The sequence below is a fragment of the Mycobacterium parascrofulaceum ATCC BAA-614 genome, from assembly GCF_000164135.1.
Taxonomy (GTDB): Bacteria; Actinomycetota; Actinomycetes; order Mycobacteriales; family Mycobacteriaceae; genus Mycobacterium; species Mycobacterium parascrofulaceum.
This window is the reverse complement of sequence record NZ_GG770560.1, coordinates 31125-86137: the sequence shown is the minus strand read 5'-3', so window position 1 is coordinate 86137 and position 55013 is coordinate 31125. Positions and strand designations below refer to the sequence as shown.

Annotated in this window: 55 protein-coding genes and 1 pseudogene (1 of these 56 only partly in view); 30 read left to right on the top strand and 26 right to left on the bottom strand. The window is 69.4% G+C overall.

Annotated elements, in window-relative coordinates; translation table 11 throughout:
- Nucleotides 1-2317, top strand: the 3' portion of a protein-coding gene (gene ppc / locus HMPREF0591_RS26650) for a phosphoenolpyruvate carboxylase (protein ID WP_007171879.1). It extends 491 nt beyond the left edge of the window; only the last 2317 of its 2808 coding nucleotides appear in the window; its start codon lies beyond the left edge, outside the window; it ends in the stop codon at nucleotides 2315-2317.
- Nucleotides 2318-2333: 16 nt separating this feature from the next.
- Nucleotides 2334-3146, top strand: a complete 813-nt coding sequence (locus HMPREF0591_RS26645) for a DUF1206 domain-containing protein (protein WP_007171878.1) — start codon at nucleotides 2334-2336, stop codon at nucleotides 3144-3146.
- Between the two features lie 12 nt (nucleotides 3147-3158).
- Here HMPREF0591_RS26645 and HMPREF0591_RS26640 read toward each other — a convergent pair whose 3' ends face one another.
- Genes HMPREF0591_RS26640 through tkt form a run of 6 tightly spaced genes read right to left on the bottom strand, consistent with a single transcriptional unit; the run spans nucleotide 3159 to nucleotide 9992 of the window.
- Nucleotides 3159-3548, bottom strand: a complete 390-nt coding sequence (locus HMPREF0591_RS26640; protein ID WP_007171877.1) for a hypothetical protein — start codon at nucleotides 3546-3548, stop codon at nucleotides 3159-3161.
- A 27-nt stretch (nucleotides 3549-3575) separates the two neighbouring features.
- The gene (pgl, locus tag HMPREF0591_RS26635; RefSeq protein WP_007171876.1) at nucleotides 3576-4322 is read right to left on the bottom strand and encodes a 6-phosphogluconolactonase; all 747 of its coding nucleotides are present in this window, start codon (nucleotides 4320-4322) and stop codon (nucleotides 3576-3578) included.
- A complete protein-coding gene (gene opcA, locus HMPREF0591_RS26630) occupies nucleotides 4319-5230 on the bottom strand; it encodes a glucose-6-phosphate dehydrogenase assembly protein OpcA (RefSeq protein WP_040624200.1) in 912 nt (303 codons plus the stop codon). Before opcA ends, pgl begins: the two co-directional genes overlap by 4 nt.
- Nucleotides 5227-6771: a glucose-6-phosphate dehydrogenase gene (gene zwf, locus HMPREF0591_RS26625; protein WP_007171874.1), complete on the bottom strand. Its 1545-nt coding sequence runs from the start codon at nucleotides 6769-6771 to the stop codon at nucleotides 5227-5229. The genes opcA and zwf overlap by 4 nt, the downstream gene beginning before the upstream one ends.
- Nucleotides 6768-7886, bottom strand: coding sequence for a transaldolase (tal, locus tag HMPREF0591_RS26620; protein WP_007171873.1), 1119 nt, complete (start codon nucleotides 7884-7886; stop codon nucleotides 6768-6770). The genes zwf and tal overlap by 4 nt, the downstream gene beginning before the upstream one ends.
- 15 nt (nucleotides 7887-7901) lie before the next feature.
- Nucleotides 7902-9992, bottom strand: a complete 2091-nt coding sequence (gene tkt / locus HMPREF0591_RS26615) for a transketolase (protein WP_007171872.1) — start codon at nucleotides 9990-9992, stop codon at nucleotides 7902-7904.
- 258 nt (nucleotides 9993-10250) lie between these two features.
- Between tkt and HMPREF0591_RS26610 the strand changes: the two genes are divergently transcribed.
- Nucleotides 10251-11177 carry a heme o synthase gene (locus tag HMPREF0591_RS26610; protein ID WP_040624139.1) on the top strand — a complete coding sequence of 309 codons (927 nt, stop codon included), beginning with the start codon at nucleotides 10251-10253 and terminating at the stop codon, nucleotides 11175-11177.
- Between the two features lie 35 nt (nucleotides 11178-11212).
- Here the strand turns inward: HMPREF0591_RS26610 and HMPREF0591_RS26605 are convergent, their stop codons facing one another.
- Nucleotides 11213-12187, bottom strand: coding sequence for a quinone oxidoreductase family protein (locus HMPREF0591_RS26605; RefSeq protein ID WP_040624138.1), 975 nt, complete (start codon nucleotides 12185-12187; stop codon nucleotides 11213-11215).
- Nucleotides 12188-12206: 19 nt separating this feature from the next.
- On the opposite strand from HMPREF0591_RS26605, the gene HMPREF0591_RS26600 reads away from it, so the two are divergent.
- Nucleotides 12207-12863 carry a hypothetical protein gene (locus tag HMPREF0591_RS26600; protein ID WP_007171869.1) on the top strand — a complete coding sequence of 219 codons (657 nt, stop codon included), beginning with the start codon at nucleotides 12207-12209 and terminating at the stop codon, nucleotides 12861-12863.
- On the opposite strand, the gene HMPREF0591_RS26595 is transcribed toward HMPREF0591_RS26600, so the two are convergent.
- From HMPREF0591_RS26595 to mptB, 5 genes and pseudogenes are all read right to left on the bottom strand, one after another.
- Complete coding sequence (locus HMPREF0591_RS26595; RefSeq protein ID WP_007171868.1) at nucleotides 12813-13766, bottom strand: COX15/CtaA family protein; 954 nt, start codon at nucleotides 13764-13766, stop codon at nucleotides 12813-12815. The two genes, HMPREF0591_RS26600 and HMPREF0591_RS26595, sit on opposite strands and share 51 nt — an antisense overlap.
- Nucleotides 13767-13885: 119 nt before the next feature.
- A complete protein-coding gene (locus tag HMPREF0591_RS26590; protein ID WP_007171867.1) occupies nucleotides 13886-14665 on the bottom strand; it encodes an ABC transporter permease in 780 nt (259 codons plus the stop codon).
- On the bottom strand, nucleotides 14662-15597 hold the full coding sequence (locus tag HMPREF0591_RS26585; RefSeq protein ID WP_007171866.1) for an ABC transporter ATP-binding protein: 936 nt from the start codon (nucleotides 15595-15597) through the stop codon (nucleotides 14662-14664). Before HMPREF0591_RS26585 ends, HMPREF0591_RS26590 begins: the two co-directional genes overlap by 4 nt.
- 1 nt (nucleotide 15598) lies before the next feature.
- Nucleotides 15599-15698: pseudogene (locus HMPREF0591_RS34745) on the bottom strand (hypothetical protein); the annotation flags it as partial.
- On the bottom strand, nucleotides 15695-17407 hold the full coding sequence (gene mptB, locus HMPREF0591_RS26580; RefSeq protein ID WP_040624198.1) for a polyprenol phosphomannose-dependent alpha 1,6 mannosyltransferase MptB: 1713 nt from the start codon (nucleotides 17405-17407) through the stop codon (nucleotides 15695-15697). The pseudogene HMPREF0591_RS34745 and the gene mptB, both read right to left, overlap by 4 nt.
- A gap of 112 nt (nucleotides 17408-17519) precedes the next feature.
- Between mptB and HMPREF0591_RS26575 the strand changes: the two genes are divergently transcribed.
- From HMPREF0591_RS26575 to HMPREF0591_RS26545, 7 genes are read left to right on the top strand one after another with little or no spacing between them, the layout of a single operon-like run.
- The gene (locus HMPREF0591_RS26575) at nucleotides 17520-18332 is read left to right on the top strand and encodes a helix-turn-helix transcriptional regulator (protein ID WP_170826135.1); all 813 of its coding nucleotides are present in this window, start codon (nucleotides 17520-17522) and stop codon (nucleotides 18330-18332) included.
- On the top strand, nucleotides 18329-19777 hold the full coding sequence (gene sufB, locus HMPREF0591_RS26570; RefSeq protein WP_007171863.1) for a Fe-S cluster assembly protein SufB: 1449 nt from the start codon (nucleotides 18329-18331) through the stop codon (nucleotides 19775-19777). Before HMPREF0591_RS26575 ends, sufB begins: the two co-directional genes overlap by 4 nt.
- On the top strand, nucleotides 19777-20964 hold the full coding sequence (sufD, locus tag HMPREF0591_RS26565; protein WP_007171862.1) for a Fe-S cluster assembly protein SufD: 1188 nt from the start codon (nucleotides 19777-19779) through the stop codon (nucleotides 20962-20964). Before sufB ends, sufD begins: the two co-directional genes overlap by 1 nt.
- Complete coding sequence (sufC, locus tag HMPREF0591_RS26560) at nucleotides 20961-21743, top strand: Fe-S cluster assembly ATPase SufC (RefSeq protein ID WP_007171861.1); 783 nt, start codon at nucleotides 20961-20963, stop codon at nucleotides 21741-21743. The genes sufD and sufC overlap by 4 nt, the downstream gene beginning before the upstream one ends.
- 2 nt (nucleotides 21744-21745) lie before the next feature.
- Nucleotides 21746-22987, top strand: coding sequence for a cysteine desulfurase (locus tag HMPREF0591_RS26555; RefSeq protein WP_007171860.1), 1242 nt, complete (start codon nucleotides 21746-21748; stop codon nucleotides 22985-22987).
- Nucleotides 22984-23484: a Fe-S cluster assembly sulfur transfer protein SufU gene (gene sufU / locus HMPREF0591_RS26550; RefSeq protein WP_085981742.1), complete on the top strand. Its 501-nt coding sequence runs from the start codon at nucleotides 22984-22986 to the stop codon at nucleotides 23482-23484. Before HMPREF0591_RS26555 ends, sufU begins: the two co-directional genes overlap by 4 nt.
- Complete coding sequence (locus HMPREF0591_RS26545) at nucleotides 23459-23806, top strand: metal-sulfur cluster assembly factor (RefSeq protein WP_007171858.1); 348 nt, start codon at nucleotides 23459-23461, stop codon at nucleotides 23804-23806. Before sufU ends, HMPREF0591_RS26545 begins: the two co-directional genes overlap by 26 nt.
- 12 nt (nucleotides 23807-23818) lie before the next feature.
- Here HMPREF0591_RS26545 and HMPREF0591_RS26540 read toward each other — a convergent pair whose 3' ends face one another.
- From HMPREF0591_RS26540 to HMPREF0591_RS26525, 3 genes are all read right to left on the bottom strand, one after another.
- On the bottom strand, nucleotides 23819-24550 hold the full coding sequence (locus HMPREF0591_RS26540) for a DUF5666 domain-containing protein (protein ID WP_007171857.1): 732 nt from the start codon (nucleotides 24548-24550) through the stop codon (nucleotides 23819-23821).
- Nucleotides 24551-24658: 108 nt separating this feature from the next.
- A complete protein-coding gene (locus tag HMPREF0591_RS26535) occupies nucleotides 24659-25447 on the bottom strand; it encodes a DUF5666 domain-containing protein (RefSeq protein ID WP_007171856.1) in 789 nt (262 codons plus the stop codon).
- A gap of 86 nt (nucleotides 25448-25533) precedes the next feature.
- Entirely contained in the window at nucleotides 25534-27360 is a 1827-nt protein-coding gene (locus HMPREF0591_RS26525) for an acyl-CoA dehydrogenase (RefSeq protein ID WP_007171855.1), read from the bottom strand.
- A 279-nt stretch (nucleotides 27361-27639) separates the two neighbouring features.
- Here HMPREF0591_RS26525 and trxA point away from each other — a divergent pair, with 279 nt between their 5' ends.
- Complete coding sequence (gene trxA / locus HMPREF0591_RS26520; protein WP_007171854.1) at nucleotides 27640-27993, top strand: thioredoxin; 354 nt, start codon at nucleotides 27640-27642, stop codon at nucleotides 27991-27993.
- A gap of 76 nt (nucleotides 27994-28069) precedes the next feature.
- Here trxA and HMPREF0591_RS26515 read toward each other — a convergent pair whose 3' ends face one another.
- Entirely contained in the window at nucleotides 28070-28243 is a 174-nt protein-coding gene (locus HMPREF0591_RS26515) for a hypothetical protein (RefSeq protein ID WP_157137583.1), read from the bottom strand.
- 141 nt (nucleotides 28244-28384) lie between these two features.
- Between HMPREF0591_RS26515 and HMPREF0591_RS26510 the strand changes: the two genes are divergently transcribed.
- The 3 genes from HMPREF0591_RS26510 (at nucleotide 28385) to HMPREF0591_RS26500 (ending at nucleotide 31132) form a co-directional block, all read left to right on the top strand.
- Nucleotides 28385-29194: an enoyl-CoA hydratase gene (locus HMPREF0591_RS26510; RefSeq protein ID WP_007171852.1), complete on the top strand. Its 810-nt coding sequence runs from the start codon at nucleotides 28385-28387 to the stop codon at nucleotides 29192-29194.
- Between the two features lie 20 nt (nucleotides 29195-29214).
- Entirely contained in the window at nucleotides 29215-30843 is a 1629-nt protein-coding gene (locus tag HMPREF0591_RS26505) for an ABC-F family ATP-binding cassette domain-containing protein (RefSeq protein ID WP_007171851.1), read from the top strand.
- Nucleotides 30844-30934: 91 nt separating this feature from the next.
- A complete protein-coding gene (locus HMPREF0591_RS26500) occupies nucleotides 30935-31132 on the top strand; it encodes a helix-turn-helix domain-containing protein (protein ID WP_040624192.1) in 198 nt (65 codons plus the stop codon).
- A gap of 13 nt (nucleotides 31133-31145) precedes the next feature.
- On the opposite strand, the gene HMPREF0591_RS26495 is transcribed toward HMPREF0591_RS26500, so the two are convergent.
- Together HMPREF0591_RS26495 and HMPREF0591_RS26490 are read right to left on the bottom strand one after the other, a co-directional pair.
- The gene (locus HMPREF0591_RS26495) at nucleotides 31146-31727 is read right to left on the bottom strand and encodes a TetR/AcrR family transcriptional regulator (RefSeq protein WP_007171849.1); all 582 of its coding nucleotides are present in this window, start codon (nucleotides 31725-31727) and stop codon (nucleotides 31146-31148) included.
- Nucleotides 31728-31739: 12 nt separating this feature from the next.
- Nucleotides 31740-34556 (bottom strand): aconitate hydratase, encoded by a 2817-nt coding sequence (locus HMPREF0591_RS26490; RefSeq protein WP_167310188.1) that lies wholly within the window; start codon nucleotides 34554-34556, stop codon nucleotides 31740-31742.
- A gap of 242 nt (nucleotides 34557-34798) precedes the next feature.
- On the opposite strand from HMPREF0591_RS26490, the gene HMPREF0591_RS26485 reads away from it, so the two are divergent.
- The 9 genes from HMPREF0591_RS26485 (at nucleotide 34799) to HMPREF0591_RS26445 (ending at nucleotide 43973) form a co-directional block, all read left to right on the top strand.
- The gene (locus HMPREF0591_RS26485) at nucleotides 34799-35341 is read left to right on the top strand and encodes an Rv1476 family membrane protein (RefSeq protein WP_007171847.1); all 543 of its coding nucleotides are present in this window, start codon (nucleotides 34799-34801) and stop codon (nucleotides 35339-35341) included.
- 240 nt (nucleotides 35342-35581) lie between these two features.
- A complete protein-coding gene (gene ripA, locus HMPREF0591_RS26480; protein WP_007171846.1) occupies nucleotides 35582-37018 on the top strand; it encodes an NlpC/P60 family peptidoglycan endopeptidase RipA in 1437 nt (478 codons plus the stop codon).
- Nucleotides 37019-37028: 10 nt separating this feature from the next.
- Entirely contained in the window at nucleotides 37029-37760 is a 732-nt protein-coding gene (gene ripB / locus HMPREF0591_RS26475) for an NlpC/P60 family peptidoglycan endopeptidase RipB (protein ID WP_007171845.1), read from the top strand.
- A gap of 152 nt (nucleotides 37761-37912) precedes the next feature.
- Nucleotides 37913-39046, top strand: coding sequence for a chaperone MoxR1 (gene moxR1 / locus HMPREF0591_RS26470; protein WP_007171844.1), 1134 nt, complete (start codon nucleotides 37913-37915; stop codon nucleotides 39044-39046).
- 38 nt (nucleotides 39047-39084) lie between these two features.
- Complete coding sequence (locus HMPREF0591_RS26465) at nucleotides 39085-39996, top strand: DUF58 domain-containing protein (RefSeq protein ID WP_007171843.1); 912 nt, start codon at nucleotides 39085-39087, stop codon at nucleotides 39994-39996.
- Complete coding sequence (locus HMPREF0591_RS26460) at nucleotides 39993-41000, top strand: VWA domain-containing protein (RefSeq protein WP_007171842.1); 1008 nt, start codon at nucleotides 39993-39995, stop codon at nucleotides 40998-41000. The genes HMPREF0591_RS26465 and HMPREF0591_RS26460 overlap by 4 nt, the downstream gene beginning before the upstream one ends.
- A gap of 332 nt (nucleotides 41001-41332) precedes the next feature.
- Complete coding sequence (gene fabG1 / locus HMPREF0591_RS26455; RefSeq protein WP_007171841.1) at nucleotides 41333-42100, top strand: 3-oxoacyl-ACP reductase FabG1; 768 nt, start codon at nucleotides 41333-41335, stop codon at nucleotides 42098-42100.
- Between the two features lie 46 nt (nucleotides 42101-42146).
- Nucleotides 42147-42956 carry an NADH-dependent enoyl-ACP reductase InhA gene (gene inhA, locus HMPREF0591_RS26450; RefSeq protein WP_007171840.1) on the top strand — a complete coding sequence of 270 codons (810 nt, stop codon included), beginning with the start codon at nucleotides 42147-42149 and terminating at the stop codon, nucleotides 42954-42956.
- Nucleotides 42957-42962: 6 nt separating this feature from the next.
- Nucleotides 42963-43973 (top strand): ferrochelatase, encoded by a 1011-nt coding sequence (locus HMPREF0591_RS26445; protein ID WP_007171839.1) that lies wholly within the window; start codon nucleotides 42963-42965, stop codon nucleotides 43971-43973.
- A 4-nt stretch (nucleotides 43974-43977) separates the two neighbouring features.
- On the opposite strand, the gene HMPREF0591_RS26440 is transcribed toward HMPREF0591_RS26445, so the two are convergent.
- Nucleotides 43978-44907 carry a hypothetical protein gene (locus tag HMPREF0591_RS26440; protein WP_007171838.1) on the bottom strand — a complete coding sequence of 310 codons (930 nt, stop codon included), beginning with the start codon at nucleotides 44905-44907 and terminating at the stop codon, nucleotides 43978-43980.
- A 57-nt stretch (nucleotides 44908-44964) separates the two neighbouring features.
- Here HMPREF0591_RS26440 and HMPREF0591_RS26435 point away from each other — a divergent pair, with 57 nt between their 5' ends.
- From HMPREF0591_RS26435 to HMPREF0591_RS26425, 3 genes are read left to right on the top strand one after another with little or no spacing between them, the layout of a single operon-like run.
- The gene (locus HMPREF0591_RS26435; RefSeq protein ID WP_007171837.1) at nucleotides 44965-45402 is read left to right on the top strand and encodes an NfeD family protein; all 438 of its coding nucleotides are present in this window, start codon (nucleotides 44965-44967) and stop codon (nucleotides 45400-45402) included.
- Between the two features lie 36 nt (nucleotides 45403-45438).
- Entirely contained in the window at nucleotides 45439-46584 is a 1146-nt protein-coding gene (locus tag HMPREF0591_RS26430) for an SPFH domain-containing protein (RefSeq protein WP_007171836.1), read from the top strand.
- 9 nt (nucleotides 46585-46593) lie between these two features.
- Nucleotides 46594-46950 carry a DoxX family protein gene (locus tag HMPREF0591_RS26425; RefSeq protein WP_007171835.1) on the top strand — a complete coding sequence of 119 codons (357 nt, stop codon included), beginning with the start codon at nucleotides 46594-46596 and terminating at the stop codon, nucleotides 46948-46950.
- Here the strand turns inward: HMPREF0591_RS26425 and HMPREF0591_RS26420 are convergent.
- Nucleotides 46947-47423, bottom strand: a complete 477-nt coding sequence (locus HMPREF0591_RS26420; RefSeq protein WP_007171834.1) for a nitroreductase family deazaflavin-dependent oxidoreductase — start codon at nucleotides 47421-47423, stop codon at nucleotides 46947-46949. The two genes, HMPREF0591_RS26425 and HMPREF0591_RS26420, sit on opposite strands and share 4 nt — an antisense overlap.
- A gap of 20 nt (nucleotides 47424-47443) precedes the next feature.
- Entirely contained in the window at nucleotides 47444-48061 is a 618-nt protein-coding gene (locus HMPREF0591_RS26415; protein ID WP_007171833.1) for a TetR/AcrR family transcriptional regulator, read from the bottom strand.
- A 65-nt stretch (nucleotides 48062-48126) separates the two neighbouring features.
- Between HMPREF0591_RS26415 and HMPREF0591_RS26410 the strand changes: the two genes are divergently transcribed.
- Complete coding sequence (locus HMPREF0591_RS26410) at nucleotides 48127-49539, top strand: MFS transporter (protein WP_007171832.1); 1413 nt, start codon at nucleotides 48127-48129, stop codon at nucleotides 49537-49539.
- A 15-nt stretch (nucleotides 49540-49554) separates the two neighbouring features.
- Here HMPREF0591_RS26410 and HMPREF0591_RS26405 read toward each other — a convergent pair whose 3' ends face one another.
- Both HMPREF0591_RS26405 and HMPREF0591_RS26400 read right to left on the bottom strand, forming a co-directional pair.
- Nucleotides 49555-49812 carry a hypothetical protein gene (locus HMPREF0591_RS26405; protein WP_007171831.1) on the bottom strand — a complete coding sequence of 86 codons (258 nt, stop codon included), beginning with the start codon at nucleotides 49810-49812 and terminating at the stop codon, nucleotides 49555-49557.
- Between the two features lie 40 nt (nucleotides 49813-49852).
- Nucleotides 49853-50272: a hypothetical protein gene (locus tag HMPREF0591_RS26400; protein ID WP_007171830.1), complete on the bottom strand. Its 420-nt coding sequence runs from the start codon at nucleotides 50270-50272 to the stop codon at nucleotides 49853-49855.
- Between the two features lie 116 nt (nucleotides 50273-50388).
- Between HMPREF0591_RS26400 and HMPREF0591_RS26395 the strand changes: the two genes are divergently transcribed.
- Together HMPREF0591_RS26395 and HMPREF0591_RS26390 are read left to right on the top strand one after the other, a co-directional pair.
- Entirely contained in the window at nucleotides 50389-51099 is a 711-nt protein-coding gene (locus tag HMPREF0591_RS26395) for a response regulator transcription factor (protein WP_007171829.1), read from the top strand.
- Nucleotides 51099-52577 carry a sensor histidine kinase gene (locus tag HMPREF0591_RS26390; RefSeq protein ID WP_007171828.1) on the top strand — a complete coding sequence of 493 codons (1479 nt, stop codon included), beginning with the start codon at nucleotides 51099-51101 and terminating at the stop codon, nucleotides 52575-52577. Before HMPREF0591_RS26395 ends, HMPREF0591_RS26390 begins: the two co-directional genes overlap by 1 nt.
- On the opposite strand, the gene HMPREF0591_RS26385 is transcribed toward HMPREF0591_RS26390, so the two are convergent.
- Genes HMPREF0591_RS26385 through HMPREF0591_RS31530 form a run of 3 tightly spaced genes read right to left on the bottom strand, consistent with a single transcriptional unit; the run spans nucleotide 52574 to nucleotide 54770 of the window.
- On the bottom strand, nucleotides 52574-53593 hold the full coding sequence (locus tag HMPREF0591_RS26385) for an NHL repeat-containing protein (RefSeq protein ID WP_007171827.1): 1020 nt from the start codon (nucleotides 53591-53593) through the stop codon (nucleotides 52574-52576). The genes HMPREF0591_RS26390 and HMPREF0591_RS26385 overlap by 4 nt on opposite strands.
- Nucleotides 53590-54477 carry a hypothetical protein gene (locus tag HMPREF0591_RS31535; RefSeq protein ID WP_083212368.1) on the bottom strand — a complete coding sequence of 296 codons (888 nt, stop codon included), beginning with the start codon at nucleotides 54475-54477 and terminating at the stop codon, nucleotides 53590-53592. The genes HMPREF0591_RS26385 and HMPREF0591_RS31535 overlap by 4 nt, the downstream gene beginning before the upstream one ends.
- Before the next feature lie 2 nt (nucleotides 54478-54479).
- Entirely contained in the window at nucleotides 54480-54770 is a 291-nt protein-coding gene (locus HMPREF0591_RS31530; RefSeq protein WP_007171825.1) for a hypothetical protein, read from the bottom strand.
- Between the last annotated feature and the right edge of the window lie 243 nt (nucleotides 54771-55013).

Genomic DNA, 55013 nt, shown 5'->3' with positions numbered 1-55013 from the left:
AACCCGCCGACGCACCGTCTTCGTCACCCAGCACCGGATCACCCAGCTGATGCGGCTGCACGCGGAGGGGCACACCGAGACCGACGACGGCCGCGACATCGAACGTGAATTGCGACGCCAGGTCCTCACCCTGTGGCAGACGGCGCTGATCCGGCTGTCCAGGCTGCAGATCACCGACGAGATCGAGGTGGGGCTGCGCTACTACGCCGCCGCGTTCTTCCAGGTCATCCCGCAGGTCAACGCCGAGGTCCGCGACGCGTTGCGGGCGCGCTGGCCCGGCGCCGACCTGCTCGCCGCGCCGATCCTGCGGCCCGGTTCCTGGATCGGCGGCGACCGCGACGGCAACCCCAACGTGACCGGCGACGTGGTGCGCCAGGCCACCGGCAGCGCCGCGTTCACCGCGCTGTCGCATTACCTGGCCGAGCTCACCGCGCTCGAGCAGGACCTGTCGATGTCGGCGCGGCTGGTCGCCGTCACGCCCGCGCTGGCGGAGCTGGCCGAGGGCTGCGGGGAGAAGGCCCGCGCCGACGAGCCGTACCGGCGGGCGGTGCGGGTGATCCGCGCCCGGCTCACCGCGACGGGCGCCGAGATCCTGGACCGCCGCCCGCAGCACGAGCTGGACCTCGGCCTGACGCCGTATTGCGCCCCGGCCGAACTGCAGGCGGATCTGGACACGATCGACGAGTCGCTGCGCGCCCACGGCAGCGGGCTGCTGGCCGACGACCGCCTGGCGCTGCTGCGAGAAGGCGTGAGCGTCTTCGGGTTTCACCTGTGCGGCCTGGACATGCGGCAGAACTCCGACGTGCACGAAGAGGTGGTGGCCGAGCTGCTGGCGTGGGCCGGGGTGCACCCGGACTACGCCTCGCTGCCCGAGGACGAGCGCGCCGCGCTGCTGGCGAGCGAGCTGGCCACCCGCCGCCCCCTGGTCGGTGATCGCGCCCAACTGACCGACCTGGCCCGCAAGGAGCTCGAGGTCGTCGGCGCCGCGGCGGATGCCGTCGGGCGCTACGGCCCGGCCGCCGTCCCGCACTACGTCATCTCGATGTGCCGCTCGGTGTCCGACGTCCTGGAGGTGGCGATCCTGCTCAAAGAGGGCGGGCTGCTGGATGCCTCGGGGCCGCAACCGTATTGCCCGGTGGCCATCTCGCCGCTGTTCGAGACGATCGACGATCTACACAACGGCGCGGCCATCCTGGAGGCGATGCTGGCGCTGCCGTTGTACCGGGCGGTCGTCGACGCGCAGGGCGGCCGGCAGGAGGTGATGCTCGGCTACTCCGACTCGAACAAGGACGGCGGTTACCTGGCCTCCAGCTGGGCGGTCTACCGCGCGGAGCTCGCGCTGGTCGAGGTGGCCCGCAAGACCGGAATCCGGTTGCGGCTCTTCCACGGTCGCGGCGGCACCGTCGGCCGCGGGGGTGGGCCGAGCTATCAGGCCATCCTGGCGCAACCGCCGGGCGCGGTGAACGGCTCGCTGCGGCTCACCGAGCAGGGCGAGGTGATCGCCGCCAAGTACGCCGAGCCACAGGCGGCCCGGCGCAACCTGGAAAGCCTGGTGGCGGCCACGCTGGAGTCGACGCTGCTCGACGTCGAGGGCCTGGGCGACGCCGCCGAGCCGGCCTACGCCGTGCTCGACGAGGTGGCCACCCTGGCGCAGCGCGCGTATGCCGAATTGGTGCACGACACACCGGGTTTCGTCGAATACTTCATGGCCTCCACGCCGGTCAGCGAAATCGGTTCGCTGAACATCGGCAGCCGCCCGACGTCGCGCAAACCCACCTCGTCGATCTCGGACCTGCGGGCCATCCCCTGGGTGCTGGCCTGGAGCCAATCCCGCGTCATGCTGCCCGGCTGGTACGGCACCGGGACGGCGTTCGAGCAGTGGATCGCCGCCGGACCCCAGAGCGAGGACGAGCGGGTGGAAACCCTGCACGAGCTGTACGAGCGGTGGCCCTTCTTCCGCAGCGTGCTGTCCAACATGGCGCAGGTGCTGGCCAAGAGCGACCTCGGCCTGGCGGCCCGGTACGCGGAACTGGTGGAGGACCAGGAACTGCGGGAGCGGGTGTTCGACAAGATCGTCGACGAGCACCGGCGGACCATCGCGATGCACAAGGTCATCACCGGTCAGGACGATCTGCTCGCCGACAACCCCGCGTTGGCGCGGTCGGTGTTCAACCGCTTCCCCTACCTGGAGCCGCTGAACCACCTGCAGGTGGAGTTGCTGCGCCGTTACCGGTCCGGCGACGACGACGAGCTGGTGCAGCGCGGCATCCTGCTGACGATGAACGGTTTGGCCAGCGCGTTACGGAACAGTGGGTGATGGGCATCCCTAGGCCATGTCGGACATCGTGTCGCCGGGCGCCGCGGCTGAATTGGCCCAGAACGGCGTCTTCGAACGGCTGGCCCGCGTCGGGTACGTCGTCAACGGGGTATTGCACCTGATCGTCGGCTACCTGGCCATCCGCGTCGCCTGCGGCGACGGCGGCACGGCCGACCAAACCGGTGCCCTGGCGACGTTGGCGGCCAAACCGGGCGGCCCGCTCGCGCTGTGGATCGCCGCGGCCGCCCTGTTCGCGATGGGCCTGTGGCGCCTCGTCGAGACGGCCCTCGGCCGGTCATGCGACCGCGACTCGACGGGCTCGTCGTCGGACGCGTCGTCGCGGGCGAAGGCCCTGGGACTGGCGGGGGTCTACCTGGTGTTCGCGTACTCCGCATTCGGGTTCGCCCGGGGTGCGGGAAGGCCGGCCGACCAACAGAATTCGAGCATCAGCGCGCGCCTGATGGCGACGACCGGGGGCACCGTCGCGCTCATCGCCGCCGGCGGGGTCATCGTCGCGGTCGGTGGCTACCACGTCTACAAGGGCGCCAGCCGCAACTTCGTCGACGACCTCAAGGGCGAATCGGGCGACCTGGTGCGGCGGGTCGGCGTGGCCGGATACATCGGGAAGGGGGTCGTGATCGCCCTGACGGGCGCCCTGGTGATCGTCGCGGCCTGCCGCTCGGAACCGAAGAAGGCCACCGGGCTCGACGGGGCGCTCAAGACGCTCGGGGCCCAGCCCTACGGCGCGGCGCTGCTGATCGCCGCCGCCGTCGGGATCATCACCTACGGCCTGTACAGCTTCGTGATGGCCCGCTCCACCAAGATGTAGGGCGGTGACGGCTCAGCGGTTGCGCAGCCGATCCAGCGCACCGCGCACCGCGTGCTCGGTCATCGCGAGCGGCGTCATCATCGTCTCGCCCACCTTCACCATCTCGTCGATCCGGCTGACGATCGCCTCTACCGGCTCGACCAGGACGATCAGCCGGCGCGCCAGATCGTCCAGCCGCGACAGGGTGCCGTCCAGGTGGTCCAGTCCGCTCTCCATGCGTTCGACCGTGGCGTTCAGCCGCGAAAGGGAGGCGTTCAGGTCCTTCATGGTCGTGCTGAGGCCGTCGAGGACGTCTTCGACCTGCTCCACCGTCTTGTCGGCGTTCAACGCAGCCTGGGTGAGGGTTTTGATCCGGCTCCGCTCTTGGCCGCCGCGCACGGTTCTGTCTGCCATGACCGTCATTATGACCCGGACGCGACCGGGCGGGGGCTAGCCGGGGCGGGACGGCAGCTTGGCCGCGGCCTCCTCGTCGAGCAGCCAGAGCGTGGTTTCCCGGCCGATCGCCCCGGCGGCGGGCACCGAGACGGGCGCGGCGCCGCCGACGGCCGCGGCCACCGCGTCGGCCTTCGCGGACCCGGACACCATCAGCCAGACTTCGCGGGAACGCTGAACCGCGGGCAGCGTCAGCGTGATTCGTTGTGGCGGCGGCTTGGGGGAGTCCTCGACGGGGACCACCATGCGGCTGGTCTCCAGCACGGCCGGGGTGTCGGGGAACAGGGAGTTGACGTGGCCCTCCGGGCCCATGCCCAACAGGTGCACGTCGAAATTCGGCACCGGTTGGCCGGCCGCGGCGTTGGCCGCCAGGAGCTGCTCGTAGGCCAGCGCCGCGGCGGCGAGGTCGGTGCCGAACTCGCCGTCGCTGGCGGGCATCGTGTGCACATGGCTGGACGGGATGTCGATGCGGTCCAGCAATGCCTCCCGCGCCTGCTTGTCGTTGCGTTCGTCGTCGTTCTCGGGGACGTAGCGTTCGTCGCCCCAGAACAAATGCACCTTGGGCCAGGCGATGTCGTGCCCGGCCAGGGACTTGAGCAACCCGATGCCGTTGCTGCCGCCGGTCAGCACGACCAGCGCCCGGTCCCGGGCCGCCACGGCGGTGCGGATGCTGTCGGCCAGTCGGCTCGCGGCCGCGTCGACCAGGGCCTGAGCCTCCGGGAAAACCTCGATGATGGTGCTCACACGTACTGCACTTTCTCAATGCCTTCCAACGCTGTCTGGTAAATCTCGTCGGGGTCCAGCCGTCGCAGGTCTTCGGCGAGGCACTCGCCGGTTTCCCTGCGTGCCAAGGGAAGCAGCGCGTCCGGCTTGGCGGTGCGACTCAGTGTCGCCGTCCTGCCCTCTTGGGGCCGGCTCAAGACGATGGTCTCGCTCTTGCGCACGAGTTCCACCTTCAGCTCGCCGACCGCCCGGCGCACCGGGCCCTCGATCCGGCTGGCCAGCCAGCCCGCGAGGATGTCGAGCGCCGGTTCGGTTTTCAGACCCGACACCAGGGCCGACTCGATCGGTTCGTGGGGCGGCAGGTCGACCGCGGACGTCAGCAGCGCCCGCCAGTAGGTGATGCGGGCCCAGGCCAGATCGGTGTCGCCGGCGGTGTACCCGGGCAGCCGGCCCTTGATCGCCGACAACGGATCGGTTCCCTTGGTGGCGTCGGTGATGCGCCGGATCGCCAACCTGCCCAACGGGTCCTGGGCCGGAACGGCCGGAGCGATGTCGGGCCACCACGCCACCACCGGAATGTCGGGCAGCAGGAAGGGGGTGACCACGCTGGCGGCGTGCCCGGCCAGCGCCCCGGACAGGTTGAGGATCACCACCTCGGTGGCGCCGGTGTCTCCGCCCGCGCGCAGTTGCGCGTCCAGGCGGGGCTCGTCGGCGTACGGGTCGCCCCGCATCGTGACGATGATCCGGCTGGGATGTTCGTGGCTGGCGTTGTTGGCCGCCTCGAGGGACTCCTCGAGGATGGCGTCGCTGTCCGGCGCGATGATCAGCGTCAGCACCCGGCCCATGGTCACGGCGCCGACCTTCTCCCGCAGTTCGTCGAGCTTCTTGTTGACTGCGGTGGTGGTCGTGTCCGGCATGTCGATGATCACGGCCGCCGCCATTCGCGTCCGGCCCGGCGCAGCATCTCGAACGCGGACTCCGGGCCCCAGGTGCCCGCCTCGTAGGGCTCCGGTTTGCCGTCGGCCGCCCAGTTGTCCAGCACGGGATCCAAGATCTGCCAGGCCAATTCGACCTCCGCGTTGACCGGGAACAGGGACGGCTCGCCCAGCAGCACGTCGAGGATCAGCTGTTCGTAGGCCTCCGGTGACTCCTCGGCGAACGCCGAACCGTAGGAGAAGTCCATGTTGACGTCGCGGACCTCCATCGCGGTTCCCGGCACCTTGGAGCCGAACCGCAGCGTGATGCCCTCGTCGGGCTGCACCCGGATCACCATCGCGTTGGTGCCCAGCTCGTCGGTCATGGTGGCGTCGAACGGCAGGTGGGGGGCGCGTTTGAAGACCAGCGCGATCTCGGTCACCCTGCGGCCCAGGCGTTTTCCGGTCCGCAGATAGAACGGCACGCCGGCCCACCGGCGCGTGTCGACCTCGAGCGTGATCGCGGCGAACGTCTCGGTGGTGGAGTCCTTGGCGAACCCCTCCTCGTCGAGCAGCCCGACCACCTTCTCGCCGCCCTGCCAGCCGCCGGTGTACTGGCCGCGGCTGGTGGTCTCGTCGAGCGGCTGGGCCAGCTGGGTCGCCGAGAGCACCTTGATCTTCTCGGTCTGCAGCGCCGCCGGGTTGAAGCTGACCGGCTCCTCCATCGCAGTCAGCGCCAGCAGCTGCATCAGGTGGTTCTGGATGACGTCGCGGGCGGCGCCGATGCCGTCGTAATAGCCGGCGCGCCCGCCCAGCCCGATGTCCTCGGCCATGGTGATCTGGACGTGGTCGACGTAGTGCGAGTTCCAGATCGGGTCGAAGAGCTGATTGGCGAACCGCAACGCCAAGATGTTGCGCACCGTCTCCTTGCCCAGATAGTGGTCGATGCGGAACACCGCTTCCTCGGGGAAGACCGCGTTGACCGCATGGTTGAGGGCCTGCGCGCTCTCCAGGTCGTGCCCGAACGGCTTCTCGATGACCACCCGGCTCCACCGGTCGCCCTGCGGGCGGGCCAGCCCGGACCGGTGCAACTGGTCGCATACCACCGGAAAGGACTTCGGCGGGATGGCCAGGTAGAAGGCGTGGTTGCCGCCGGTGCCACGCTCGGCGTCAAGCTTGTCCAGGGTCTCGGCCAGCCGGCCGAATGACTCGTCGTCGTCGAAAGACCCTGGGACGAAACGGAATCCCTCGGCGAGGCGCTCCCAGTTCTCCTCCCGGAACGGCGTCCGGCAGTGATCCTTCACGGCCTGGTAGACCACCTTGCGGAAATCCTGCGTTTCCCAGTCCCGGCGGGCGAAGCCCACCAGCGAGAAACTCGGCGGCAGCAGCCCGCGGTTCGCCAGGTCGTAGATGGCCGGCATCACCTTCTTGCGGGCCAGGTCGCCGGTGACCCCGAAGATCACCATGCCGCAGGGGCCGGCGATCCTCGGCAGCCGCTTGTCGAGCTTGTCCCGTAGCGGGTTATGCCATTGTGCTGCGGTACGAGCCGGACTCATTTCGAGGCGGAACCCAGCTGCTTCTGTGTCTCCTCCAGCAGCTCGGTCCACGACTCCACGAACTTCTCCACGCCCTCTTTCTCGAGCACCACGAACACGTCGGTCAGGTCGATGCCGACGCCGGCCAGCTTGTCGAACACCTCTTGCGCGGCCGACGCGGTGCCGGTGACGGTGTCACCCTTGATCTCGCCGTGGTCGGCGACGGCGTCGATCGTCTTCTCCGGCATGGTGTTCACCGTGTTCGGCGCCACCAGCTCGGTGACGTAGAGGGTGTCGGAGTAGTCGGGGTTCTTGACCCCGGTGGACGCCCACAGCGGGCGCTGGACGCGGGCCCCGTCGCCCTTGAGTGATTCGTAGCGATCGCCGCCTTCGAACACCTCCTGGTAGGCCGCGTAGGCCAGCCGCGCGTTGGCCACCCCGGCCTGGCCGCGCAGCGCCTGCGCCTCCTCGGAGCCGACCTTCTCCAACCGCTTGTCCACCTCGGTGTCCACCCGGGACACGAAAAACGATGCCACCGAATGGATCTTGGACAGGTCGTGCCCCGCCTCGCGGGCCTTTTCCAGGCCGGCCAGGTAGGCGTCCATCACCTGACGGTGCCGCTCGACCGAGAAGATCAGCGTGACGTTGACCGAAATCCCTTCCGCCAGAACGGCCGTGATGGCGGGGATGCCCGCCTTGGTGGCCGGGATCTTGATGAACAGGTTCGGCCGGTCGACGATCTTCCACAGCTCGACGGCCTGCGCGACGGTCTTGTCGGTCTCGGCGGCCAGCCGCGGGTCCACCTCGATGGACACCCGGCCGTCGACGCCGTCGGAGGCTTCCCATTCCCGGCGCAGCACGTCGCACGCGTTGCGGACGTCGTCGGTGGTGACCGTGCGGATGGTGGCGTCGACGTCGGCGCCGCGCTCGGCCAGCTCGGCGATCTGATCGTTGTAGGTGTCGCTGTCGGCCAGCGCCTTCTGGAAGATCGACGGGTTGGTGGTCACTCCCACAACGCTTTTGGTGTCGATCAGCTCCTGCAAGTTGCCCGACTGCAGGCGCTGGCGCGACAAGTCGTCCAGCCAAACGGAAACTCCCGCGGCGCTGAGCGCGGCGAGGTTAGGGTTCTGAGTCATGTGAATCACCCTTTCTCAGTTGTCCACTACCTGTTCCGCGGCGGCCGCGACGGCTTCTGCGGTGAAACCGAATTCACGGAACAACGTCTTGTAGTCGGCGGATTCGCCGTAATGCTCGATGGACACGATCCTGCCGGTGTCGCCGACCAGCTTGTGCCACGGCTGCGCGACACCCGCCTCGACGGCCACCCGGGCCGACACCGAGGGCGGCAGCACACTGTCGCGGTAGTCCTCGGGCTGCGACTCGAACCATTCCACGCACGGCATGGACACCACCCGCGCGACGATGTCCTTGTCCGCCAACAGCTCCTGCGCCTCGACCGCGAGCTGAACCTCCGAGCCGGTGGCGATCAGCACGACGTCGGGGTCCTCGGTGCCCTCGTCACCCAGGATGTAGCCGCCCCGGGTCACGCCCTCGTAGTCGGTGCCTTCGAGGATCGGCACGCCCTGACGCGTCAGGATCAACCCGACCGGGCCGCTGCCGTTGCCGCGGGCCAGGATGGTGCGCCAGGCGTAGGCGGTCTCGTTGGCGTCGGCCGGCCGCACCACCGAGAGCTTGGGGATGGCGCGCAGCGCCGCGAGGTGCTCGATCGGCTGGTGGGTCGGCCCGTCCTCGCCGAGCCCGATCGAGTCGTGCGTCCACACGTAGATGGTGTCGATGTCCATCAGCGCGGCCAGCCGCACCGCCGGGCGCATGTAGTCGGAGAACTGCAGGAACGTGCCGCCGTAGGCCCGGGTGGGGCCGTGCAGCACGATGCCGGACAGGATCGCGCCCATCGCGTGCTCGCGCACACCGAAATGCAGCGTCCGCCCGTACCAGTCCGCCGTGTAGTCCTTGGTCGAAATCGACGGCGGGCCAAAGGATTTCACATTGTCCATGGTGGTGTTGTTGCTGCCGGCCAGGTCGGCCGAGCCGCCCCACAACTCGGGGAGTTTGGGACCCACCGCGTTGAGCACCTTGCCGGACGCCGCGCGGGTGGCCAGCGCCTTGTCGCCCGGTTCCCAGCGCGGGACGTCGGCGTCCCAGCCGTCGGGCAACTTCTCGGCGGTCAGCCGGTCCAGCAGCGCCTTGCGGTCCGGCTCGCGCTGCGCCCACGCGTCGAAGTCCGCCTGCCACTTCTCGTGCGCTTCCTTGCCGCGGTCCACCAGCTTGCGGGTGTGCGCGATGACCTCGTCGCGCACCTCGAACTTCTTCTCGGGATCGAAGCCCAGGATCTCCTTGACGGCCGCCACTTCCTCGTCGCCCAGCGCGGCGCCGTGCGCCTTGCCGGTGTTCATCAGCTTGGGCGCCGGGTAGCCGATGATGGTGCGCAGCGCGATGAACGACGGCCGGTCGGTGACGGCCTTGGCGTTGGCGATGGCCTCCTCGATGCCGACCACGTTCTCGCCGCCCTCGACCCGCTGCACGTGCCAGCCGTAGGCCTCGTAGCGCGCGGCGGTGTCCTCGCACAGCGCGATGTCGGTGTCGTCCTCGATCGAGATCTGGTTGTGGTCGTAGAAGACGATGAGGTTGCCCAGCTGCTGCACGCCCGCCAGCGACGACGCCTCCGAGGTGACGCCCTCTTCGATGTCGCCGTCGGAGGCGATCACGTAGATGAAGTGATCGAAGGGGCTGGTGCCCGGGGCGGCGTCGGGGTCGAACAACCCGCGCTCGTAGCGCGACGCCATCGCCATGCCCACCGCCGACGCCAGGCCCTGCCCGAGCGGACCGGTGGTGATCTCAACGCCCTTGGTGTGGCGGAACTCCGGATGCCCGGGCGTCTTGGACCCCCAGGTGCGCAGCGACTCGATGTCGGACAGCTCCAGGCCGAAGCCGCCCAGGTAGAGCTGGATGTAGAGCGTCAGGCTGCTGTGCCCGCACGACAACACGAACCGGTCGCGGCCCAGCCAGTAGGTGTCGCTGGGGTCGTGTCGCATCGTTCGCTGGAACAGGGTGTAAGCCAGCGGAGCCAGGCTCATCGCCGTTCCGGGATGCCCGTTTCCGACCTTTTGGACCGCGTCGGCGGCCAGCACCCGAATGGTGTCGACGGCGGCCGAGTCGATCTCGGACCAGTCGTCGGGGAGGTGCGGTTGGGTCAGCGTCGAGATCTCTTCGAGTGTGGTCACAGACTCAGTCCTTGTGGGTCATCAAGCTGATCAATCCCACCCTAGTGCGGGAGGGCCGGCTCTTGCAGTGCAGGATTTCGGGTACCCGCCGCCGGCTGGTGTGAAAATTACGCGGTGGCCGTCGGCCCCTGACATTCAGTTCGGATATCTGGGAGAAATCTGGGTGAATGGACCCTGCGGGCGGGCCATCACCGGCCCGCGGTCTACCATCGTGTGTAGTAGATGCTGCGCGCTGCTGCGACCCCAAGGAGTTATTGCGTGAGCGTTCGCGGGCGCGTCGCCCCGACCCAAGTACCGAGCCGAGTGCACGGCACGGTATTGGCGTATCTGGCGCTCACCAAGCCACGGGTCATCGAGCTGCTGCTCGTCACCACCATCCCGGCCATGCTGCTCGCCCACCGCGGCACCGTAGACCCGCTGCTGATCCTCAACACGTTGATCGGTGGGATGCTGGCCGCCGGGGGAGCCAACACCCTCAACTGCGTAGCGGACGCCGACATCGACAAGGTGATGAAGCGCACGGCGCGCCGGCCGCTGGCCAGGGCCGCGGTCCCGCGCAGCCACGCGCTGGTGTTCGGGTTGGCGCTGTCGGTGGCGTCGTTCTTCTGGCTCTGGTGGACGACGAACATGCTGTCGGCACACCTGGCCGGCGCCACCATCGCCTTCTACGTGTTCGTCTACACGCTGCTGCTCAAGCGCCGCACGTCGCAGAACGTCGTGTGGGGCGGCGCGGCCGGCTGCATGCCGGTGATGATCGGCTGGTCGGCGGTCACCGGCACCATCGCCTGGCCGGCGCTGGTGATGTTCGCGATCATCTTCTTCTGGACGCCGCCGCACACCTGGGCGCTGGCGATGCGTTACAAGGACGACTACAAAGCGGCCGGCGTCCCGATGCTGCCCGCCATCGCGACCGAGCGTCAGGTCACCAAGCAGATCCTGATCTACACCTGGCTGACGGTGGCGGCGACGCTGGCGCTGGCGCTGGCCACCGGCTGGCTGTACGCGGCCGTCGCCCTGGTCGCCGGGGTCTGGTTCCTGGCGATGGCCCACCAGCTGTACGCCGGGGTGCGTGCCGGCGAGCCGGTCAAGCCGCTGCGGTTGTTCCTGCAGTCGAACAACTACCTCGCGGTGGTTTTCTGCGCGCTGGCGGTCGACTCGGTGATCGCGCTGCCGCACCTGTTCTGACGCCTACGCCTCACACTCGGCGCCAGCGAGTTCATTCAGGGCAGCAGCACGATCGAGCCGGCGGTCTTGCGGCCCTGCAGGTCCTGGTGGGCGCGCGCGGCTTCGGCGAGGGGATAGCGCCCGCCCACCTCGATGTTGATGGCGCCGCCGGCGATCGCGTCGAACAATTCCTCTGCGCGCCAGCTGAATTCCTGGCCCGTGCGGATGAAGTGGGCCAGCGAGGGCCGGGTCAGGAACACCGAGCCGGCGGCGTTGAGGCGCTGCGGATCGAACGGCGGGACGGGTCCGCTGGCCGCGCCGAACAACGCCAGCGTGCCCCGCACGGCCAGGCTGGCCAGGCTGGCGTCGAAGGTGCTGGCGCCGACGCCGTCGTACACGGCCTCGACGCCCGCTCCGTCGGTGAGTTCACGAATCCGCCGGCCGAATTCGTCCGCGTCGTCGGGATAGGACAGCACCTCGTCGGCGCCGGCCGCCCGGGACATCCGCGCCTTCTCCGGCGTCGAGACCGTGGTGATGACCCGCGCGCCGAGCAGATGCGCCCACTGCGTCAGGATCAGTCCCACCCCGCCCGCACCGGCGTGCACCAGCACCGTGTCGCCCGCCTGCACCGGATACACCGACTTCAACAGGTAGTGCGCGGTCAGGCCCTTCAGCAGCACCGACGCCGCCACGTCGGAACTCACCCCGTCCGGCACGTGGGCCGTCAAAAACGCTGGGGCAGAGGCGAACTCGGCGTAGCCGCCGGACGCCGACGCGCTGACCACGCGGTCGCCGACGCGGAAGCCGTCGGCGCCGTCAGCGATCTCGGCGACGGTGCCGCACAGCTCGGAACCGAGGATGAACGGCAGTTCGCGCGGGTACTGGCCCGAACGGAAGTAGGTGTCGATGTAGTTGACACCGATCGCCTCGGCCTTGATCAGCACCTCGCCGGCCCGTGGCGCGGGTTGGGGCGCGTCGACGTAGCGCAACACCTCGGGGCCGCCGGTTTCGCTGACTTCGATTGCGTGCATGTGCTTATCATGCCCGGGCATGAAACTCGCCCGTCCGGACGTCTTCCATCCCCGCATCGTGCTGGCGGGGACGGGCGACGACGCCGGGCTGGTGCCCGCGCTGCGCGCGCGTGGACTGCACGCCCGCTGGTTGGCCTGGGACGATCCGGAAACCCTGGACGCCGACCTGGTGATCCTGCGCGGCGTCGGGAACGCGACGGACCGGCGCGCCGAGTTCGTGGCCTGGACCCGGCGCGTGCGTCACCTGCTCAACCCGCCCGGCGCCGTCGCGTGGAACCTCGGCGCGCGGTATCTGCGTGACCTCGAGCACGACGGGGTGCCGACCGTGTTTGACGGGCCGTCCGGCCGGCCCGTGGCGCAGGCGGCGTTGGTCTTCCTGGGCGGCGAGCAGTCGCACGCCTGGCCGGTCGAGCCGGAGTTCGAGGCGTGGGACCTCGGCCGCGCCGCGCTCGCGGCGGCCGCCGGCCGCGCCGGCATCACCGCGCGGGAACTGCTGTACGCGCGCGCCGACGTGGCAGGGGACCGGCTGGTGGCGCTCGACCTGGTCGCGCCGTCGCTGGGCTGGTCACACCTCGACGCCGCCACCCGCGAGCGCGTAGAGCGGGAGTTCGCGCTGGCCGTGGAGTCAGCCTGCGAGCGGCTCGGGCTGGGCCCGCTCTCGCATCGAGGCCCATAGCGCGGCGGTCGCCGCGGTGCACGCCGCGGCGCCGGCCACGTGCAACGCGACCAGCGCGGCGGGCACGCCGGTGAAGTACTGGGCGGTGCCGACGGCGGCCTGCGCGCACACGAGGGCGAGCAGCACGATCAGCCGCCGCAGGATGCGCCGCGCGGCGCGCACCGCCAGCAGCCCGAAGCCCAGCCCGACCACCAGCGCGAGGTAGGCGATCAGCAGCGACGAATGCGCGTGCACCAGGGTCTCGACGGCCACCTCGAGCCGCGGCACCGTCCGCGTCGGGCTGCGGTCGCCCGCGTGCGGGCCGGCGGCCGTCACCAGCGTGCCAGTGACCAGCACCGCGGCCAGGTCCAGCCCGATCAGGGCCGTCAGGGCGCGCAGCGGCCGGGCGACGCGCCGGTGCACCACCCCGTCGTCGGGCTCGCCGACCTTGACGTAGAGCAACACCGACAGCCACACCATCGTCATCGAGGTGAGCAGGTGGATCGCCACCGTCCACCACAGCAGCCCGGTGCGCACGGTGATACCGCCGATGACGGCCTGCACCACGGTCGAGACGGGCATCAGCCACGCGTACACCAGGATTTCCCTGCGGCGCCGGGCCCGGGTCACCGCCAGCACGGCCAGCGCCGCGGCGATGACCACCGCGAAGGTGATCATGCGGTTGCCGAACTCGACCGCCTGGTGGATGCGCGGCACCTCGGCGTGCGCGACCGGGACGAAGCTGCCGGGGAAGCACTGCGGCCAGGTCGGACAGCCCAGCCCGGACGCGGTGACGCGGACGATCGCCCCGGTGACGGCGATGCCGCCCTGGGTGAGGATGACGGCCGCGGCGATGACGCGCTGGACACGCACGCTCGGGTCGGGGAGTAGGTCCACCAACCGCATCAGCGTTCGTCCGAGCATGGCCCGATGGTAGGCCAACGAAAACTACGTCCCGTAGTAAGGCCTGGGCGTCGCCGAGATTGCCGTGATGGCTGTGCCGGCGGCGTCAATCACGACCATGGCGGCAATCTCGCCGCGCGTCAGGTGAACCGGAACCAGCGCAGCGCGGCCAGCGCCGCGACGGCGCCCCACACCGCCAGCACGACGATCCCGAACCAGTCCACCGACAGGGCCATCGCCCGCGACAGGGCCTCGGTCAGCGCGCCCGACGGGGTCAGCCGGGCCGCCCACTTGACCCCGGTGGGGATGATCCCGCTCTCCACCGTCAGCGCGCCGAGCCCCGCGAACACGAACCACAGCAGGTTGGCGACCGCGAGCACGATCTCGGCGCGCAGCGTCCCCCCGAGCAGCAGGCCGAGGGCCGCGAAGCAGGCGGTGCCCAGCGCGATCACCGCCGCGCCCAGCGCCAGCGCCGGCGGGGCGGGCCGCCAGCCGAGTGCAAACCCGATGGCGCCCAACAGGATCGCCTGCAGGAACACCACGGTGACCACGGCCAGCGACTTGCCGGCGATGATGCCCCAGACCGGCAGCGGGGTCGCGCCCAGCCGCTTGAGGGCGCCGTAGCGGCGGTCGAAGGCGACCGCGATGGCCTGGCCGGTGAACGCGGTCGAGATCACCGCGAGGGCCATGATGACCGGGACGAAGGTGGCGGCCCGGTTGTGTCCGAAGGAGCCGAAGGGCAGCAGCGTCAGGCCGACCAGCAGCGTGATCGGGATGAACATGGTCAGCAGCAACTGCTCGCCGTTGCGCAGCAGCAGCTTGAGCTCCAGGCCGAACTGCGCGGCCAGCATCCGCGGCACGGCGTTCGGCCGCGGGTCGGGGGTGAAGGTCCCCGCGGGGAAGACGTTCGATTCGGTCACTGCCGCAACTTCCTGCCGGTGAGGTCGAGGAACACGTCCTCGAGGCTGCGCTGCTCGACGCGCATGTCGGTGGCCAGCACGTCGATGCGCGCGCACCACGCCGTCACGGTGGCCAGCACCTGCGGATCCACCCGGCCCTCGACCATATACTCGCCGGGCGTCACCTCGCTGGCCCGGTAGTCCTCCGGCAGGGCGGCGGTCAGCAGGGACAGGTCGAGCCGCGGCGGCGCCGTGAACCGCAGCTCGTCCTTGGCGCCGGTGCGCATCAGCTCGGCCGGCGTGCCCGCGGCCACCGTCGCGCCGTGGTCGATGATGACCAGCCGATCGGCGAGCTCCTCGGCCTCCTTGAGCTGATGGGTGGTCAGCAGCACCGTCACGCCGTCGCGGCGCAGCGCGTTGATCAGTTCCCAGACCAGCAGCCGGGCGTGCGCGTCCATGCCCGCGGTGGGTTCGTCGAGGAAGACCAGCTCGGGGCGGCCGACCAGCGCACAGGCCAGCGCGAGCCGCTGTTGTTGCCCGCCGGACAGCCGCCGGTAGGTGGTGCGGGCGGCGTCGGTGAGGCCGAGGGTGTCCAGCAGCCACGCCGGGTCCAGCGGGTCGGCGGCGTACGAGGCGACCAGGTTCAGCATTTCGCCGGCCCGCGCGCTGGGGTAGCCGCCGCCGCCCTGCAGCATCACGCCGATGCGGGTGCGCAGGCGGGCGTTGTCGGCGATCGGGTCCAGCCCGAGCACCTCGATGGTGCCGGCGTCCGGGCGCACGAAGCCCTCGCACATTTCGACCGTGGTGGTCTTGCCGGCGCCGTTGGGGCCCAGCAGGGCGAGCACTTCGGCCGCGTGCACCTCGAGGTCGAGATCGTCGACGGCCGTGGTGGTTCCGTAGTGCTTGGTCACGCCGCGCAGTCGCACGACTGTTTCAGGAACGTCCGAGCTCACGAGCGCCGCTCTCCCCCGCTAGCGGGAGGTGCCCCCACCTCATCGCTTCGTCCCCCGCAAGCGGGCGGTACCCCCACTGCATCGTCGTCGGCGCGGCTCACGTGGAATCAGCGTAGGCGTCAGGCGCCGCCTCCGAACGAGGGGTGGCTCGGGCGGTCTGCGCCGCCTCGGGTGCCGGTTCGCTCCCGGCGGGCCCCGCCGGCATTTCGGCGCCCTCGGCCGGGAGCCGCCGCCACGGCAAGCGGGTGTAGGTCAGCGCGATGAGCGCGGCCACGATGACGGTGCTGGCCAGCGTGGCGTCCACGATCTGGAACAGCGCGAAGCGATCCCCGTTGGCCGTCGGCCCGAAGATGCCGACGACGAGGGTGATCACGATGACCGCCGCCCGGAAACCGCTGCGGGTCGCCCAGGCGGCCAGCGGAATGATCGCCCACAACAGGTACCAGGGCTGCACGACGGGGAACAGCAGCACGGTGACGCCCAGGGCCACGCCCAGCCCACCGATCGGGTGCAGCCGCCCGCGGAAGACCGCGATCAGCAGCCAGCCCACCATCACCATGATGATCAGCACGCCGATCGCGCGGGTGAGCCCGAGCACCGCGGTGGTGTGATCGCCGAGCCCGAGCAGGATGCCGACCTGCCCGGTGCCCAGCGCCAGCAGCGTCGGGGGGGACATCCAGCTGCGCACCACGTTGGCGGTGCCCAGCGTGTAGATCCAGCCGAACCCCAGGCCGCTGGCCCAGCCGACGGCGCCCATCACCGCCAGGGCGAGCGCCGACATCGCCCCGCCCGACAGCAGCAGCGCCTTCAGCGTGCCCCCGCAGCGGCAGGCCAGGGCCATCGTGACGAAGCCGAGCGCCAGCAGGGACGGCAGTTTCACCTGCGACGACAGCACGATTAGGACCGCGCCGGCGACCAGCATGCCCAGCGGTTCCCAGTCGGGACCCGGCTTCCAGGAGGGCGGAAACAGCCGTGGCGAGCTGATGCCGCGCAGCGCGAACTCGGCGCCGGCCAGCATCAGCCCCAGCATCAGCGCCTCGTTGTGGACGCCGGCGACCAGATGCATGATCAGCAGCGGGTTGGCCGCGCCCAGCCACAGCGCGCTGACCTCGGCGACGCCGCAGCGCCGGGCCAGCCGCGGGGTCGCCCACACGATCAGGGCCACGCCGACCAGCTCGACCAGCCGGTGACACAACACGGCGGCGACGATGTTCTCCCCGGTGATCGCGGAGATGCCGCGGCCGATCCACAGGAACAGCGGGCCGTAAGGCGCCGGCGTCTCCCGCCACAGGGTGGGGACCGACAGCGTGAAGACGTGCGAGAGCCCGAGCCCGGACGCCGGACCCACCCGGTAGGGGTCGAGGCCCTCCAGGGAGATCTGGCTCTGCGCCAGGTAGGAGTAGACGTCCTTGCTGTACATCGGCGGCGCGATCAGCAGCGGCAGCGTCCACAGCAGCAGGGTGCGGTCCAGGTCGCCGCGGGACATCCGCCTGCTGCCCAGCGCGAACCGGCCGAGCATCAGCCAGGCGAGCGCCATCATGACCGCGCCCGTCGTCGTCATCGTCAGCGACACCGTCTGGATGCGGGACGGCAGGTTGAGCAGCCGCACCCCGAACGTGGGGTCCTGCACGACGGGCCGGGCCCCGGCGCCGAGCGCGCCGATGGCCATCAGGATCGTGCCGGTGGCTCCGAAGAGGCGGGTGCGCTGCAGCGCGGTGAGCTCGGTATGGTTCAGCGGCGTGCCCACCGCCTGCTCGTCGCCATGCAAGCTGGCGATCGACGAGCTCAGCGCGTGGTGGCGGGCTGCCATCAGAGCAGCGTAGCCGCCGGGGTCGCCGGGCTCGCCCGCCAACCCGGCGGCGATCGCAAGCACGGCGCAGTGGTTCGCCGCGCTGTACCGAGTGTGACCAGCGCAACGCCCGATCAGGGCACCCTTGGTAGACCGATCCCCGGAATTGCGTCACACTGGTGTTGTGAAAATCCAGACCGGCTTCGACGACGCTGCCGTGGGCGCGGCGGCCGCCGCGGTGCCGGATGGTCACACCCGTCGCGCCATCGTGCGCCTGCTCGTGGAGTCCGGAACGATCACCGCCGGCGAGATCGGCGACCGGCTCGGGCTGGCGGCCGCCGGCGTGCGGCGTCACCTCGACGCCCTGATCGAGGCGGGCGACGCCGAGTCGGTGCCCGCCGCGGCCTGGCAACAGGCCGGGCGCGGCCGTCCCGCCAAGCGCTTCCGGCTGACCGCCGCGGGACGGGCCAAGCTCAACCACGCGTACGACGACCTGGCGTCGGCGGCCATGCGGCAACTGCGGGAGATCGGCGGGGAGGACGCCGTGCGCGCGTTCGCCCGGCGCCGCATCGACGCGATCCTGGCCGGTGTGCCGGCGGCGGACAGCGCGGACGACGCCGAGGTCGAGGCGGCCGCCGAACGGGTGGCCGGCGCGCTGACCAAGGCCGGCTACGTCGCCACCACGACACGTGTCGGCGGCCCGATCCACGGCGTGCAGATCTGCCAGCACCACTGCCCGGTGTCGCACGTCGCCGAGGAATTCCCCGAGTTGTGTGAAGCCGAGCAGCAGGCCATGGCCGAGGTGCTCGGAACCCACGTGCAGCGGTTGGCGACCATCGTCAACGGGGACTGCGCCTGCACCACGCACGTGCCTCTCACGGTCCCTAGTTCGAAGGCGCCCAGCCCGCGCCCCCACCCCACGAGCATCGAAGGAGCGTCGCTATGACCCTCACGCCAGAGGCCCAGAAGACTGCGGCCGAGCCGTTGACCCAGGAGCAGACGATCGCCTCGCTGGGTCGCTACGGCTACGGCTGGGCGGACACCGACGTCGCGGGGGCCAGCGCGCAGCGCGGGCTGTCCGAGGCGGTGGTGCGTGACATCTCGGCGAAGAAGAACGAGCCGGACTGGATGCTGCAGACCCGGCTCAAGGCGCTGCGCATCTTCGACCGCAAGCCGATGCCGACGTGGGGCTCCAACCTCGGGGGCATCGACTTCGACAACATCAAGTACTTCGTGCGGTCCACCGAGAAGCAGGCCGCCAGCTGGGATGACCTGCCCGAGGACATCCGCAACACCTACGACAAGCTGGGCATCCCGGAGGCCGAGAAGCAGCGCCTGGTCGCCGGTGTGGCCGCACAGTACGAGTCCGAGGTGGTCTACCACCAGATCCGCGAGGACCTGGAGGCCCAGGGCGTCATCTTCCTCGACACCGACACCGGGCTGCGGGAACATCCCGAGCTGTTCCAGCAGCACTTCGGCACCGTGATCCCCGCGGGGGACAACAAGTTCTCCGCCCTGAACACCGCGGTGTGGAGCGGCGGATCGTTCATCTACGTGCCGCCCGGCGTGCACGTCGACATTCCGTTGCAGGCCTACTTCCGGATCAACACCGAGAACATGGGCCAGTTCGAGCGGACGCTGATCATCGTCGACGAAGACGCCTACGTGCATTACGTGGAGGGCTGCACCGCCCCCATCTACACGTCGGACTCGCTGCACTCGGCGGTGGTGGAGATCATCGTCAAACCCGGCGGCCGTTGCCGCTACACCACGATTCAGAACTGGTCGAACAACGTCTACAACCTGGTCACCAAGCGGGCCCGCGCCGAAGCCGGCGCGACCATGGAGTGGGTCGACGGCAACATCGGCTCCAAGGTGACCATGAAATACCCGGCGGTCTGGATGACCGGGGAGCACGCCAAGGGCGAGGTGCTGTCGGTGGCGTTCGCCGGCGAGGGCCAGCACCAGGACGCCGGCGCCAAGATGCTGCACCTGGCGCCGAACACGTCGAGCAACATCGTCTCCAAGTCGGTGGCCCGCGGCGGCGGCCGCACTTCCTACCGCGGCCTGGTCCAGGTGAACAAGGGCGCGCACGGATCCCGATCCAGCGTGAAATGCGATGCGCTGCTGGTCGATACGATCAGCCGCAGCGACACCTACCCCTACGTCGACATCCGTGAGGACGACGTCACGATGGGGCATGAGGCCACCGTGTCCAAGGTCAGCGACAACCAGCTGTTCTACCTGATGAGCCGCGGCCTGACCGAGGACGAGGCGATGGCGATGGTGGTGCGCGGCTTCGTCGAGCCGATCGCCAAGGAGCTGCCGATGGAATACGCCCTCGAGCTCAACCGGCTGATCGAGCTGCAGATGGAAGGTGCGGTCGGCTAGTGACGGGATTGACTGAGGCGGTTGAGGGTTCGGCCCTCGCCGCGGCCAACAAGGGCGAGCTGTTCGCGTCGTTCGACGTGGACGCCTTCGAGGTGCCCAGCGGGCGGGACGAGATCTGGCGGTTCACCCCGTTGCGCCGGCTGCGCGGCCTGCACGACGGCTCCGCTCGGGCCACGGGCGTGGCGCGGATCGACGTCAGCGAACAGCCCGGGGTGCGGGTCGAGACCATCCGCCGCGGCGACGAGCGGCTCGGCCGTGGCGGTGTTCCCACCGACCGGGTTGCCGCGCAAGCGTTTTCGTCGTTCAATTCCGCGACGCTGGTGAGCGTCGGGCGCGACACCCAGGTCGCCGAACCGGTCAACATCACCGTCACCGGCCCCGGGGCCGGCGCGGTCGCCTACGGGCACCTGCAGATCAGCGTCGCCGAGCTCGGCGAGGCGGTCGTGGTGATCGACCATCGGGGGAGCGGAACCTACGCCGACAACGTCGAATTAATCGTCGACGACGCCGCCCGGCTGACCGTGGTGTGGATCGCGGACTGGGCCGACGACATGGTGCACCTGTCCGCCCAGCACGCCCGGCTGGGCAAGGACGCGGTGCTGCGGCACGTGGCCGTCACCCTGGGCGGCGAGGTGGTGCGCATGTCGGCCAACGTGCGGTACGCCGCGCCGGGCGGGGACGCCGAGCTGCTCGGGTTGTACTTCGCCGACGACGGGCAGCACCTCGAGTCGCGGCTGCTTGTCGACCACGCGCAACCCAACTGCAAGTCCAATGTGCTGTACAAGGGTGCGCTGCAGGGCGATCCGGCTTCGCAGCGCCCCGACGCGCACACCGTCTGGGTGGGCGACGTGCTGATCCGCGCCGAGGCCACCGACACCGAAACCTTCGAGGTCAACCGCAACCTGGTGCTCACCGACGGCGCGCGCGCCGACTCGGTGCCCAACCTGGAGATCGAAACCGGCGAGATCGTCGGCGCCGGACATGCCAGCGCCACCGGGCGTTTCGACGACGAGCAGCTGTTCTACCTGCGTGCCCGCGGCATCCCCGAAGACCAGGCCCGCCGGCTGGTGGTGCGCGGCTTCTTCGGCGAGATCATCGCCAAGATCGCCGTGCCCGAGATCCGGGAACGCCTGACCGCGGCCATCGAACACGAACTGGAAATCACGGAGAAGACAACAGCCCTATGACCACACTCGAGATCAAAGACCTGCACGTCAGCGTCGAAGACCCCAACGCCCCCGAGGGCAGCCGCGAGATCCCGATCCTCAACGGCGTCAACCTCACCGTGAAGTCCGGTGAGACGCACGCGGTGATGGGCCCCAACGGCTCGGGCAAGTCCACGCTGTCCTACGCCATCGCCGGTCACCCGAAGTACACGGTGACCTCCGGGTCGATCACGCTGGACGGCCAGAACGTGCTGGACATGAGCGTCGACGAGCGTGCCCGCGCCGGGTTGTTCCTGGCCATGCAGTACCCCGTCGAGGTGCCCGGCGTGTCGATGTCGAACTTCCTGCGCAGCGCCGCCACCGCCGTCCGCGGCGAGCCGCCGAAGCTGCGGCACTGGGTCAAGGAGGTCAAGGCCGCCATGTCCGACCTCGACATCGACCCGGCGTTCGCCGAACGCAGCGTCAACGAAGGGTTTTCCGGCGGCGAGAAGAAGCGCCACGAGATCCTGCAGCTGGGGCTGCTCAAGCCCAAGATCGCCATCCTCGACGAGACCGACTCCGGCCTGGACGTCGACGCGCTGCGGGTGGTCAGTGAGGGCGTGAACCGCTATGCGGAGTCCGAGCACGGCGGCATCCTGCTGATCACCCACTACACCCGGATCCTGCGTTACATCCGGCCGCAGTTCGTGCACGTGTTCGTCGGGGGCCGGATCGTCGAATCCGGCGGTCCGGAGCTGGCCGACGAGCTCGAGGAGAACGGCTACGTGCGCTTCACCGAAGCGGCGGCTGCAGGAGCGTAAGCATGACACCACTGGACGTCGACGCCATCCGCGCCGACTTTCCGATCCTGAAGCGCACCATGCGCGGCGGAAAGCAGTTGGCGTACCTGGATTCCGGCGCGACGTCGCAGCGGCCGCTGCAGGTGCTCGACGCCGAGCGCGAGTTCCTGATCACCTCCAACGGGGCGGTGCACCGCGGCGCGCACCAGCTGATGGAGGAGGCGACCGACGCCTACGAGCAGGGCCGCGCGGACATCGCCGCGTTCGTCGGCGCCGGCGCCGACGAACTGGTGTTCACCCGCAACGCCACCGAGGCGCTCAACCTGTCCTCGTATGTGCTGGGCGACAAGAGGTTCGATCGCGCCGTCGGCGAGGGAGACGTCATCGTCACCACCGAGCTCGAGCACCACGCCAACATCGTTCCGTGGCAGGAGCTGGCCCGCCGCAGCGGTGCCACGCTGCGCTGGTACGGCGTGACCGACGACGGGCGCATCGACCTGGACTCGCTGGAGCTCGACGAGCGGGTGAAGATCGTTGCTTTCAGCCATCATTCGAACGTGACCGGCGCGGTGGCGCCGGTGGCCGAACTGGTCGGGCGCGCCAAGGCGGTGGGCGCCGTGACGGTGCTGGACGCCTGCCAGTCGGTGCCGCACCAGCCGGTCGACCTGCACGCCCTCGACGTCGACTTCGCCGCGTTCTCCGGTCACAAGATGTTGGCCCCCAACGGTGTCGGCGTGCTCTACGCCCGGCGCCAGCTGTTGTCGGAGCTGCCGCCGTTCCTGACCGGCGGGTCGATGATCGAGACGGTCACCATGGAGTCGTCGACGTATGCGCCGGCGCCGCAACGCTTCGAGGCGGGCACACCGATGACCTCCCAGGTGGTCGGGTTGGGCGCGGCCGCACGCTACCTGGGCGCCATCGGCATGGCGGCGGTGGAGGCGCACGAGCGCGAGCTGGTCGCCGCGGCCATCGACGGCCTGTCGGGCATCGACGGCGTGCGGATCGTCGGCCCGACCGTGATGGAAAACCGTGGTTCGCCGGTCTCTTTCGTCGTCGACGGTGTGCACGCGCACGACGTCGGGCAGGTGCTCGACGACGAGGGTGTCGCGGTGCGTGTGGGGCACCACTGCGCGATGCCGCTGCATCGCCGGTTCGGCCTGGCGGCCACCGCCCGGGCGTCGTTCGCGGTATACAACACCGCCGAGGAGGTCCAGCGGCTGGTGGCCGGCGTGCGGCGGGCCCTCGAATTCTTCGGGAGAGACTGACGGTGCGCCTCGAGCAGATGTATCAGGACGTGATCCTGGACCACTACAAGCATCCGCAGCACCGCGGGCTGCGCGAGCCGTTCGGCGCGCAGGTCTCCCACGTGAACCCCGTCTGCGGCGACGAGGTGACGCTGCGGGTCGCGCTCTCCGACGACGGTCAGCGCGTCGCGGACGTCTCCTATGACGGGCAGGGCTGCTCGATCAGCCAGGCGGCCACCTCGGTGCTCACCCAGCAGGTCATCGGTCAGACGGTGCCCGAGGCGCTGCGCACCGTCGCGGCGTTCACCGACATGGTGTCCTCCCGCGGCACCATCGAGGGCGACGAGGACGTCCTGGGGGACGGGATCGCGTTCGCAGGAGTCGCCAAATACCCGGCCCGGGTGAAATGTGCGCTGCTGGGCTGGATGGCGTTCAAAGATGCGCTGGCCCAGGCCTGCTCGGACAGGGGCGCGGACTTCGAGGAGGAGAAGGATGAGCGAGACCGCCGCACCGGGTGACGAATTTCTTGCCGACCTCGAGGAGGCGATGCGTGACGTCGTCGACCCCGAGTTGGGCATCAACGTCGTCGATCTCGGACTGGTCTACGGCCTGAACGTCGAGGACGGCGACGAGGGAACCGTCGCCCTGATCGACATGACGCTGACCTCGGCGGCCTGCCCGCTGACCGACGTCATCGAGGACCAGTCGCGCAGTGCGCTGGTCAGCAGCGGGCTGGTGGACGACCTGCGGATCAACTGGGTGTGGAACCCGCCGTGGGGCCCGGACAAGATCACCGAAGACGGGCGCGAACAACTGCGCGCCCTCGGCTTCACCGTCTGAACCGCTCCGCCGCTAAAGGTGGAAGGGCAGGTGCGGCAGGTGCAGATGGTGGTGGTGGTGGCGCCCCATCGGCGGGCAGGTTTGCAGGCTGATGGTGACCGCATGCAGCACGCCGGCATCCTGAATTCCCTGCGCCCCCATGCACTTTCCGTTAGCGATCGCACGAGCGTCCGTCGGCGTCTGCAGCTGGTATGACGTGGAGTTGGCGACCGTCACATTGGTGGGGGCCGCCCGCGCACCGATGCCGCTGACCGCGATGGTGTCGCCGGAGACCGAGGTGACCGTGCCGTAGAAGCCGACCGGCGGCGGGCACTTGCCGTCGACGGCGGAGGTGATCGTGACCGACTGCGCCGTGATCGCGCCACCGGTCGGGGCGCTCTGCGGGGTGGCGCGCACGTTGACGCAGCTGCCCGGGGTGACGTCGGTCAGCTTGGCCGGGGCTGCCTGCACCACCCGCGTCGACGGCGCGAAGTCCACCGTCGCGCTCCCGGTTCGGGTGCGGAGCTGGATCGTGCCGCCCGACACCGACTCGATCAGCCCCTCGACGTGGTCCTTGGCCGCGGGCGGGGGCGCGGGGGGCGGCGCGGCGTTCGGCGCGGGGCCGGCCGGCGTCACCGCCGGCTTGGCGGGACTCGTGGTCGTTGTGTCGTTCGAACCGCACATGGCGACGCACAGCGCGATCACCGCGACGACGGCCACGAGCGCGAGCCGGGCGAGCCGGGGCTTCACCGACGTGGCTGGCATCGTCACATCTCCGATCGCGCGGTTAGTCGTCAACGGATACCCAGGTGAGCGCGGCCATCACGACCGCGCTCACCTGGGTGACGGTGATTTCAGTGTCCGGTGCCGCGATCAGCCGCCCTGCCCGGGAGGCTTGGGCTTGCCGCACTTGCCGTCGTTGGCCTGCCGCACGTTGATGCTGGTCGCCTGCAGCGCGCCCGCGCTGTCCATCGTTCCGCGCGCCCAGACGCACTTGCCCTGCGCGATCGCGTCCGTGGTGGCGGAGGACCGCTTCATGTACTTCGTCTTGTCGTCGACCGTCACGGCCGTCTGCGTGGTATTGCCGCTGGGGTCGGTGCCGGTGACGTTGATGGTGTTACCCGACACCGACGCCACCGAACCCCGGATGGCGGCCGGCTTCGGGGCCGGCGCCGGTGACCCCGGGGGCGGCGCCGGCGTGGTGGAGCTCGGAGCCTGCCCCGCCGGCTTGGCCGGGCACGCTCCGTTGACGGACGGGCTGATCTTCACGGACGCCGCGGTCACGGGCTGACCGCCCTGGGCTTCCCCGGCGGGCCGCACGGTCACGCAGCTGCCCGAGGTGACGTCGGTCAGCGCGGCAGGCATGGTCTCGGTGACCTTGGTGGTGGAGGTGAAGTTCACCGCGGCGGTGGAGTTGTCCTGCTTGGTGACCTGGATCGAGTTGCCCGCCACCGACGCGATCATGCCGCTGACCCGGGCTTCGCCGGTGGCCGGCGCCGGCGATGTGGTCGTCGAAGTCACCACCGACGTGGACGTCGATGTCGACGTGGTCGGACTCGACTTGTTGGACGAACCGCACGCGGCGAGGGACAGCGCGGCGACCCCGGCGACCCCGAGGATCGCCACCCGGGTGAGCCGAGGGGTTGGACAGCTGGCAGACATCAACGTTTCTCCCATCGTGGTTGGACCCGACGGAATGGGTATTACCGGTTGAAGCTGTAAGTAACCTGTGTGTAACGCCAGGGGGATCAGAACGCCTGCTCGGGAACGCGCATGACGTCGTCGTCGATCGATTCGATGACTTTGCGCAGCGACACGAGTCTCGGCAGCATGTTCTTGGCGAAGAACGCCGCGGTCGCGACCTTGCCCCGATAGAACGCCGCGTCGTTCCCGGACGCTTCCGCCAGCGCGGCGTGCGCGACGCCGGCCTGCACCAGCAGCCGCCAGCCGATGAGCAGGTCGCCGACCGCGAGCAGGTACCGCACCGATCCCAGCCCGACCTTGTAGATCTCGGTGGGGTGCTGCGCGGCGGACATCAAGTAGCCGGTCAACGCGCCGGTCATCGCCGTGACCTCGTCGAGCGCGGTCTGCAGCAGCTCGGCCTGCGGTTTGAGCGCCTCGTCGCAGCCGTCGATCGTCGCGGTGATCTGAGCCGTCACGAACTGCAGCGCCTGGCCGCGGTCGCGGACGATCTTGCGGAAGAAGAAGTCCAGCGCCTGGATGGCCGTGGTTCCCTCGTAGAGCGAGTCGATCTTGGCGTCCCGGATGTACTGCTCGAGCGGATAGTCCTGCAGGAAGCCCGAACCGCCGAGCGTCTGCAGTGACTCGGTCAGGACCTCGTAGGCCCGTTCCGAGCTCACCCCCTTGACGATCGGCAGCAGGAGGTCGTCCACGCGGTGCGCCATCTCGTGGTCGGCTCGCGAAACATGTTGTGCCACCGTGTCGTCCTGGTGTGCGGCGGCGTACATGTACAACGCGCGCAACCCCTCGGCGTAAGCCTTCTGCGTCATCAGGCTGCGCCGCACGTCCGGGTGGTGCATGATCGTCACCCGCGGCGCGGTCTTGTCCGCCATCTGCGTGAGGTCCGCGCCCTGCACCCGCTCCTTGGCGAAGGCCAGCGCGTTCAGGTAGCCGGTGGACAGGGTTCCGGCGGCCTTGACGCCGATCGTCATGCGCGCGTGCTCGATCACGGTGAACATCTGCGCGATCCCGTTGTGCACGTCGCCGACGAGGTACCCGACGGCGGGGACATCGGTTGCGCCGAAGGTCATTTCGCATGTCGGGGACGACTTGATGCCCATCTTGTGTTCCAGCCCGGTGGCGAAAACCCCGTTGCGGGGCCCGAGTTCGAAGGTTTCCGGGTCGAACAGGAACTTCGGCACGTAGAACAGGCTCAGCCCCTTGGTTCCCGGTCCCGCGCCCTCCGGCCGGGCCAGCACCAGGTGGAAGATGTTCTCGGCGGTGTCGCCGACGTCACCGCCGGAGATGAACCGCTTGACCCCCTCGATGTGCCAGGTTCCGTCGGGTTGCTCGATGGCCTTCGCGCGGCCGGCGCCGACGTCCGAGCCCGCGTCGGGCTCCGTGAGCACCATGGTGGCCGCCCAGCCGCGTTCAACGCCCTCGGCCGCCCAGCGCCGTTGCTCCTCGTTGCCCTCGACGTAGAGGGCCTGGGCCATCAACGGTCCGAGGCAGAAGAAGTTCGCAGAAGGGTTGGCGCAGATGATCATTTCGTTCACCGCCCACGCGAGCGGCGGTGGTGCGGCCATGCCGCCGATTTGTTCGTCCAGCATCAGCCGCCACCAACCGGCCTCCTTGATCGCGTGCACGGTCTTGGCCAATTCCTCCGGCACGCTGATCGAGTGCTCGGCCGGGTCAAAGACCGGCGGGTTGCGGTCGGCCGAGGCAAAGGTTTCCGCCACCGGGCCCTCGGCCAGGCGCGCGGCCTCGGCCAGGATGGTTCGGGCGGTTTCCTCGTCGAGGTCGCTGTAGTGTCCGTCGCCCAGCACGGCGCCCACCCCGAGCACTTCGAACAGGTTGAACTCGAGATCACGGACGTTAGCGATGTAGTGGCCCAACGCGATTCCCTCACTGGTCTCCGAGGCGGCGGATCGTCCGCCTCAGTGTGTCCGACGTGGGAAAACGTACGCAACCGTAACCTACGGCGGGCCGCGGGCGGGTTACGCGCCGATGTCGTCGCGGCGAACCGGCCGCAAGCCCGCTTCCGTTGCGCGCGAGGCAAACCCGGCGGCGGGGCCCGGCTGAGCCGGTCGCCCCCGGGTCTGTGCCGGCGTCGCCCGGGCGCGGCGGGTGTCCGCCCCGGGAACATCACGCCGCGTTCCGGCGTTGTGGCAAATGTGACAACACTCGATCTCACTGCTGAGAAATTCAACGAAACCATCGAGGGCAACGACATCGTGCTCGTCGATTTCTGGGCGTCCTGGTGCGGGCCATGCCGCCAGTTCGGGCCCACTTTCCAGGCGTCCTCGGAGAAGCACCCCGACATCGTGCACGCCAAGGTCGACACCGAGGCCGAGCAGCAGCTGGCCGCCGCCGCCCAGATCCGGTCCATCCCCACGCTGATGGCCTTCAAGAAGGGCAAACTGCTGTTCAACCAGCCCGGCGCGCTGCCGCCGGCGGCCCTCGAAGACCTGGTGCAGCAGGTCAAGGCGTTCGACGTCGACGCGGCGATCGCCGAGCAAGGCGAGTAGCAGCCCCCTGGCTTCCCGCCGTCGAAGACGGCGGGAACCGGCTAGCGCCGGTCGCCCCGTCGGTGTCCGACGTGACTCACATGCCCACGGCGGCCGGCAACGTTTCGCCGGAAACTGACCCGCCGCGGGGCCCCTCCGCCCTATGGGCGACGCGGCAGCTGAGCCCCAACTGGGACGCGGGCAGAGCTGCCAGCGCGCCGAGGAACAGCAGGCAATCTTCTTTGAAGCCGTCGAGGCGTGCTCGGAGCATGGGCTTCCTTAAAACGAGGGGCATTCATAGATACCCGGCCACCCGCGCCGGCAAACTTAGAGGTTTCTCCAAACCGTGAGCCAGAAACTGGAGGATCCCGCCAGCATCCGGGCCCTCCGGCTCACGCGCTAGGTTGCTTTAGTGAGTCTGGTACTGGTGGAGCACCCGCGGCCCGGCGTCGCGCTGATAACCCTCAATCGGCCCGAGCGGATGAACTCCATGGCCTTCGACGTCATGGTGCCGCTCAAGGAGGCGCTGGAGAAGGTCAGGTACGACAATTCGGTGCGCGTCGTCGTGCTGACCGGTGCCGGCCGGGGGTTCTCGTCGGGCGCCGACCACAAGTCCGCGGGCTCGGTGCCGCACGTGGAGGGGCTGACCCGCCCGACGTACGCGCTGCGCTCCATGGAGGTCCTCGACGAGGTCATCCTGGGTCTGCGCCGCCTGCATCAGCCGGTGATCGCTGCGGTCAACGGCCCGGCCATCGGCGGCGGGCTGTGTCTGGCGCTGGCCGCCGACATCAGGGTCGCCGCCACCGGCGCGTACTTTCGCGCGGCCGGCATCAACAACGGGCTGACCGCCAGCGAGCTGGGGCTGAGCTACCTGCTGCCCCGGGCCATCGGCTCCTCGCGCGCGTTCGAAATCATGCTGACGGGCCGCGACGTCACGGCCGAGGAGGCCGAGCGCATCGGGCTGGTGTCGTGCCAGGTGCCCGACGAGCAGCTGCTGGACACCTGCTACGCGATCGCGGCGCGGATAGCCGCGTTCTCCCGGCCGGGAATCGAGTTGACCAAGCGCACACTGTGGACTGGGCTGGACGCCGGTAGCCTGGAAGGGCACATGCAAGCCGAAGGCTTGGGTCAGCTGTTCGTTCGTCTGCTCACCGCCAACTTCGAAGAGGCGGTTGCCGCGCGCGCGGAGCGACGCCCGCCGGTGTTCACCGACGACAAGTAGCCAACGACAAGGGAGAAGATGTGATCACGGCCACGGACCTCGAGGTCCGCGCTGGTGCGCGCATCCTGCTCTCACCCGACGGCCCGGACCTGCGCGTGCAGCCCGGCGACCGGATCGGTTTGGTCGGCCGCAACGGAGCCGGCAAGACGACGACTCTGCGCATCCTGGCGGGGGAGACCGAACCGTATGCCGGGTCCGTCGCGCGCGCCGGTGAAATCGGTTACCTGCCACAGGATCCCAAAGAGGGCGACCTCGAGGTCCTGGCCCGCGACCGCGTGCTGTCGGCCCGCGGCCTCGACGTTCTGCTCACCGACCTGGAGAAGCAGCAGGCGTTGATGGCCGAGGTCGCCGACGACGACGCGCGCGACCGCGCCATCCGCCGCTACGGGCAGCTGGAGGAGCGGTTCGTCGCGTTGGGCGGCTACGGCGCCGAGAGCGAGGCCAGCCGCATCTGCGCGAGCCTCGGCCTGCCGGACCGGGTCCTGACCCAGAAGCTGCGCACGCTGTCCGGTGGTCAGCGCCGCCGGGTGGAGCTGGCGCGCATCCTGTTCGCCGCCTCGGACACCGGTGCCGGTTCGTCAACGACGCTGCTGCTCGACGAGCCGACCAACCACCTGGACGCGGATTCGATCGGCTGGCTGCGGGACTTCCTGCGGTCGCACACCGGCGGGCTGGTGATCATCAGCCACAACGTCGAGCTGCTCGCCGACGTGGTGAACCGGGTGTGGTTTCTGGACGCCGTGCGCGGCGAGGTCGACGTCTACAACATGGGTTGGCAGAAATACCTGGACGCCCGGGCGACCGACGAGCAGCGGCGCCGCCGCGAGCGCGCCAACGCCGAACGCAAGGCCACCGCGTTGCGCACACAGGCCGCCAAGCTGGGCGCCAAGGCCACGAAAGCCGTTGCGGCCCAGAACATGCTGCGCCGCGCCGACCGGATGATGGCCGCACTCGACGACGAGCGGGTCGCCGACAAGGTGGCCCGGATCAAGTTCCCCACCCCGGCCCCGTGCGGGCGCACGCCGTTGGTGGCCAAGGGGCTGAGCAAGTCGTACGGGTCGCTGGAGGTGTTCAGCGGTGTCGACCTGGCCATCGACCGCGGCTCGCGGGTGGTGGTGCTGGGGCTGAACGGCGCCGGCAAGACCACGCTGCTGCGCCTGTTGGCCGGCACCGAGGAGCCCGACACCGGCGGCCTGGAGCCCGGACACGGTTTGCGGATGGGCTATTTCGCGCAGGAGCACGACACCCTCGACAACGACGCCAGCGTCTGGGAGAACATTCGCCACGCCGCGCCCGACTCCGGCGAGCAGGACCTGCGCGGCCTGTTGGGCGCGTTCATGTTCAGCGGACCGCAACTCGACCAACCGGCGGGCACCCTGTCGGGCGGTGAGAAGACCCGGCTCGCGCTGGCCGGCCTGGTGGCGTCCACCGCCAACGTCCTGCTGCTCGACGAACCGACGAACAACCTCGACCCCGCCTCGCGCGAGCAGGTGCTAGACGCGCTGCGCAGCTACCAGGGTGCGGTGGTGTTGGTGACGCACGACCCCGGGGCGGCCGAGGCCCTCGACCCCCAGCGCGTCGTGCTGCTGCCCGACGGCACCGAGGATTTCTGGTCCGCCGAATACCGGGACCTGATCGAGCTCGCCTGATTTGGGCGAAATCGCCCGCGGCCGACGGCGGGTTCCTACTCTGGGTGCTTGCGATCGTGTTCGGGCGCGGAGGGCATCCATGAAAAGGACACTGCAGAGGTCGAAGAAGACGCGCGAGCAGCTGTTGTTCGAGCTGCGCAACGCCTACGAGGGCGGGGCCAGCATCCGCACGCTGGTCGCGTCCACCGGCAGGTCATACGGATCGATTCACAGCATGCTGCTGCAGGCCGGCACCACGATGCGCGGCCGCGGCGGCCCCAACCACACCTCGCGATCCGCAGGAGTGTAGCGCCGGAGCGCAGCTATTCCTGCGGCCCAGAATCGTTGCGGCGCACCGACTTCTCCACCAGGTCGAGCACCGCGGACAGCCGCCGCGGGTCTTCGCCTGAGGCCAGCCGGGCCACCAGCCCGTCGAGCACCAACTCCAGATAGCACTGCAACACGTCGTCGGGCACGTCGTCGCGCACCCGCTGCGCCTCCTTCTGCCGGCGCAACCGATCGGTCGTCGCCGCCGCCAGTTCCGCGGACCGCTCCGCCCAGCCGCGGCTGAATGCGGGGTCGTTGCGCAGCTTGCGCGCGATCTCCAGCCTGGTGGCCAGCCAGTCGAACTCCTCGGGCGCGGCGAGCATGTCGCGCATCACCTGGATGAGACCCTCGCGCGACGCCACGTCGGCCATCCGCTCGGCATCCTCGTGCGCGAGCGCGAAGAACAGCGCGTCCTTGTCACGGAAGTGGTGGAAGATCGCGCCCCGCGACATCCCGATGGCCGTCTCCAGCCGCCGCACCGTGGCCTTGTCGTAGCCGTATTCGGCGAAGCAGCGGCGGGCGCCGTCGAGGATCTGGCGGCGGCGGGCCGCCAGATGGTCCTCGCTGACTTTGGGCACCGGCGGTGACGGCTACGACTTCAGCATGTTGCGCAGCACGTACTGCAGGATGCCGCCGTTGCGGTAGTAGTCGGCCTCGCCCGGGGTGTCGATGCGCACCACGGCGTCGAACTCCACCGGATCGCCGGATTCCTTGGTTGCCTTGACGTGCACCGTCTTTGGCGTCTTGCCGTCGTTGATTGCCTCGATGCCGGTGATGTCGAACACCTCGGTGCCGTCCAGTCCCAATTCCTTGGCGGACTTGCCCTCGGGGAACTGCAGCGGGATCACACCCATGCCGATCAGGTTGGAGCGGTGGATGCGCTCGAACGACTCGGCGATCACCGCGCGCACCCCCAGCAGCAGCGTGCCCTTGGCCGCCCAGTCCCGCGACGACCCGGAGCCGTACTCCTTGCCGCCCAGCACCACCAGCGGAATGTTCTGCGCCGCATAGTTTTGCGCCGCGTCGTAGATGAACGCCTGCGGGGCGCCGTCCTGGGTGAAGTCGCGGGTGTAGCCGCCGGAGACGTCGTCGAGCAATTGGTTACGCAGCCGGATGTTGGCGAACGTTCCGCGGATCATCACCTCGTGGTTGCCGCGCCGCGAACCGAAGGAGTTGTAGTCCTTGCGCTCGACGCCGTGTTCGTCGAGGTACTGCGCGGCCGGGGTGCCCGGCTTGATCGCGCCGGCGGGGGAGATGTGGTCGGTGGTCACCGAGTCGCCCAGCAGCGCCAGCACCCGGGCCCCTTCGATGTCTCTGACCGGCTCGGGGTCGGCCGACATCCCCTCGAAGTAGGGAGGCTTGCGCACGTACGTCGAATCCGGGTTCCACTCAAAGGTGTTGCCGCTCGGGGTGGGCAGGTTGCGCCACCGCTCGTCGCCCTTGAACACGTCGGAGTAGTTCTTGGTGAACATCTCCTGGTTGATCGCCGAGGCGATGGTGTCCGAGACGTCCTTCTGCGACGGCCAGATGTCCTTCAAGAAGACATCCTTGCCCTCTTTATCTGTCCCGAGCGGCTGCTGATCGAAGTCGAAGTCCATGGTTCCCGCCAGCGCGTAGGCGACCACCAGCGGCGGCGACGCCAGGTAGTTCATCTTCACGTCGGGGTTGATCCGGCCCTCGAAGTTGCGGTTGCCGGACAGCACGGCGGCCACCGACAGGTCGTTGTCGTTGATCGCCTTGGAGATCTCGTCGGGCAGCGGACCGGAGTTGCCGATGCACGTGGTGCAGCCGTAACCGACCAGATAGAAGCCGAGCTTCTCCAGGTACGGCCACAGCCCGGCCTTGTCGTAGTAGTCGCTGACCACCTGCGAGCCCGGCGCCATCGAGGTCTTCACCCACGGCTTGGACGCCAGCCCCTTCTCGACGGCGTTGCGGGCCAGCAGCGCCGCACCGAGCATCACCTCGGGGTTCGAGGTGTTGGTGCACGACGTGACGGCGGCGATCACGACCGCGCCGTGGTCGAGTTCGAATTCGCCGCGCTCGTCGGACTTGACGCGGACGGGGCTGCTGACCCGGCCCTTGGCGTGTGCCGCAGCCGATTCGAACTTCGGCGCGTCGTCGGCGTGACCGTTCTCCAGCGCCCCGGGGTCGCTGGCCGGGAAGGACTCGTCGACCGCCTCGTCGAGCTTGGAGTACTCCTTCTTGTCGGGGTCGTCACCGACGTAGTCGCCGATCTGGCCGCGGAAGGTGGACTTGGCGTCCGACAGCGGAATCCGGTCCTGCGGACGCTTCGGCCCGGCGATCGACGGCACCACGTCGGACAGGTCGAGTTCGAGGTATTCGGAGAAGGCGGGCTCGTGCTTGGGGTCGTGCCACATGCCCTGCTCTTTGGCGTACGCCTCGACCAGCGCCAGCTGCTCGTCGGAGCGGCCGGTGAACCGCAGGTAGGAGATCGTCTCCTCGTCAACGGGGAAAATCGCTGCGGTGGAACCGAATTCGGGGCTCATGTTGCCCAGCGTGGCGCGGTTGGCCAGCGGCACCTCGGCCACGCCCTCGCCGTAGAACTCGACGAACTTGCCGACCACGCCGTGCTTGCGCAGCATCTCGGTGACGGTCAGCACGACGTCGGTGGCGGTCACGCCCGGCTGGATCTCGCCGGTCAGCTTGAACCCGACGACCCGCGGGATCAGCATCGACACCGGCTGCCCGAGCATCGCGGCCTCGGCCTCGATGCCGCCGACGCCCCAGCCCAGCACGCCCAGGCCGTTGACCATCGTGGTGTGCGAGTCGGTGCCCACGCAGGTGTCCGGGTACGCCACGCCGTCGCGCTCCATCACGACGCTCGCCAGGTACTCGATGTTGACCTGGTGCACGATGCCGGTGCCGGGCGGCACCACCTTGAAGTCGCGGAAAGCGCCCTGGCCCCAGCGCAGGAATTGGTAGCGCTCGCCGTTGCGCTGGTATTCGATCTCGACGTTGCGCTCGAAGGCGTCTGCGGTGCCGAACAGGTCGGCGATCACCGAGTGGTCGATCACCAGGTCGGCCGGCGCCAGCGGGTTGACCTTTTCCGCCTTGCCGCCCAGGTCGCCGATGGCCTCCCGCATGGTGGCCAGGTCGACGATGCACGGCACCCCGGTGAAGTCCTGCATGACGACGCGCGCGGGGGTGTATTGGATCTCAATGCTGGGCTCCGCCTTGGGATCCCAATTCGCGATGGCCTCGATGTGGTCTTTGGTGACGTTGCTGCCGTCCTCGTTGCGCAGCAGATTCTCGGCGAGGACCTTGAGGCTGTAGGGGAGTTTCTCGGTGTTGGGGACGGCGTCGAGGCGGTAGATCTGGTAGCTCTTGTCGCCGACCTCGAGGGTGTCGCGTGCTCCGAACGAGTTCACAGAATCTTCTTTAGTCACTTCAACTCCCGGGATTAAGTTCTTCCGCCGACGGGCCGTGCCGGCGGTGCGGTGCTACTTTAACAGTACGCTTGTCCTGCATTACGACGGGGCGTCCGTAGGTCCAGTCTTGTCGCGTACGTCGGTGGTTTAAACCCCCCGCGACCCCCCAATACGCGGCGACCGTCACGCTAGAGTGACCGCGGTGGCCGAGCGCCACGCCAGCGTGGCGCTCGAGCAGGACGGCGGAGCAGGAGACAAACATGACGTTGCACCCGGTGCTACCCGTCTACATCCCGCAGGACGTCGACATGACGGCGGTCAAGGCCCAGGTCGCCGCCACCGGCGTCAGCGCGCCGGCGGCGGATATGCCGGGCCTGCTGCACATCGTCGACGAGGCCCATGCCAAGGGCATCAACCTCAAGATCGTGCTGCTCGACCACAACCCCCCGAACGACACCCCGCTGCGCGACATCTCCACCGTCGTCGGCGCCGACTATCACGACGCCACCGTCCTGACGCTGAGCCCGAGTTACGTCGGCAGCTACAGCACCCAGTTCCCGCGCGTCACCCTGGAGGCCGGCGAGGACATCGCCAAGACGGGCAATCCGGTGGTCTCGGCGCAGCACTTCGTGAACGAGCTCAGCACCCCGGAATTCCCCTGGACCGGGCTGACCATCTTCCTGTTGCTCGCCGTGTTCGCCGCGGCCGTCGCGACCCGCGTCCTGCAGGTGCGCAGCAGGCGTCCAGCAACCCCGACGGATTCGCCGGGAGCGCAGGAAGTGACGCCCACCAACACGGCGTAGCCACCCGTATCCTGGGGAGCGGGTTCCGTCGCTCGTCGCCCCGTTCGGCCCGGCGGCAAACACGGTAGGTCACCGTTCGGTCACATTAAACGCACGTAGAGAGTGCGATTTCTGCGGAGCGTTTGCGCGCCCAATAGTGTGACGTACGGTGCAAATGATGCTGGTGTTGTCTTTGGCGCCGTTAGTGAACTCTGTGGCCGGCGCCGCCCGTCGCGTTGAGCCGTAGGAGACCTGAGTCGAATGAGACGCACACGCCGGGGCTCCGCTGCGCAGCCGGTCGCGAGGCTGGTTCGGCCTGTCGTGCCCTCGGTCCTGAGCGTGGCACTGCTGCTCTGCACGCCGGGCCTCGCGCATGGTGACCCCGCCGCCGACAGCCTGGCCGGGCTGATCGCCAACGTCGCCAAGGCCAACCAGCGCCTGGAAAACCTCAGCGCCGAAATCCAGACGGAACAGGAGAGCGTCAACAAGGCCCTGGTCGACGTCGAGAGCGCGCGGGACAACGCCGCCGCGGCCCAACACGACCTGGAGGCCAGCCAGCAGGCGGTCAAGGACGCCAACGCCGCCATCGCCGCGGCGCAACAGCGGTTCGACACCTTCGCGGCGGCCACCTATATGAACGGCCCGTCGAGCAGTTACCTGACCGCCGCCAGCCCTGACGACATCATCGCCACCGAGGCCGCCGCCAAGACCCTTTCGGCGAGCTCCCAAACGGTGATGGCCAAGCTGCAGCGGGCGCGGACCGAGCAGGTGAACAGGGAGTCGGCGGCCCGGCTGGCCAAGCAGAAGGCCGACAAGGCCGCGGCCGACGCCAAGGGCAGTCAGGACGCCGCGGTGGCGGCGCTGACCGACTCCAAGCGCAAGTTCGACGAACAGCGCGAACAAGTCACCCGCCTGGCCGCCGAACGCGACGAGGCGCAGGCCAAACTTGAAGCGGCCCAACGGGAATGGTCGACCCGCCGGGGCGGGCCCGCTGCACCCGCGTCGGGCGACCGGTGGGAGACCGGTTCGCCGGGCGCACCCGCACCGCAGGGCGGGGCGCGGCGGTGGGACGGCGTCTGGGACCCGACCCTGCCGATGATCCCCAGCGCCAACGTTCCCGGCGACCCGATCGCGGTCATCAACCAGGTGCTGGGCATCTCGGCCACCTCGACTCAGGTCACCGCCGGGCTGGGCCGCAACTTCCTGCAGCAACTGGGCATCCTCAAGCCCGACGACACCGGCATCACCAACGCGTCCCCCGGTGCGACGGCCGGGCGGATCCCGCGGGTGTACGGGCGGCAGGCCAGCGAGTACGTGATCCGGCGCGGGATGTCGCAGATCGGCGTGCCCTACTCCTGGGGCGGCGGCAACGCGGCGGGCCCGAGTAGGGGCATCGACTCCGGGGCGGGCATCACCGGCTTCGACTGTTCGGGCCTGGTCCTCTACTCGTTCGCCGGGGTGGGCATCAAGCTGCCGCACTACTCGGGCTCGCAGTACAACCTGGGCCGCAAGATCCCGTCCTCGCAGATGCGCCGCGGTGACGTCATCTTCTACGGCCCGGGCGGGTCCCAGCACGTGACGATCTACCTCGGCAACGGCCAGATGCTCGAGGCGCCCGACATCGGGCTGAAGGTCCGCGTCGCGCCGGTGCGCACCAGCGGCATGACGCCCTACGTCGTCCGCTACATCGAGTACTGAACGGGGAGCCATGCGCCGCAAGCGGATTCGCCTGATCAACTTCGCCTGGATCACCGCAGTGGTGGCCGGGCTGACGCTGGCTGTCGCCGCCCCGACGCCCGTCGCCGTGGCGGACCCGGGCTGGGACCCCACCCTGCCGGCGACCATCAGCGCGGGCGCGCCGGGCGACCCGCTCGCCGTCGCCAACGCCTCGCTGCAGGCCACCGCGCAAGCCACCCAGACGACGATGAACCTGGGCAGGCAATTCCTCGGCGGCCTCGGAATCAACATCCTGGGGGATCCCGCGCCCACCGCGGCCGCCCCGACCAACCCCGGCGGCAAGATCCCGCGCGTCTACGGCCGGCAGGCCATCGAGTACGTGATCAAGCGGATGGGATCGCAGATGGGCGTCCCGTACTCCTGGGGTGGCGGCTCGCTGGACGGCCCCAGCAAGGGCGTCGGCGACGGCGCCAACATCACCGGTTTCGACTGCTCGGGCCTGATGCGGTACGGCTTCGCCGGCGTCGGCGTGCTGATCCCGCGGTTCTCCGGTGACCAGTACAACGCCGGCCGGCACATCCCGCCGGACCAGGCCCGGCGCGGCGACCTCATCTTCTACGGCCCGAACGGCGGCCAGCACGTGACGATGTATCTGGGCAACGGACAGATGCTGGAGGCGTCCAGCCTGGCCGGTCACGTCACCGTCAGCCCGGTTCGCAAGCCCGGCATGACGCCGTTCCTGACTAGGATCATCGAGTACTGATCCGGGTCCGGTCGCCCGGCTGTAGCCCGGGGCCGAACCACCAGCGTCGACGGAATCCGGCGGGCCTGGAATAGTTGGACGCGGGCACGTCGCGGCCCCACGACGGTGGTGGTGCAAGCAGTCGTGTCCGAATGAGCTGTGGAGGGTTATTGATGACAGCAGCAGGTGGGCCGCCTCCGGGCGCCAGCGGTTACTCGGGCCCGGGAGGTCCTGCCGGCGCGCCGGCCCATGAAGCGCCGTCCGGCGGCGGTAACGGCCTGGCCGCCGAGGTGCACACCCTGGAGCGGGCCATCTTCGAGGTCAAGCGGATCATCGTCGGCCAGGACCAGCTCGTCGAGCGGATGCTCGTCGGCCTGCTCTCCAAGGGCCACGTGCTGCTGGAGGGTGTTCCCGGCGTGGCCAAGACGCTGGCCGTCGAGACCTTCGCCAAGGTCGTCGGCGGCACGTTCGCCCGCATCCAGTTCACGCCCGACCTGGTGCCCACCGACATCATCGGTACCCGCATCTACCGGCAGGGCAAGGAGGAGTTCGACACCGAGCTCGGCCCGGTGGTGGTGAACTTCCTGCTCGCCGACGAGATCAACCGCGCGCCGGCCAAGGTGCAATCGGCGCTGCTGGAGGTCATGCAGGAACGGCACGTGTCGATCGGCGGCAAGACCTTCCCGCTGCCCAACCCCTTCCTGGTGATGGCCACGCAGAACCCGATCGAGCACGAGGGCGTGTACCCGCTGCCCGAGGCGCAGCGCGACCGCTTCCTGTTCAAGATCAACGTCGGCTACCCCTCGCCCGAAGAGGAGCGGGAGATCATCTACCGGATGGGCGTGCGGCCGCCGGAGCCCAAGCAGATCCTGAACACCGGTGACCTGTTGCGGCTGCAGGAAATCGCGGCCAACAACTTCGTCCACCACGCGCTGGTCGACTACGTGGTGCGCGTCGTGACCGCCACCCGCCATCCCGAGCAGCTCGGCATGAACGACGTCAAGAGCTGGATCTCGTTCGGTGCGTCCCCGCGTGCCTCGCTGGGCATCATCGCCGCGTCCCGGTCGCTGGCGCTCGTGCGCGGCCGCGACTACGTCATCCCGCAGGACGTCGTGGACGTCATCCCCGACGTGCTGCGGCACCGCCTGGTGCTCACCTACGACGCCCTCGCCGACGAGATCTCACCGGAGATCGTCATCAACCGGGTCCTGCAGACCGTTGCCCTGCCGCAGGTCAACGCCGTTCCGCAGCAAGGGCAATCGGTGCCCCCGGTGATGCAGCCCGCCGGCGCGGCCAGCGGTCGGTGACGCAGCCCCAGCAGCCGGCGGTGCCACATCCGCCATCGATGCAGCGCGGGCAGATCGTGGACCCGAAGCTGGCGGCGGCGCTGCGGCAACTCGAGCTGACGGTCAAGCGCAAGCTCGACGGTGTCCTGCACGGCGACCACCTCGGCCTGATCCCGGGGCCCGGCTCGGAGCCGGGCGAGTCACGCGAGTACCAGCCCGGCGACGACGTCCGGCGGATGGACTGGGCCGTCACCGCGCGCACGATGCATCCCCACGTCCGGCAGATGATCGCCGACCGCGAGCTGGAGACCTGGATGGTCGTCGACATGTCGGCGAGCCTGGACTTCGGCACCGTCGGGTGCGAGAAGCGCGACCTGGCGGTCGCGGCCGCGGCGGCCATCACCTTCCTCAACAGCGGCGGCGGCAACCGGCTCGGGGCGCTGATCGCCAACGGCCAGACCATGGTCCGCGTCCCGGCGCGTTCCGGGCGCCAGCACGAGCAGACGTTGCTGCGCACCATCGCCACCACGCCCAGGGCGCCGGTCGGGGTGCGCGGGGATCTGGCGACGGCCATCGACGCGCTGCGGCGACCCGAACGCCGCCGCGGCATGGCGGTGATCATCAGCGACTTCCTGGGTCCGATCAACTGGATGCGGCCGCTGCGGGCGATCGCGGCCCGGCACGAGGTGCTGGCCATCGAGGTGCTCGATCCCCGCGACGTCGAGCTGCCTGACATCGGCGACGTGGTGCTGCAGGACGCCGAGTCCGGCGTCACCCGCGAGTTCACCATCGACGCCCAGCTGCGCGACGATTTCGCGAAGGCGGCCGCGGCGCACCGCGCCGAGGTGGCGCGCACCATCCGCAGCTGCGGGGCCCCGGTGCTGACGCTGCGCACCGACCGGGACTGGATCGCCGACATCGTCCGCTTCGTCGAGTCCCGCCGGCGCGGTGCATTGGCGGGGCGGCAGTGACATTGCCGCTGCTGGGCCCGATGTCGTTGTCGGGCTTCGAACATGCGTGGTTCTTCCTGTTCCTGCTCGTCGTGGCCGGGCTGGCCGCGCTGTACATCGTCATGCAGCTGGCGCGGCAGCGGCGGATGCTGCGGTTCGCCAACATGGAGCTGCTGGAAAGCGTCGCCCCCAAGCGGCCGCCGAAGTGGCGGCACGTGCCGGCGATCCTGCTGGTGGCGTCGCTGGTGCTGCTCACCATCGCGATGGCGGGGCCGACCAACGACGTCCGCATTCCCCGCAACCGCGCGGTGGTGATGCTGGTGATCGACGTGTCGCAGTCGATGCGGGCCACCGACGTGCAGCCCAACCGGATGGCGGCCGCGCAGGAGGCGGCCAAGCAGTTCGCCGACGAGCTGACCCCGGGCATCAACCTGGGGCTGATCGCCTACGCGGGGACCGCGACCGTGTTGGTGTCGCCGACCACCAACCGCGACTCGACCAAGCGCGCCCTGGACAAGCTGCAGTTCGCCGACCGCACCGCCACCGGCGAGGGCATCTTCACCGCGCTGCAGGCCATCGCCACGGTCGGCGCGGTGATCGGCGGCGGCGACGCGCCGCCGCCGGCGCGCATCGTTTTGTTCTCCGACGGCAAGGAGACGATGCCGACCAACCCGGACAACCCGAAGGGCGCCTTCACCGCGGCGCGCACCGCCAAGGACCAGGGCGTGCCGATCTCGACGATCTCGTTCGGCACGCCGTACGGCTTCGTCGAGATCAACGACCAGCGCCAGCCGGTGCCCGTCGACGACGAGACGCTGAAGAAGGTGGCCCAGCTCTCGGGCGGGAACGCCTACAACGCGGCGACGTTGCAGGAGCTGAAATCCGTGTACGCGACGCTGCAGCAGCAGATCGGCTACGAGACGATCAAGGGCGACGCCAGCGTGGGCTGGGTGCGGCTGGGTGCGCTGGTGCTGGCGTTGGCGGCGCTGGCGGCGCTGCTTATCAACCGCCGCCTGCCGACCTAGCGTTGCCTGACGCGTCACGCTTGCTCCCCGAGCGTCACGCCAGCATGGCCGTCGCCCCCGAGCGTCACGCTTGCTCCCCGAGCGTCACGCCTCGCTCCTCGAGCGTCACGCCAGCGTGGCTGTCGCCCCCGAGCGTCACGCCAGCGTGGCTTTCGGCGGTCGAGCCGAGGGTGCCGCCCACTGCCGGGGACCTGTCAGCGTGGCTGTCACGCCTCGCTCCTCGAGCGTCACGCCAGCGTGGCCGTCACCCCCGAGCGTCACGCCAGCGTGACGCGGGCAACATGGCAGGGGGAGATTTCAACCAAGCAAACCCCAGGCGATAGGTTGACGGGGTGACTGACACGGCCACCGAGAACACCACCGAAAGTGCCGCCGACGGCGGCAAACCCGCATTCGTATCCCGTTCGGTCCTCGTGACGGGCGGAAACCGGGGGATCGGTCTGGCGATCGCACAGCGGCTGGCCGCCGACGGCCACAAGGTGGCCGTCACGCACCGCGGCTCCGGGGCGCCCGAGGGGCTGTTCGGCGTCGTCTGCGACGTCACCGACAACGAGGCCGTCGACCGCGCGTTCAAAGAGGTCGAGGAGCACCAGGGTCCGGTCGAGGTGCTGGTGTCCAACGCCGGCATTTCGAAAGACGCCTTCCTGATCCGCATGACCGAGGAGCGCTTCGAGGAGGTCATCAACGCGAACCTCACCGGGGCGTTCCGGGTGGCCCAGCGGGCGTCGCGCAGCATGCAGCGCAAGCGGTTCGGTCGCATCATCTTCATCGGGTCGGTGTCGGGCATGTGGGGCATCGGCAACCAGGCCAACTACGCGGCCGCCAAGGCCGGCCTGATCGGCATGGCCCGCTCGATCTCCCGCGAGCTGTCCAAGGCCAACGTGACCGCCAACGTGGTCGCCCCCGGCTACATCGACACCGAGATGACCCGCGCGCTGGACGAGCGGATCCAGGCGGGCGCACTGGAATTCATCCCGGCCAAGCGCGTCGGCACCGCCGAGGACGTCGCCGGGGCGGTCAGCTTCCTGGCGTCCGAGGATGCGGGCTACATCGCCGGCGCCGTCATCCCGGTCGACGGCGGCATGGGCATGGGCCACTGAGCTCAACCACGACAAGGACCTCAACCCCGACATTTTAAGGACGGACATGGCAGGACTGCTCGACGGCAAACGGATTCTCGTCAGCGGGATCATCACCGACTCGTCGATCGCGTTTCACATCGCCAAGGCGGCCCAGGAGGCCGGGGCGCAGCTGGTGCTCACCGGGTTCGACCGGTTGCGGCTGATCCAGCGCATCGCCGACCGGCTGCCGGAGAAGGCCCCGCTGATCGAACTCGACGTGCAGAACGAGGAGCACCTGAACAGCCTGGCCGAGCGGGTCACCGCCGAGATCGGTGCGGGCAACAAGCTGGACGGCGTGGTGCACTCCATCGGCTTCATGCCGCAGACCGGCATGGGCATCAACCCGTTCTTCGACGCGCCCTACGAGGACGTCTCCAAGGGCATCCACATCTCGGCGTACTCGTACGCCTCGCTGGCCAAGGCGCTACTGCCGATCATGAACCCCGGCGGGTCCATCGTCGGGATGGACTTCGACCCCAGCCGCGCCATGCCCGCCTACAACTGGATGACGGTGGCCAAGAGCGCGCTGGAATCGGTCAACCGGTTCGTCGCCCGCGAGGCCGGCAAGTACGGGGTGCGTTCCAATCTCGTTGCGGCGGGCCCCATCCGGACGCTGGCGATGTCGGCGATCGTCGGCGGTGCGCTCGGCGAGGAGGCCGGCGCCCAGATGCAGCTGCTCGAAGAGGGCTGGGACCAGCGCGCGCCGATCGGCTGGAACATGAAGGACCCCACTCCCGTCGCCAAGACGGTGTGCGCCGTGCTCTCGGACTGGCTGCCCGCCACCACCGGCACCATCATCTTCGCCGACGGCGGCGCCAGCACTCAATTGCTCTAGGCAACAATGGAATTCGACGCCGTCCTGCTGCTGTCCTTCGGCGGGCCGGAAGGACCCGAGCAGGTGCGGCCGTTTCTGGAGAACGTCACCCGCGGGCGTAACGTGCCGCCCGAACGCCTGGACGACGTCGCCCAGCACTACCTGCATTTCGGCGGGGTGTCACCGATCAACGGGATCAACCGCGCGCTGATCGCCGAGTTGCAGGCGGAACTGGAGCTGCCGATCTATTTCGGCAACCGCAACTGGGAACCGTATGTCGAAGACACGGTCATTACCATGCGCGACAACGGCGTTCGTCGCGCCGCGGTGTTCACCACGTCGGCGTGGAGCGGCTACTCCGGCTGCACACAGTACTCCGAAGACATCGCCCGCGCGCGCGAGGCGGCGGGGCCGGGCGCGCCCGAGCTGGTCAAGCTGCGGCGTTACTTCGACCACCCGCTCTTCGTCGAGATGTTCGCCGACGCCGTCGCGGCCGCGGCGCAGACCGTGCCCGCCGGCGCGCGGCTGGTGTTCACCGCCCACTCCGTCCCGGTGGCCGCCGACCAGCGCCTCGGCCCACGGCTCTACAGCCGCCAAGTCGCTTACGCCGCAAGGCTTGTCGCGGCCGCCGCCGGGTATGCCGACTACGACCTGACGTGGCAGTCGCGTTCGGGGCCGCCGCAGGTGCCGTGGCTGGAGCCCAGCGTCGAGGACCATCTCGCGGGGCTGGCCGCCTCGGGCACCCGGGCCGTCGTCGTCTGCCCGATCGGGTTCGTCGCCGATCACATCGAGGTGGTGTGGGATCTCGACGAGGAGTTGCGGGCGCAGGCCGAGGTGGCGGGGGTGGCGTTCGCCCGGGCCGCAACGCCCAACGCCGACCGCCGATTCGCCCGGCTCGCCGCGGATCTCATCGACGAACTGCGCACCGGCCGGCCCCCGGCGCGGGTGAGCGGCCCCGACCCGGTGCCCGGTTGTCTGGCCGGCGTGAACGGCGCGCCGTGCCGTCCGCCGCACTGCGTCGCGGCCGAATCCGCCTAGCGGTTCACGACCAGTCGGCCCAGGCCGAGTGCAGGATCGCGGTGACGGCGGCCATGCGTGCCGAACGCACGACGGATGTCAGCGGCCGCAGCGCGTCGCTGGCGATGCGGGCCTCCGAAGACGATCGGGTGCCGAACGGCTCGGGCCCGGCGACGATGGGCGCGGTGAACCGTTCCGGCGAGTCGGGTGACCGGCTGAGCCCGGCGCTGACCGCGATGATGGCGTCGACGTGCGCGGCGTTCTCCAGCACCCGCAGCGCGCGGGACGGCGCGTGGTCGGGAACGCGGTGCTGGCGTGCGGATTCCAGCAACTGCTCGACGAGCCCCCGGGGATCGTCGATGTCGGCCGCGGCCGACCCCAGCCCGATGGCGCCCAGCGCGTCGGCGGCCGACCGCACGGCCGACCTCAGCGTGTATTCGGCATCCCCGAGCTCGTGGTGGTCGAGCACCGGCGCGCCCGGCAGCGAATACACCGTCCAGGACAGCGCGCACAGCTCGGGGAAGTCCTCCTCGTCGTCGTAGGAGAACTCGGGGACCAGGCCGACGGCGGCGGCGGAATCGTGGGGATTGGCGATGACGATCGCCTCGCCCGCGGCCAGCGCGTCACGCTCGAACTGCGTGCCCGGGGCCAGCCCGCGCACATCGCCGGGCACCGGCAAAAGCACGTTGATCGTCCCGCAAAGCCGGCCCGAACCGTCCGCGCCGGGCGTCGACCGGCCAACCGCGGCGCGCAGCGTCTGCAGCAGCGTCACCGCCCCGGCGTCGTTCACATCGGGCCACGGCAGCCCGGTATGGCCGGCGGCGACCGCATCATACGCGGTGACCGATTGCTTTGGCGCCCATACTGATAACGCGTCGAGGACGTCGTCGGGCGCGGCCTTGCCTGCGAGCCAGGCGTTGGCCCACAGGGACAGCGAGACACTGGGACACCACACGATTCCGCAGTGTAGTTGTTTTGCCCGGCAAAGGCGGATCACGCGTATTCTGGCCGCATGCACGCCGCGGTGCTTTGGCTGATATTCGCGCTGGTGCTCGCCGGTGCGGAGGCCCTTACCGGCGACATGTTCCTGCTGATGCTCGGCGGCGGCGCGCTGGCCGCCTCGGGGATCAGCTGGCTGACGGATTGGCCGGTCTGGGCCGACGGAACCGTGTTCCTGATCGTCTCGGTGCTGCTGCTCGTGCTGGTTCGGCCCGCGCTGCGCCGCCGCCTGACACCCGCGCACGTGCCGCGATTGGGCATCGAGGCGCTGGAGGGCAAGAACGCGCTGGTGCTGGCGCGGATCTCCCGCGACGAGGGCCAGGTGAAGCTCGACGGCGAGGTGTGGACGGCGCGGCCGCTCAACGAGGCGGATGTGTACGAACCGGGGGAGTCGGTGACCGTCCTGCAAATCGACGGCGCCACGGCGGTCGTCTTCAAGAGCGGTCCGTAACGACTGCGAAAGACGCTGTGAGAGAGAGGAACTCGGGTGCAAGGTGCGGTTGCTGGTTTGGTGTTGCTGGTCGTCTTGGTGATATTCGCCATCGTGGTGGTGGCCAAGTCGGTCGCGCTGATTCCGCAGGCGGAGGCCGCGGTGATCGAGCGGCTGGGCCGATATAGCCGGACGGTCAGCGGTCAGCTGACGCTGTTGGTGCCGTTCATCGACCGCGTCCGTGCGCGGGTGGACCTGCGGGAACGGGTGGTGTCGTTCCCGCCGCAGCCGGTGATCACCGAGGACAACCTGACGCTCAACATCGACACCGTCGTCTACTTCCAGGTCACCAATCCGCAGGCCGCCGTCTACCAGATCAGCAACTACATCGTCGGCGTCGAACAGCTGACCACCACCACGCTGCGCAACGTCGTGGGCGGCATGACGCTGGAGCAGACGCTGACCTCCCGCGACCAGATCAACGGTCAGCTGCGCGGGGTGCTCGACGAGGCGACCGGTCGCTGGGGGCTGCGGGTGGCCCGGGTCGAGTTACGCAGCATCGACCCGCCGCCGTCCATTCAGGCCTCCATGGAAAAGCAGATGAAGGCCGACCGCGAGAAGCGGGCGATGATCCTGACCGCCGAAGGTATGCGGGAGTCGTCCATCAAGGAGGCCGAGGGCGCCAAGCAGGCGCAGATTCTGGCCGCCGAGGGCGCCAAGCAGGCCGCGATCCTGGCGGCCGAGGCCGACCGGCAGTCCCGGATGCTGCGCGCCCAAGGCGAGCGTGCCGCGGCCTACCTGCAGGCGCAGGGGCAGGCCAAGGCCATCGAGAAGACGTTCGCCGCGATCAAGGCCGGTAGGCCCACCCCGGAGATGCTGGCCTACCAGTACCTGCAGACGCTGCCGGAGATGGCCCGCGGCGACGCCAACAAGGTCTGGGTGGTGCCCAGCGACTTCAACGCGGCGCTGCAGGGCTTCACCAAGCTGTTGGGCACCCCGGGCGAGGACGGCGTGTTCCGATTTGAGCCGTCGCCGGTCGAGGACGCACCCAAGCACAGCGCGGCCGACGACGCCGACGTTGCCGACTGGTTCTCCACCGAGACCGACCCGGCGATCGCGCAGGCGGTGGCCAAGGCCGAGGCGATCGCCCGCCAGCCGGTGGACGGCCCACCGCCGGGGGCGCCGCCGCGATTGGGCCAATAGGATTGCTCCATGAGCGTTTTCACTTCGCCGAAGACCTACGCGGCACTCGGCGTCTTCCACGCCGTGGACGCGGTGGCGTGCGGTGTTCAGGTGGCCCCCATCAAGAAGGTCCTCGACGACGTCGGCCTGCCGGAGAACGTGCGGCCCGTGCTGCCTGCGGTGAAGGCGGCCGCCGCCGTGGGCCTGTTGTCGGTCACCCGCTTCCCGGCGCTGGCGCGGGTGACGACGGCGATGCTGACGGTCTATTTCGTGTTGGCGCTCGGTGCGCACATCCGGGTGCGCGACAAGGCCGTCAACGCGCTCCCGGCGGCGGTGTTCCTGGCCACGTTCGCGGTGATGACGGCGAAGGGCCCCGACCGCAGCTAGTCCAGTCGCAGCTCGACCATGGGCAGCGGGGTGTTCGTCTCGGTGATCGGCACGCCGAGCGTTTCCTCCAGCGCCGGCCTCATCTTTTCCCACGCCTTGCGGTGCCGGCTGAGGTAGGTCGCCAGCGCGCGGTCGGCCTCGTGCTGGTCGAGGATCCGCGCGGTGGCGGGTCTGGGCGCGTGGCTGCCCGCGTAGACGCGCACCCGCGGATTGGCCTCAATGTTGCGGAACCACTGCGCCTTTCGGCCGAAGCCGGAGGCGACGACGTAGGTGTCCGGCGACGAGTGGCCGACCACTTCCAGCACCACGTAGCGCGGCTCACCGGATTTGCGGCCGATGTGTTCGAGCATCAGCAAGCGCGACCCGAACAGCGCCCCCGCGCGGGCCTTATAGATCCAGATCGGCGCGCGCATCAAGCGCGGGGACCGGAGCAGACGCGCGCCGGTTTTGGCGAAAATGTTTGTGCTGGACATCTTTACCTCCGATTCTTTCTTCACCCGTTGACAAGTCCTTCCCGATAGATCGCGAACACCTCGCCGGCCCAGCGCCGCATGCCCGCGTCCGAAAGCGGATCCACGCCGAGCACCTCGGTCAGGCGGGGGCGCAGCGTCAGCACCGCGAGGTCGTTGACGAGCAGGAACGCCGCCCGCACCGCGGGGTCCGCGCCGGCGCTGGCGGTTCCGGCGGCGACCATCGCGTCGAGCGTGGTCCGGCTCAGCCGGAAGAGCCGGTCGAACAACGCCGACCCCGCCCTGCCCCCGGCGATCAGCAGCCGGCTCAGGTACGCCGGGATCGGCGAGTCGGGCGGCAGGTGGGTGGCCAGGCCGTCGAGCAGGCTCGGCACCGCGGTGGGCTCGAGCCCGGCCACGGCGGTCTGCTCGGTCATCGTCGACAGCAGCACCTCGAAGGTCTTGACGACGTGATCGTCTACGGCGTCGACCAATCCGTCTTTCGAGCCGTAGTGCCGAATCAGCAGAGCCGGTGACACGCCCGCCGCGGTCGCGATGTCGCGCAGGGTGACCGAGTCGGGGCCGCGCTCGGCGAACAGCCGCAGCGCTTCGTCGCGGATCCGTGCGCGGGCCGTCCGGTCGTCCGGGGGTGGTGAATGCACGTTTACAATTGTAAACGATTGTTTAGTCGAGCGTAGACGTGGGGGTTGTGGGTAGCCGTCGCGCGATGAGTCCCCAAGCAAGCAAGAGCCGCCGTACGTGGTCTCGCGACGAGATCCGCGTCGCCGACAAGGGCGCGACGCATCGGGCCGTCAAGGGCACCGCCATCGGCAATTTCATGGAGTGGTACGACTTCAGCCTGTACAGCTACACGGCCACCATGCTGGCGCAGGTGTTCTTCCCCGGCAGTTCCGGTTCCGGGAACCTGATCGCGACCTTTGCCACGCTGGCGGCGACGTTCTTGGTGCGGCCGGTGGGCGGCATCATCTTCGGGCCGCTCGGTGACCGCATCGGGCGCAAGCGGGTGCTGATGTTCACGATCCTGCTGATGGCGGTGAGCACGACCGCGACCGGTCTGCTTCCGGGCTACCGCTCGATCGGGATCTGGGCGCAGGTCCTGCTGGTCATCATCCGCATCGGCCAGGGCCTGTCGACCGGCGGCGAGTATGCCGGCGCCATGACCTACGTCAACGAACACGCCTCGGATCGCCGGCGCGGCATGATGGCCGGATTCCTGCCGCTGGGCACCCTGACCGGCTACGTGGTGGGCGCCGCGCTGATCACCGGCCTGCAGGTCGCGCTGCCGGTAGCCGACATGACGAGCTGGGGCTGGCGCATCCCGTTCGTCCTCGGTGGGCCGCTCGGCGTGGCCGCGATGTTCATGCGGTCGCGCCTTGACGAGTCACCCGATTATGAGAACCAGGACAAGGGCGAGCAGGAATCCGGCGGCGAGCAGTTCGAAGACACCGTCGTCAAACAATGGCGGGGGCTGGTCATCTGCATCTGCCTGGAGATGACGATCGCGCTCACCAGCTACACGCTCAGCGGATACCTGCCGACGTATCTGAAGAAGACCGTGGGCGTCCCGGACAACCCGGCGCTGATGATGATCCTGCTGGTGCTGTTGGTCATGCTGGCCGCCGTCGTATTCGTCGGCAGGCTGTCCGACCGCATCGGCACCAAGCCACTGATGTGGGTCGGCTGCGCGTCACTGATCGCGGCGTCGGTGCCGGCGTTCGTGTTGATCCGGTCCGGCGGTGGCTACCTGGTCAAGTTCCTCGGTGTGCTGATCATCGGCGTGACGCAGCTGTGCTTCACCGGCGTCGAGCCGCGGGTGCTGCCGGCGTTGTTCCCGACGAAGGTGCGCTACGGCGCCATGTCCATCGGCTTCAACATCTCCGTGTCCTCTTTCGGCGGGCCCACGCCGCTGGTCGCCGAGTCGTTGGTGTCGGCCACCGGCAACACCCTGGTGCCGGCGTACCTGTTGATCTTCGCCGGCGTGGTCGGCGCCATCACGCTGATCTTCACGCCCGAAGTCGCCGGAAAACGACTGCCGGGATCGGGTCCTTCCGCCGAAAGCAAGCAGGAGGCCCGGGAGCTGGAAGGCGAAGAGCGCCGTTCGCGACCTCGCCCGCGCTGACCGCGAGCGCCGGGCTCAGGGGCGGGGCGGCGGCGGCAGGACTCCCGGACCCGGCGGGGCGCTGGGCGACGGCGGAGAGGGGTAGATGCATCCGCCCCCGGACTGCGACGAGAGCGGGGGTGGGTATGGCGGCGGCGGGAGTTGGACCCGGACCGTGAAGACCAGCCCGGTGATCGCGAAGGCGGCCAGCGCGCCGACCACCAGGCCGGCCAGCCCGGCGACGACGGCGACCGCGGTGGGGAAGCGGCGGGTTCCGATGTTGTCCGAGGTCATGCGGTTCTCCACGGTCGTCGGCGGTCGGTAACCCGAGACGCTACTGGCCGGACGGCCGCCGCCGCCACGATTTGCGGATCGTGACGGCGGCAGTCCGGTCAGCCGTGCGGGGACGATGCCGGGGACGGCGGTGGGGGCGGGACGGGCGGCGGCGCGGGCGGGCCGGGCGGCGGCCCGAAGCCGAAACCCCCATCGGGCCGCCCATCGGCGGGGGCGGCGGGCCGTGATGGAACGCCATCATTGGCGGGGGCCCCGGCGGCGGCCCAGGCGGTCCGGGCGGGCCCGCGCTGATGAGCCACGCGAAGGCGATCGCCGCGATGATGCCGAACGCGCCGATCAGCGCGCCGGCCACCCCGGCGCCGACCACCACGGCGGTGGAGTGGCGGCGGGGCTCGGGTGGCCGGGAGGCGGTCGGGGGCGGCGCGGGCGGATTGGTGTCGATGTGGTCGTCAGTGGTCATGTCGGCGACCGTAGGAGCCGCAACTGAAGTGGACCTGAAGAAACCGGGGCGCCGCGACGGATGGCCCCAGCGAGCGGCTTCAGGTTCGTTTCAGCCGCGGCGCCGACAATGGGGTCATGACGAATTGCCCGCGGACGGCCGCCGGCCGCTATTCCGTCGGCACGCCGCGGGTGCTGGTCGTCGAAGACTCCGAGACGATCCGCGAAATGGTCAGCGAGGCGCTCACCGATGTCGGCTATCACACCGTCGGCCGCCGCGACGGCGACCGGCTGGAAGAGGCCCTGGAAGGGTTGCGGCCGGACCTGGTGGTGCTCGACGTCATGTTGCCGGGCCGCGACGGCTTCGCGCTGATCGACGTGATCCGGGACTGGGGCGAGGTCGGGATCGTGTTGATCACGGCCCGCGACGGGCTGGAGGACCGGTTGCGCGGCCTGGACGGCGGGGCGGACGACTACGTGGTCAAACCGTTCGAGCTGGCCGAACTCGTGTCGCGGGTCGGGGCGGTGTTGCGCCGGCGCGGGCGGCTGCCGCAGGTCATCCAGTTCGGCGACCTGATGCTCGACACCGACGCCGGCGTGGCCGCGCGCAGCGGGCGTCGCCTCGACCTGACCGCAACCGAGCTGCGGCTGCTGTCCTTCCTCGTCGAGCAGCGGGGCCGCATCGTCAGCGCCGGCCAGATCCTGAACGCGGTGTGGGGCTACGACGCCTACGACCCCAACCTGGTGCAGGTGTACGTGAGTGGCTTGCGGCGCAAGCTCGAGGCCCACGGGCCGCGGATACTGCACACCGTGCGCGGCATCGGCTACCGGCTGCAGCCCCAGCGATAATGACGACTCGCACCCCCTCCCTGCAGCGCCGGGTGACGCTGGTGGTGGTGGCGCTGCTGGCGCTGCTGCTGGTGGCGCTCGGTGTCACCATCGACGTCAGCCTGGGTGTGCTCGCCCGGAGAAACCTGCACGACCGGCTGCTGGCGGCGGCGTCGCGCGCCGAGGCGTTGGACGCCGCGCACACCTCGCCCGACCTGCTGGCCGCGGAACTCAACGGCGGCGGGGTGCGCGCCCTGCTGGTCACCGCCGACGGCGCGACCTACGGCGACCGCGGCATCAGCCCCGACACCGTCGCCGGTCCGACGGCCCCGCCGCCGCCCTTTGCGCCCCCGCCGCCCTGGGCGTCCGGCCGGAACTTCCCGCCGCCCGGCATGCCGCCGATGCCGCCCTGGCCACCCCCGCCACCCCCGCCGCCACCGCCGCCTGCGGACGCCACGGCGACGGCCCTGGTGCTCCCGCTGCCCGACGGGGGACGGGTGATCCTGGTCGCCGATACGACGCAAACCACTCAGGTGACCCACCAGCTGCGGCTGCTGATGATCGGGGCGGGCGTGGCGACCCTGGTGGTCGCCGCGCTGCTGTTGATGGCGGTGAGCCGGGTGGCGTTGCGCCCGCTGGATCGGCTCACGACGCTGGCCAACGACATCAGGACGGGTGATCGCGGGCGACGGCTGCGACCGGACCGCGCCGATACCGAATTAGGGCGCGCCGCAACGGCTTTCGACGGGATGCTGGACGCCCTGGAGGCTTCCGAACGCCGGGCGCAAAAGGCCGCCGACGCGGCCCGGCGCGCCGAGACGGCGACCCGGCGCTTCCTCGTCGACGCCGCCCACGAGCTGCGCACCCCGATCGCGGGCATTCAGGTCGCCGCCGAGCAACTCGCCAACAGCGCCTCCCAGCAGCACGCCGACGGCCAATATCGCCGGGCCGGCCTGTTGCTCTCCGATGCCCGCCGCGCCGGTCGGCTCGTGTCGGACATGCTCGACCTGAGCCGCATCGACGCCGGGCTGCCGCTGGACCGCCACGACGTCGACCTGGCCGCGCTCGCGGATGCCGAAGCCGACCGGGCCGCGATGCTGGCGCCGCAACTCGCCGTCACCCGCACGGGCGCCGCCACATTGACCGTCAACGCGGACCCCACCCGGATCGCCCAGATCCTGTCCAACCTGCTCGACAACGCCCGTCGCTATACCCCGCCCGGGGGCGCCATCACGGTCGACGTCGGCGTGCGCGACGGAACCGCCGAGGTGACCGTCACCGACAGCGGCCCGGGCATTCCCGACGGCGAGCGGGAGCGGATCTTCGAGCGCCTGGTGCGCCTGGACGCCGGGCGCGGCCGCGATCACGGCGGAGCCGGGCTGGGCCTGCCGATCGCGCGGGCGCTGGCGCACGCCCATGGCGGCGAGCTGGTGTGCCTGCCCCACGAGGGTGGGGCGAGGTTTCGGCTCACGCTGCCGGCCGCGGGATCGGCATGCTAACCGAGCGTTAACTTCACCACCCGGTTGTGTCCGGCATCGGCGACGTAGACACTGCCGGCGGAGTCGACCGCGACTCCATTGGGAGCGTCAAGGGCGCTGAACGGCAACACTTTCGGTGCCCGCGAGCCTGCGGCCAACTCCACGACCCAATAGCCCTGGCCCTGGAAGTTGTCGGTGACGAAGACGTCGCCCGCGGGATCGACCGCAACCGCGAACACATGGATCTGGTAAAGGTCATGGTCGAACGACAATTCGCGCTGCCGCCCCGAATCTGCCGCAAGCACCCGAACGCGGTCGGTCCAGATTTCGGTGACGTAAACGTTGCCGGCGGGATCGACTGCCACGTCGCCCGGGTAAAACAGGTCAGAGAAGCCGACGACTTGCTGGGTGTTGGAGGCCGCGACCAACTTCACCACCTGGTTCTTGCCGGTGTCCGCGACGTAGACGTTTCCCGCGGAATCGACGGTCAGACCGCCCACGCTGGAGAGGCCGTTGAACGGCAGCACCTGCTGTGTGCTGCGGCCCGGCGCCAACTTCAGCACCCGTTGGGTGTTGTCGACGGTATATACCGCGCCGTCGGCGTCGACGGCGACCCCAAACGGTCGGTTGAGATCAGCGAACGGTATCACCTCTTGGGTGCCCGACTCCGGCGCCAACTTCAACACCCGGTTGTTTCCGGTATCGGCGACGTAGACGTTTCGAGCCGCGTCCACCGCTATTCCGGTGGGATGAGACAGGCCGGTGAACGGCACCACGGATGCCGCCGGGGTCGCAGGCTTCGCACGGCTGGAGGGCGCCGTGGGTGGCGCGGGTGCGTGCCGGTGGATCGGCGCGTAGACCAGGACACCGGCGAGGAGGGCCATCACGATGGCTACAACGACCAGCGCCCACTTCCTGCGACGCCACCATGAGCGCTCGGGATCGGAAAGACGGGCGTCGGTGCTCAGTTCTGCGGCGCCTGCCGCCCTGCGCGCGTCTTCCTCATACGCGGGCTCCACGGGCTGGTCGTTGTTCACTCAGTTACTGATCCGTCGGGCCACAGTATTTTCGCGTGGGTATGGTCCTGGTCCCATACGATCTTGACTCCGCATTCGGTCAGATCTTTGTAGAGGCCTGCTCCCTCATTTTGAAGACGTCTTCCTTCGTCGCGAAGCTCATGTTCCTCTTGGACGTAGAGTTCGTATGCTTTTTTCTGCTCCGGATCGTTGATGTTGTAGTCACGCGGTTTCCGGTTGTGGTCGGCCACTCGGCGCAAATAGTCTTTGTCGCGGCGATTGAAGTCATCGACTTTTGCTTGCAGCTTCGCGATGTCCTCTGGCTTGCATTGCGGCGGTGGCTCGGTCGGGGAGGTGGTGGTCGTGGTGGGAGTATCCGCAGGGAAGACGTTGCCGACGCCTGCCATGGCCGCATTGACTTTACTGGCGACCTGTTCATCCAGCCCGATGAGTTGCACGGCACGCTGGCGGATATCGGCGGCAAAGGCCTGCGCTTGAGCTTGCCGGGCGGACCGAGCGGCGGAAGACCCGCCCGTCGACCGATCGGTGACCGAGAGGTCTTCGCCCACGGCGAAGCCCGCATCGCGCGCGTCTTCGACCGCGTATCGCACCCGTGATCTGGCGGCATACAAATCGGAAGCTCCGGCGCGAGCCACTTTTGCCGCTTCATGTAATTGATCGACTAATCCGCTGACTTTGAGTTTGTCCGCGTAAGTGCGCGTTTGCAGCGCGTCGGCGCCTGTTCCCCTCCAGTCGACGGAAAGACTTTCATGCCATGTCTGGGCGAAAACGTCGTACCACCGGTTGCCGGTGCTGGACCAATAATCGGCCGCGTTGGTGAGATGCTCGGTCGGCCAAGCCATGAGGCTCGACAACGTGGGAGCCGATGCAATCGCCGTTGCCATCGCTAACTGCCTGATCGGTGAATGATCGCTACGAATTCTGCAGCTGAATTGGTCTCATTGGCCGCATAGCCGGAGTTGGCGGCGGCGACTTTCGCCGCGCTGTCCCGCATTCTTCCCATGAGCGACGTGGCGGCCAGCCCGACCGCGGCGTGCCCCGCCCTGACCGCCCCGGAGCTTGGCTGACATGCCAATCCCAACGCGGGGGGAACGGCCGCAACAAGCTCGTCGACCTGCGCACGCCAGCGAACGCTCATCAGCTGTACGGCCGGCACGGCCACCCTCAGCTGTTCCATGAGCGGAAGTTTAGGACGCGTCAAGAATTTTTGTGTGCAGCGAAGTCGGTGGCCGCCCCGGCGCGAGGCGGCCACCGCGCAGCACGGCTAACCCCGCGTCAGAATCCCGGCGGGGGCGGGCGGAACGGGTCACCCGGCCCCGGCGGTGGCGGCGGTCGCCCCGGTCCCCCCGGTCCCATGGGGCCCATCGGTCCCCCCGGTCCCGGCGGCCCGCCGAACGGACCACCGGGCGGGTGCGGCGGT

What these genes read in the sequence shown, in the direction of transcription:
- moxR1 (WP_007171844.1), top strand. Translation starts at nt 37,913, where the DNA reads ATGACAGCAGCAGGTGGGCCGCCTCCGGGCGCCAGCGGTTACTCGGGC.
- HMPREF0591_RS26535 (WP_007171856.1), bottom strand. Translation starts at nt 25,447, where the DNA reads ATGTCTGCCAGCTGTCCAACCCCTCGGCTCACCCGGGTGGCGATCCTC.
- HMPREF0591_RS26390 (WP_007171828.1), top strand. Translation starts at nt 51,099, where the DNA reads ATGACGACTCGCACCCCCTCCCTGCAGCGCCGGGTGACGCTGGTGGTG.
- HMPREF0591_RS31535 (WP_083212368.1), bottom strand. Translation starts at nt 54,477, where the DNA reads ATGGCAACGGCGATTGCATCGGCTCCCACGTTGTCGAGCCTCATGGCT.
- HMPREF0591_RS26405 (WP_007171831.1), bottom strand. Translation starts at nt 49,812, where the DNA reads ATGACCTCGGACAACATCGGAACCCGCCGCTTCCCCACCGCGGTCGCC.
- HMPREF0591_RS26435 (WP_007171837.1), top strand. Translation starts at nt 44,965, where the DNA reads ATGCACGCCGCGGTGCTTTGGCTGATATTCGCGCTGGTGCTCGCCGGT.
- HMPREF0591_RS26555 (WP_007171860.1), top strand. Translation starts at nt 21,746, where the DNA reads ATGACACCACTGGACGTCGACGCCATCCGCGCCGACTTTCCGATCCTG.
- tal (WP_007171873.1), bottom strand. Translation starts at nt 7,886, where the DNA reads ATGACTCAGAACCCTAACCTCGCCGCGCTCAGCGCCGCGGGAGTTTCC.
- HMPREF0591_RS26515 (WP_157137583.1), bottom strand. Translation starts at nt 28,243, where the DNA reads ATGCTCCGAGCACGCCTCGACGGCTTCAAAGAAGATTGCCTGCTGTTC.
- HMPREF0591_RS26485 (WP_007171847.1), top strand. Translation starts at nt 34,799, where the DNA reads ATGACGTTGCACCCGGTGCTACCCGTCTACATCCCGCAGGACGTCGAC.
- HMPREF0591_RS26540 (WP_007171857.1), bottom strand. Translation starts at nt 24,550, where the DNA reads ATGCCAGCCACGTCGGTGAAGCCCCGGCTCGCCCGGCTCGCGCTCGTG.
- HMPREF0591_RS26420 (WP_007171834.1), bottom strand. Translation starts at nt 47,423, where the DNA reads ATGTCCAGCACAAACATTTTCGCCAAAACCGGCGCGCGTCTGCTCCGG.
- HMPREF0591_RS26400 (WP_007171830.1), bottom strand. Translation starts at nt 50,272, where the DNA reads ATGACCACTGACGACCACATCGACACCAATCCGCCCGCGCCGCCCCCG.
- HMPREF0591_RS26425 (WP_007171835.1), top strand. Translation starts at nt 46,594, where the DNA reads ATGAGCGTTTTCACTTCGCCGAAGACCTACGCGGCACTCGGCGTCTTC.
- HMPREF0591_RS26595 (WP_007171868.1), bottom strand. Translation starts at nt 13,766, where the DNA reads ATGCTCGGACGAACGCTGATGCGGTTGGTGGACCTACTCCCCGACCCG.
- HMPREF0591_RS26465 (WP_007171843.1), top strand. Translation starts at nt 39,085, where the DNA reads ATGCAGCGCGGGCAGATCGTGGACCCGAAGCTGGCGGCGGCGCTGCGG.
- ripA (WP_007171846.1), top strand. Translation starts at nt 35,582, where the DNA reads ATGAGACGCACACGCCGGGGCTCCGCTGCGCAGCCGGTCGCGAGGCTG.
- HMPREF0591_RS26410 (WP_007171832.1), top strand. Translation starts at nt 48,127, where the DNA reads ATGAGTCCCCAAGCAAGCAAGAGCCGCCGTACGTGGTCTCGCGACGAG.
- ripB (WP_007171845.1), top strand. Translation starts at nt 37,029, where the DNA reads ATGCGCCGCAAGCGGATTCGCCTGATCAACTTCGCCTGGATCACCGCA.
- sufB (WP_007171863.1), top strand. Translation starts at nt 18,329, where the DNA reads ATGACCCTCACGCCAGAGGCCCAGAAGACTGCGGCCGAGCCGTTGACC.
- HMPREF0591_RS26605 (WP_040624138.1), bottom strand. Translation starts at nt 12,187, where the DNA reads ATGCACGCAATCGAAGTCAGCGAAACCGGCGGCCCCGAGGTGTTGCGC.
- HMPREF0591_RS26395 (WP_007171829.1), top strand. Translation starts at nt 50,389, where the DNA reads ATGACGAATTGCCCGCGGACGGCCGCCGGCCGCTATTCCGTCGGCACG.
- HMPREF0591_RS31530 (WP_007171825.1), bottom strand. Translation starts at nt 54,770, where the DNA reads ATGGAACAGCTGAGGGTGGCCGTGCCGGCCGTACAGCTGATGAGCGTT.
- sufC (WP_007171861.1), top strand. Translation starts at nt 20,961, where the DNA reads ATGACCACACTCGAGATCAAAGACCTGCACGTCAGCGTCGAAGACCCC.
- HMPREF0591_RS26645 (WP_007171878.1), top strand. Translation starts at nt 2,334, where the DNA reads ATGTCGGACATCGTGTCGCCGGGCGCCGCGGCTGAATTGGCCCAGAAC.
- inhA (WP_007171840.1), top strand. Translation starts at nt 42,147, where the DNA reads ATGGCAGGACTGCTCGACGGCAAACGGATTCTCGTCAGCGGGATCATC.
- HMPREF0591_RS26640 (WP_007171877.1), bottom strand. Translation starts at nt 3,548, where the DNA reads ATGACGGTCATGGCAGACAGAACCGTGCGCGGCGGCCAAGAGCGGAGC.
- HMPREF0591_RS26600 (WP_007171869.1), top strand. Translation starts at nt 12,207, where the DNA reads ATGAAACTCGCCCGTCCGGACGTCTTCCATCCCCGCATCGTGCTGGCG.
- mptB (WP_040624198.1), bottom strand. Translation starts at nt 17,407, where the DNA reads ATGGCAGCCCGCCACCACGCGCTGAGCTCGTCGATCGCCAGCTTGCAT.
- HMPREF0591_RS26445 (WP_007171839.1), top strand. Translation starts at nt 42,963, where the DNA reads ATGGAATTCGACGCCGTCCTGCTGCTGTCCTTCGGCGGGCCGGAAGGA.
- HMPREF0591_RS26545 (WP_007171858.1), top strand. Translation starts at nt 23,459, where the DNA reads ATGAGCGAGACCGCCGCACCGGGTGACGAATTTCTTGCCGACCTCGAG.
- zwf (WP_007171874.1), bottom strand. Translation starts at nt 6,771, where the DNA reads ATGAGTCCGGCTCGTACCGCAGCACAATGGCATAACCCGCTACGGGAC.